Origin of the sequence: Palleronia abyssalis (assembly GCF_900302445.1) — a bacterium.
In the GTDB taxonomy this organism is placed as follows: domain Bacteria; phylum Pseudomonadota; class Alphaproteobacteria; order Rhodobacterales; family Rhodobacteraceae; genus Palleronia; species Palleronia abyssalis.
Map to the genome: position 1 here is coordinate 1 of NZ_ONZF01000019.1, position 40,619 is coordinate 40,619.

Annotated in this window: 39 protein-coding genes and 3 pseudogenes; 16 read left to right on the forward strand and 26 right to left on the reverse strand. The window is 64.1% G+C overall.

Annotated features, from left to right (window positions below):
• From PAA8504_RS22345 to PAA8504_RS20855, 4 genes are all read left to right on the forward strand, one after another.
• Nucleotides 1–100 (forward strand): integrase core domain-containing protein (locus tag PAA8504_RS22345; protein ID WP_146190509.1); only part of this gene is annotated, 100 nt, incomplete at its 5' end.
• A gap of 329 nt (nt 101–429) precedes the next feature.
• Nucleotides 430–2,169: a sensor histidine kinase gene (locus PAA8504_RS20845; RefSeq protein ID WP_108896064.1), complete on the forward strand. Its 1,740-nt coding sequence runs from the start codon at nt 430–432 to the stop codon at nt 2,167–2,169.
• An 11-nt stretch (nt 2,170–2,180) separates the two neighbouring features.
• Nucleotides 2,181–2,864: a response regulator gene (locus PAA8504_RS20850; RefSeq protein ID WP_146190553.1), complete on the forward strand. Its 684-nt coding sequence runs from the start codon at nt 2,181–2,183 to the stop codon at nt 2,862–2,864.
• 40 nt (nt 2,865–2,904) lie between these two features.
• On the forward strand, nt 2,905–3,321 hold the full coding sequence (locus PAA8504_RS20855) for a response regulator (RefSeq protein WP_108896066.1): 417 nt from the start codon (nt 2,905–2,907) through the stop codon (nt 3,319–3,321).
• Nucleotides 3,322–3,371: 50 nt separating this feature from the next.
• Here the strand turns inward: PAA8504_RS20855 and PAA8504_RS20860 are convergent, their stop codons facing one another.
• From PAA8504_RS20860 to PAA8504_RS20880, 5 genes are read right to left on the reverse strand one after another with little or no spacing between them, the layout of a single operon-like run.
• A complete protein-coding gene (locus tag PAA8504_RS20860) occupies nt 3,372–5,165 on the reverse strand; it encodes a SulP family inorganic anion transporter (RefSeq protein WP_108896067.1) in 1,794 nt (597 codons plus the stop codon).
• A 2-nt stretch (nt 5,166–5,167) separates the two neighbouring features.
• Nucleotides 5,168–5,551, reverse strand: a complete 384-nt coding sequence (locus tag PAA8504_RS20865; protein WP_219928969.1) for a rhodanese-like domain-containing protein — start codon at nt 5,549–5,551, stop codon at nt 5,168–5,170.
• A gap of 12 nt (nt 5,552–5,563) precedes the next feature.
• Nucleotides 5,564–6,481 (reverse strand): MBL fold metallo-hydrolase, encoded by a 918-nt coding sequence (locus PAA8504_RS20870; RefSeq protein WP_108896068.1) that lies wholly within the window; start codon nt 6,479–6,481, stop codon nt 5,564–5,566.
• Nucleotides 6,478–6,921: a DUF6691 family protein gene (locus PAA8504_RS20875; protein ID WP_108896069.1), complete on the reverse strand. Its 444-nt coding sequence runs from the start codon at nt 6,919–6,921 to the stop codon at nt 6,478–6,480. The genes PAA8504_RS20870 and PAA8504_RS20875 overlap by 4 nt, the downstream gene beginning before the upstream one ends.
• Complete coding sequence (locus tag PAA8504_RS20880) at nt 6,921–7,379, reverse strand: YeeE/YedE family protein (protein WP_108896070.1); 459 nt, start codon at nt 7,377–7,379, stop codon at nt 6,921–6,923. Before PAA8504_RS20880 ends, PAA8504_RS20875 begins: the two co-directional genes overlap by 1 nt.
• Nucleotides 7,380–7,469: 90 nt before the next feature.
• On the opposite strand from PAA8504_RS20880, the gene PAA8504_RS20885 reads away from it, so the two are divergent.
• Nucleotides 7,470–7,787: an ArsR/SmtB family transcription factor gene (locus PAA8504_RS20885; protein WP_108896071.1), complete on the forward strand. Its 318-nt coding sequence runs from the start codon at nt 7,470–7,472 to the stop codon at nt 7,785–7,787.
• A 379-nt stretch (nt 7,788–8,166) separates the two neighbouring features.
• Here the strand turns inward: PAA8504_RS20885 and tnpC are convergent, their stop codons facing one another.
• The 3 genes from tnpC to tnpA form a co-directional block, all read right to left on the reverse strand.
• On the reverse strand, nt 8,167–9,753 hold the full coding sequence (gene tnpC / locus PAA8504_RS20890) for an IS66 family transposase (protein WP_108896099.1): 1,587 nt from the start codon (nt 9,751–9,753) through the stop codon (nt 8,167–8,169).
• A 61-nt stretch (nt 9,754–9,814) separates the two neighbouring features.
• A complete protein-coding gene (gene tnpB, locus PAA8504_RS20895; protein ID WP_108896072.1) occupies nt 9,815–10,162 on the reverse strand; it encodes an IS66 family insertion sequence element accessory protein TnpB in 348 nt (115 codons plus the stop codon).
• Nucleotides 10,159–10,533: an IS66-like element accessory protein TnpA gene (gene tnpA, locus PAA8504_RS20900; protein ID WP_108896073.1), complete on the reverse strand. Its 375-nt coding sequence runs from the start codon at nt 10,531–10,533 to the stop codon at nt 10,159–10,161. The genes tnpB and tnpA overlap by 4 nt, the downstream gene beginning before the upstream one ends.
• A gap of 989 nt (nt 10,534–11,522) precedes the next feature.
• Between tnpA and PAA8504_RS20905 the strand changes: the two genes are divergently transcribed.
• Nucleotides 11,523–11,846: a plasmid mobilization protein gene (locus PAA8504_RS20905; RefSeq protein WP_181375909.1), complete on the forward strand. Its 324-nt coding sequence runs from the start codon at nt 11,523–11,525 to the stop codon at nt 11,844–11,846.
• Nucleotides 11,843–13,627, forward strand: coding sequence for a hypothetical protein (locus PAA8504_RS20910; protein WP_108896075.1), 1,785 nt, complete (start codon nt 11,843–11,845; stop codon nt 13,625–13,627). Before PAA8504_RS20905 ends, PAA8504_RS20910 begins: the two co-directional genes overlap by 4 nt.
• 28 nt (nt 13,628–13,655) lie before the next feature.
• Here the strand turns inward: PAA8504_RS20910 and PAA8504_RS20915 are convergent, their stop codons facing one another.
• From PAA8504_RS20915 to PAA8504_RS20940, 5 genes are all read right to left on the reverse strand, one after another.
• On the reverse strand, nt 13,656–15,941 hold the full coding sequence (locus PAA8504_RS20915; RefSeq protein WP_108896076.1) for an AAA family ATPase: 2,286 nt from the start codon (nt 15,939–15,941) through the stop codon (nt 13,656–13,658).
• A 153-nt stretch (nt 15,942–16,094) separates the two neighbouring features.
• Entirely contained in the window at nt 16,095–17,021 is a 927-nt protein-coding gene (locus tag PAA8504_RS20920) for a GIY-YIG nuclease family protein (RefSeq protein WP_245897726.1), read from the reverse strand.
• Between the two features lie 560 nt (nt 17,022–17,581).
• Nucleotides 17,582–18,088 (reverse strand): hypothetical protein, encoded by a 507-nt coding sequence (locus tag PAA8504_RS20925; RefSeq protein WP_108896077.1) that lies wholly within the window; start codon nt 18,086–18,088, stop codon nt 17,582–17,584.
• A 487-nt stretch (nt 18,089–18,575) separates the two neighbouring features.
• Nucleotides 18,576–19,229 (reverse strand): TenA family protein, encoded by a 654-nt coding sequence (locus PAA8504_RS20935; RefSeq protein ID WP_108896079.1) that lies wholly within the window; start codon nt 19,227–19,229, stop codon nt 18,576–18,578.
• Nucleotides 19,229–20,065: a BtpA/SgcQ family protein gene (locus PAA8504_RS20940; protein ID WP_108896080.1), complete on the reverse strand. Its 837-nt coding sequence runs from the start codon at nt 20,063–20,065 to the stop codon at nt 19,229–19,231. The genes PAA8504_RS20935 and PAA8504_RS20940 overlap by 1 nt, the downstream gene beginning before the upstream one ends.
• 35 nt (nt 20,066–20,100) lie before the next feature.
• On the opposite strand from PAA8504_RS20940, the gene PAA8504_RS20945 reads away from it, so the two are divergent.
• Entirely contained in the window at nt 20,101–20,976 is an 876-nt protein-coding gene (locus tag PAA8504_RS20945; RefSeq protein WP_108896081.1) for a ribokinase, read from the forward strand.
• 11 nt (nt 20,977–20,987) lie between these two features.
• On the opposite strand, the gene PAA8504_RS20950 is transcribed toward PAA8504_RS20945, so the two are convergent.
• The 11 genes from PAA8504_RS20950 to PAA8504_RS21000 form a co-directional block, all read right to left on the reverse strand.
• Nucleotides 20,988–21,752: a glutamine amidotransferase gene (locus PAA8504_RS20950; protein WP_108896082.1), complete on the reverse strand. Its 765-nt coding sequence runs from the start codon at nt 21,750–21,752 to the stop codon at nt 20,988–20,990.
• A 14-nt stretch (nt 21,753–21,766) separates the two neighbouring features.
• A complete protein-coding gene (locus PAA8504_RS20955) occupies nt 21,767–22,834 on the reverse strand; it encodes a phosphotriesterase family protein (protein ID WP_108896083.1) in 1,068 nt (355 codons plus the stop codon).
• A complete protein-coding gene (locus tag PAA8504_RS20960) occupies nt 22,831–23,838 on the reverse strand; it encodes an ABC transporter permease (RefSeq protein WP_108896084.1) in 1,008 nt (335 codons plus the stop codon). The genes PAA8504_RS20955 and PAA8504_RS20960 overlap by 4 nt, the downstream gene beginning before the upstream one ends.
• A complete protein-coding gene (locus PAA8504_RS20965) occupies nt 23,838–24,629 on the reverse strand; it encodes an ATP-binding cassette domain-containing protein (protein WP_108896085.1) in 792 nt (263 codons plus the stop codon). The genes PAA8504_RS20960 and PAA8504_RS20965 overlap by 1 nt, the downstream gene beginning before the upstream one ends.
• Entirely contained in the window at nt 24,626–25,561 is a 936-nt protein-coding gene (locus PAA8504_RS20970; protein ID WP_108896086.1) for a substrate-binding domain-containing protein, read from the reverse strand. The genes PAA8504_RS20965 and PAA8504_RS20970 overlap by 4 nt, the downstream gene beginning before the upstream one ends.
• Entirely contained in the window at nt 25,558–26,604 is a 1,047-nt protein-coding gene (locus PAA8504_RS20975; protein ID WP_108896087.1) for a LacI family DNA-binding transcriptional regulator, read from the reverse strand. The genes PAA8504_RS20970 and PAA8504_RS20975 overlap by 4 nt, the downstream gene beginning before the upstream one ends.
• Before the next feature lie 314 nt (nt 26,605–26,918).
• Nucleotides 26,919–27,233: a transposase gene (locus PAA8504_RS20980; protein WP_108896088.1), complete on the reverse strand. Its 315-nt coding sequence runs from the start codon at nt 27,231–27,233 to the stop codon at nt 26,919–26,921.
• Nucleotides 27,234–27,580: 347 nt separating this feature from the next.
• Nucleotides 27,581–28,816: an aminopeptidase P family protein gene (locus tag PAA8504_RS20985; RefSeq protein WP_108896089.1), complete on the reverse strand. Its 1,236-nt coding sequence runs from the start codon at nt 28,814–28,816 to the stop codon at nt 27,581–27,583.
• 368 nt (nt 28,817–29,184) lie between these two features.
• On the reverse strand, nt 29,185–30,039 hold the full coding sequence (locus PAA8504_RS20990; protein WP_108896090.1) for a carbohydrate ABC transporter permease: 855 nt from the start codon (nt 30,037–30,039) through the stop codon (nt 29,185–29,187).
• Nucleotides 30,036–30,923, reverse strand: a complete 888-nt coding sequence (locus PAA8504_RS20995; RefSeq protein WP_108896091.1) for a carbohydrate ABC transporter permease — start codon at nt 30,921–30,923, stop codon at nt 30,036–30,038. Before PAA8504_RS20995 ends, PAA8504_RS20990 begins: the two co-directional genes overlap by 4 nt.
• A 1-nt stretch (nt 30,924) precedes the next feature.
• Nucleotides 30,925–32,181: an extracellular solute-binding protein gene (locus tag PAA8504_RS21000; RefSeq protein WP_181375910.1), complete on the reverse strand. Its 1,257-nt coding sequence runs from the start codon at nt 32,179–32,181 to the stop codon at nt 30,925–30,927.
• 1,277 nt (nt 32,182–33,458) lie between these two features.
• Here PAA8504_RS21000 and PAA8504_RS21010 point away from each other — a divergent pair.
• The 8 genes and pseudogenes from PAA8504_RS21010 (at nt 33,459) to PAA8504_RS21045 (ending at nt 38,838) form a co-directional block, all read left to right on the forward strand.
• Nucleotides 33,459–33,650, forward strand: coding sequence for a DUF7220 family protein (locus tag PAA8504_RS21010; protein WP_108896093.1), 192 nt, complete (start codon nt 33,459–33,461; stop codon nt 33,648–33,650).
• Nucleotides 33,651–33,681: 31 nt separating this feature from the next.
• Nucleotides 33,682–33,849, forward strand: a complete 168-nt coding sequence (locus tag PAA8504_RS21015; RefSeq protein ID WP_108896101.1) for a recombinase family protein — start codon at nt 33,682–33,684, stop codon at nt 33,847–33,849.
• Nucleotides 33,850–34,091: 242 nt separating this feature from the next.
• Nucleotides 34,092–35,267 carry a S1C family serine protease gene (locus tag PAA8504_RS21020; protein WP_219928971.1) on the forward strand — a complete coding sequence of 392 codons (1,176 nt, stop codon included), beginning with the start codon at nt 34,092–34,094 and terminating at the stop codon, nt 35,265–35,267.
• Between the two features lie 241 nt (nt 35,268–35,508).
• Entirely contained in the window at nt 35,509–35,679 is a 171-nt protein-coding gene (locus PAA8504_RS22860; protein WP_370739717.1) for a recombinase family protein, read from the forward strand.
• A 197-nt stretch (nt 35,680–35,876) separates the two neighbouring features.
• Nucleotides 35,877–36,117 (forward strand): annotated as a pseudogene (locus PAA8504_RS22635) (DDE-type integrase/transposase/recombinase); the annotation flags it as partial.
• A gap of 334 nt (nt 36,118–36,451) precedes the next feature.
• Nucleotides 36,452–37,906 (forward strand): alanine/glycine:cation symporter family protein, encoded by a 1,455-nt coding sequence (locus PAA8504_RS21035; RefSeq protein ID WP_108896095.1) that lies wholly within the window; start codon nt 36,452–36,454, stop codon nt 37,904–37,906.
• Between the two features lie 498 nt (nt 37,907–38,404).
• A pseudogene (locus PAA8504_RS21040) lies at nt 38,405–38,584 on the forward strand (YcbK family protein); the annotation flags it as partial.
• The gene (locus PAA8504_RS21045; RefSeq protein WP_108896096.1) at nt 38,581–38,838 is read left to right on the forward strand and encodes a hypothetical protein; all 258 of its coding nucleotides are present in this window, start codon (nt 38,581–38,583) and stop codon (nt 38,836–38,838) included. The pseudogene PAA8504_RS21040 and the gene PAA8504_RS21045, both read left to right, overlap by 4 nt.
• 324 nt (nt 38,839–39,162) lie before the next feature.
• Here the strand turns inward: PAA8504_RS21045 and PAA8504_RS22720 are convergent, their stop codons facing one another.
• Both PAA8504_RS22720 and groEL read right to left on the reverse strand, forming a co-directional pair.
• Nucleotides 39,163–39,297 (reverse strand): hypothetical protein, encoded by a 135-nt coding sequence (locus tag PAA8504_RS22720; protein ID WP_281259972.1) that lies wholly within the window; start codon nt 39,295–39,297, stop codon nt 39,163–39,165.
• A gap of 108 nt (nt 39,298–39,405) precedes the next feature.
• Nucleotides 39,406–40,473, reverse strand: a pseudogene (groEL, locus tag PAA8504_RS21055) (chaperonin GroEL); the annotation flags it as partial.
• Nucleotides 40,474–40,619 lie beyond the last annotated feature (146 nt).

Genomic DNA, 40,619 nt, shown 5'->3' on the forward strand with positions numbered 1-40,619 from the left:
CGCCGGGTGGTTCGAGGACTACAACGACAACCACCCGCACTCAGGGCTGAAGATGCGTTCGCCTCGCGAGTTCATCGCAGCTCAAACCGCAACCGCCTGAGTGTCCGCTGAAACGGGGGCAAGACCAGCCAGCAAGGAATGGCCGTGGCAGTTCCTATCCGCACTACAGCCCCCAAGCGCAGGGCGGCGAATGACGGCTATTGCAAACGCCGGTTTGCGAAAGAGGCAGGTCGCCTACCGTTAGCGTGAAAGCAAAATTGGTCGCATTGAACGACGAAGGCCTGAGCAACCCGAGCAGCTCCTGCCGAAGTTGTGCGGCACAGGGGTCGAGCCGGCGACGTGAGACTGCAAGCCAACTCTTTACCATATCTTATGGCAATCTCGCTAACGTTACTCTGATCCAGGTCGGATCTTGGTAGGAGAACGTTCGTGCAGAACATCGTCACGATGGTCGAGGGCGGCTCGGTCGTGCTGCTTTCGGTCCTCGCCGCAAGTACGATCCACGGCCGCTTCTCGGACCGGTTCTGGCTTGGCGGGCTTCTGCTCGGGGCGCTGTTCACGCTCATCGGCGTTCTGGTGATGGAGAACGCCGTCGAGGTCGTGCCGGGTATACGAACCGATCCCCGCGGGGCCGTGGTGGTCCTCTCCGCGGCATTCGGCGGCCCGGTGGCCGTCGCCATCACGGCCCCGTGCCTTGCACTGCTGAGGTTGGCGTATGGCGGGGTGGGGGCTGCTCCGGGTGCGATGTACATTCTGGGCGTCGGTCTTGCCGCCGGACTTGCGTGGTACTGGTGGTTCCGCGTTCGCAAGGAACGACCGAACGTCCGGTACGTCCTGATCCAGGCGACCGTCGCCGGGACCGTCCCGACCCTGATCCTTCTGATGGCCAGCAGCGCCCCGTGGGCGGTCTTCCTCACGGCCAACGGGCTTCTGGCGCCGACGAACTTCGCCGCGACCCTGCTGATGGGCTTCATGCTGGTTCGCGACCTCGATCGGGCCCATGCGATCAGGGCTCGCGAGGACACGCAGGCACAGATCGACGCGATGTCGGAACACGCGCCGGTCGCGCTGTTCCAGATCGTCCGCGATGAAGATGGCGCCCCGCGGTTCACCCATGTCTCGAAGGCCGCCCAGAAGATCATCGAACTCCGACCGCGCGATCTTCTCGAAGATTTCCGAAGGATCGACACGATCGCCGACGGTCCGGTCGCCGAGGTGATCGACGACAAGCTGCGCGTGTCCGAGGCGGGGTTCAACGCGTGGAGCTACGAGCTGGAATGCACGGCGTCCAGCGGCAACGAGACGTGGATTTACATCCATGCCGGCATTCGCAGGGACCGGAACGGTCGATGCATCTGGGATGGCTCCATCGTCGTTATCACCGGGCGGAAGATATCCGAGAAGCTGAAGGACGAGTTCATCTCGACCGTCAGCCATGAGCTCAGGACCCCGTTGACGTCGATCCGGGGATCGCTTGGCCTCGTCCTTGGCGGCGGCGCCGCGGCGCAGTTGCCCGCAAACGTCTCGGGCCTGCTGGACATTGCCAATCGCAACGCGGAACGGCTTGTCCTCCTGATCAACGACATTCTCGACGTGCAGAAGATCCGGTCGGGGCGGATGAGCATGGCGATGGAGCGGCAGCAGATCCGGTCACATGTCGAGGACGCGCTTGCCTTGGCGGCGAATTACGCGCCCGAGAAGAACCTGGTTTTCACCCTGGAGGATCACGCACCGGCGGGCGAGGGGAGGGTCGATCCCGGACGGCTTGGCCAGGTGCTTGCGAACCTCCTGTCGAACGCGATCAAGTTCTCGCCGGAGGAGGGAACGGTCAGGCTCTCGATCCGCCATGTCGACGGCAAGCTCCGGATCTCGGTGGCCGACGAAGGACCCGGCATTCCGGTCGAGTTCGCCGATCGCATCTTCGAGCCGTTCAGCCAGCACGAAAAGTCGAACACGCGAAGCATCGGCGGGACCGGCCTCGGCCTCAATATCAGCCAGGCGCTGATCGAGGCGATGGATGGGACGATCTGGTTCGAGTCGGTCGGGGGCACGGGGCGACCTTCCATGTCGATCTGCCCGCGGTGGCGTCGCAAATCCCGATCGATGCCGCGACGGACGCTGCCGCCGCCGATAGGTGCGTGCTGGTCTGCAGCAACGATAGCGATCTGATCCGGACGGTCATGGTCACGATCGAAAGCATTCCACTGCTTGTCGATATCACCCGCACTGCCGAGGCGGCCTGCGACCTTGCATCCCGCCGCCAGTACGCAGCCCTGGTCCTCGATGCGGGCACGGTAGCCCCAATGGCTATTCTGGATCGCCTCGGGGCGGACGAGCAGCCGAAGGACATACCTATCATTGTCGCGTCCGAAGACCGGGCGGTGGGGTGTGGATCATTCGCAGAGCCGGCCGCCCGGCTTGCGAAGCCCCTGAATGAGGTTTCTTTGCGCGCCGCGTTGGATGCGGTCTTATCGCCACCTCAAGCCGAGTGGCACATTCTCTATGTGGAAGACGACACGTTCCTGCACGAGATCTTCCAGCAACACTTGGGGGAGAATGTCAGGATGACGTCGGCAGCTACCCTGGCGGAAGCGCGGGCCTGTATCGCAGCGCGCGACTTCGACCTGGTCCTTCTTGATCTCGAGCTTCCGGACGGACCCGGGGAACAGCTTGTAAAGGAAATTGCGCCGACGACGCCGATCCTCGTGTTCTCGGCATATGACATCGATACGGAGATCGCGCGGAACGTTGCAAGTGTCATGACGAAATCACGTGTGAAGGAAGCGGAGGTGGCCAAAACCGCCGCGGCCATACTTGCAAAGAAACCGGCCAGCGGGTCCTCCCACACAATGACGGCTGAATGAGACCAGGCGCCATCGGTTCACGACGTATGAAAGACCGGCCATGAGGGTCCTGCATGTCGATGACGATGCGGATATCCGCGAGATTGCCGAGCTGGCGCTGCGCCTCGATCCCGCATTCGAAGTGCTATCGGCCGCGTCCGGGGCCGAAGCCCTCGACAGGGTTTCCGACTTCGCGCCGGAACTTTGCCTCATCGATGTGATGATGCCCGGTATGGATGGCCCCAGCCTATGGCTGGCTTTGCGCGATCACCCGCTAACAGCTGACGTGCCGGTCATCTTCATGACCGCCATGGCGCAGAGCCACATGGTGGACGATCTCATGAGGCTCGGCGCGATCGGGATCATTGCCAAACCGTTCGACCCGATGAAGCTGGCAGAGGAGGTGAAGGAACAGCTAGAGAGCCCGGGACTGTCCCGAACCGCCATGTACCAGGCTTCTTCGGTCGTCACGCGTTGAATGAGAAGCGGCATTGCTCACCAATATCGACGGTTATTGGCGCTGCTGGATCATGCGGTGGCGGACCCACGCTCGGGAAACGGCTTGGTCGCATCCATGGCGGGCTGATCCGCGCGATCGGCCGTCTCCGTAAGGTCCGGAGCCAACAATTTCATCGCCGCGTGGTGAGAAAGGAACACGGTTCCCGTCAGTCCTTCCAAGAACGAAGACTTCGCCAATCGGTCCATCACCGGGCCCTTCACCTCCGAGAGATGCAAGTCGACTCCTTGGTCGGCGAGGCGGTGGGTCACCAGTTCCAGGCTTTCCAAGGCGCTTGCGTCGATAAGGTTCACCGCGGCGCAATTCAGTACCAAGTGCCGCAGGCGGGGCCGGTCCGCCGCCGACCGTTGGATCACGTTCTCGACAGCACGTGCATTACCGAACCAGATGCTTTCGTCGATCCTCAGGGACATGACGTTCTCCGATCGAAGCACATCGTGCCGCAGGATGTTACGGTAGTGCCGGGTGCCGGGTACTTGTCCGATCTCAGCAATATGGGGCCGCGAGCTGCGCCACAGATGCAGGAGCAGCGACAGCGCGACGCCAGTAATGATGCCGGCTTCCACACCCGCGGTCAGCGTCATGACGATCGTGGCGGCCATCGCTGCGAAGTCGAACCGCGAGTAGCGCCAGGTACGGCGCAGGGCGCCCAGATCGACAAGGCTCAGGACGGCGACGATGATCGTTGCCGCCAGCACGGCGAGTGGCAGGTGAAAGATCAGCGGAGTGAGAAACATCGACGCAAGCGCAATACCCACAGCCGTGTAGGCACCGGCGGCTGGTGTCTCGGCGCCGGCGTCAAAGTTCACGACCGAGCGGGCGAAGCCGCCGGTGACGGGATAGCCGCCGGAGAAGGCTGCTGCCAGGTTCGACATGCCAAGGCCAATCATCTCCTGGTCGGGCCGGATCGACTGCCGACGCTTAGCCGCAAGCGTCTGGGCGATCGAGACGGATTCGGCGAAGCCGATGATCGAGATGAGGAAGGCGGCCGGCAGGAGCGTGCTCCAGAGCGCAGGATCGAGCGGCGGCAGAGAAAGAGGCGGGAGCCCCTGCGGCACGTGACCCACGACCGCAACGCCCTGCGCTTCGAGGTCAAATCCGACGACCGCCAGTATCGAGACCACGACCGCGAGCACGGGACCGGTGCGCGCCAGAAGCGTGGCCGCGCCGGACGGCAGGCCGAGGCGCTCGAACGTCAGCTTCAGCTTCGACCGTGACCAGAAGAGAAAGGCCGTCGCTGCGCCGCCGATGACAAGCGTCGGGACGTTGGTCTCCGGGAGAGCCGGAAGGAGGGACCTGCCCAGTTCGATCACCGTGTGACCACCAGCCTCGACCCCGAGAATGTGCTTCAACTGGCTGGCGGCGATCAGGAGGCCCGAGGCCGTAATGAATCCGGAGATGACCGGGTGGGACAGCAGGTTCGCCACGAAGCCCAGCCGGAAGATCCCCATGGCGAAGAGGATCAGGCCCGAGAGCAGCGCGAGGGTGATGGCGGCCGCAACGTATTCCGCGCTTCCGGGCGTCGCCGCCGCGCCGGCGGCTGTCGCGGTCAGTAGCGAGACCACGGCCACCGGGCCGACGGCGAGGGTGCGACTGGTACCGAAGATCGCATAGGCGACCAGCGGCAGGATCGAGGCGTAAAGTCCGACGATGGGCGGCAGGCCGGCCAGCATCGCATAGGCCAGCGATTGCGGGATCAGCATGTTCGTCACGATCAATGCCGCTATCCCGTCGCTCAGCAGCGCCTGCCGGTCGTAGCGGCGCCCCCAGTCGAGGACGGGAAGGTATCCAGCCAGCCTGCCCATGATCAGCTTTCGACCGAAAGGCCGGCGGATTTCCACCCGCCGAGTCCGCCTTCGATGAGATCGGCCTCGTAGCCCATCCGCCGCAACGTGTCCGCGGCCAGGGTGGCGCGGCCACCCGAGGCACAGAGAACATGCACACGTCCACAGCTTTGGGTCTCGGTAAGCCGCGCTTCGGCGGTCTGCGCCGTTGCATCCGCCCGCGTCTTGAGAATGCCGCGCGGGATGTGCAGCGCACCCGCGATGCGCCCGTCCTTCTCCAGTTCGACCGGCTCGCGCACGTCGAGGATCAGGTCGCCATTGCGCATTGCTTCCTCTGCCTCCTCCGGGGAGACCGCGTCGACGCGGCTGCGGGCGTCGGAAACAAGATCTTTCATGGTCATGGTCATTGGCTTTTCTCCTTAGAAGCGGTTGACGGGAAGTTTGAGGTAGGCGCGGCCATCATCCTCGGCCGGCGGCAGGCGACCGCCCCGGAGGTTGATCTGGAGCGCCGCCAGGATGCGGGCGGGCAGTGGCAGAGTCGCATCCCGCTCGTCGCGACGCTTGATCCAGTCCTCCCGGCGGGTGCCATCCTTGACGTGCGGGTTCTCGGCCTTGTGCTCGGCCACAGTGGCCTCCCACATCGGCTCATCACGGCCTTCGGCCCCATAATCGTGCCCGACGAAGAGGCGCGTGTCGGCAGGCAGCGCGAGGATGTCCTGGATCGAGTCCCAGAGTTGCGCGGTGTTCCCGCCCGGGAAGTCGGCACGCGCCGTGCCCACGTCGGGCTGCATGAGCGTGTCGTGGGTGAACGCAGCATTGCCACAGACATAGGTGATCGAGCCCAGCGTGTGCCCGGGCGACAGCATCACGCGCACATCCAGCTCGCCGATCCGGAAGGTCTCGCCCTCCGCGAAGAGCCGGTCGAAGTCCCGCTCCGGATCGAAGACGCCGTGCATGTTGTAGATCTCTTCCCAGAGAGCTGCGATGTCATGGACCTTGTCGCCGATCGCAGTAGGCGCGCCGGTGCGCTCCTTCAGGTGCGCGGAGGCCATGACATGGTCAGCGTGGGGGTGGGTGTCGAGCACCCATTCCACTGACAGGCCATTCTCCCGCACGAGGTCCAGCACCTGGTCCATGCTCTCGGTCGAGAAGCGGTAATTCTTCGGGTCGAAGTTCCAGGCGACATCAATGAGCGCGGCCTTCTTCGTGGCTGGATCGGCGCAGATATACTGGATCGAGCCGGTATCTGGCTCATAGATACCCCAGACATCGGGACTGCCCGGCCCCCTTGAGGCGGAATGGCGCACGAACCGCTGTTGCAGCTTTGAAGGGCTCATTGGGTTGCTCCTTTTGGTGCGAAGATGTTGAGGGACTTGCCGCGGGCGCCAAGCCAGAGTCCGGCGAGCAGCGCGGGCACGAAGACCAGCGTGCCGGGGGCGAGGAGCGGCAGCGCTGTCCACGCGGGACCGGGGCAGAAGCCGCCGATCCCCCACCCGGTGCCGAAGAGTGCCGCGCCGATGATCAGCGGCCGGTCGATCCGGGTGCTTGTCGGGACGTCGAACGTCCTCTCCAGCGCGGGAGCCGTCCGCCGCCACACGAGGCGGTAGCCGATGAAGGCGGTCACTGTCGCGCCGCCCATGACGAAGGCAAGGCTGGGGTCCCAGGCGCCGGCGAGGTCGAGGAAGTTCAGGACCTTTGCCGGGTTCGACATGCCCGAGATCACGAGGCCTAGCCCGAAGACGAGGCCGCTGAGGAAACCGAAAGCGATGCGCGTCATCATGCACCTCCCAGAAAATGGCGCAGGACGAAGACCGTAACGAAACCGGCGGCCATGAAGGTCACGACTGCGGCGAGCGAGCGGACGGACAGCCGCGCAAGGCCGCAGACGCCATGGCCGGACGTGCAGCCGGAGCCAAGCGCCGTGCCGAGGCCCACGAGCAGCCCGGCCACGGCCATGCCGAAGAGGTTCGTGGGCACGCTCTGGGTGGCCGTGCCGCCGACCAGCATTAGCGCCAGCGGCGACGCCACCAGGCCCAGCAGGAAGGCCAGCCGCCAGTCCCGGTCGCGCGGCGTGCCGGGTGTCGGCAGGAGCGTGCTAAGGAACCCCTTCGTGATCCCCGAGATCCCCGCGATCCGTCCGAACAGGCCCATCACCATGACCGCGCTGAGACCGATCAGGACCCCACCGCCGAGCGAGGCCCAGGGCGTGAAGGCCGTTTGCAGCTCCATCTCCATTATGTATCTCCATTCTGAAGCCACGCGCTTGCATCCGGCGGGCTAGTCGGCTAAATATAAGTAACACCTAAATCAGGCAAGTCTAATGTAATGAAGCTGGATGCAGACAAGTCCGTCGCCGCCCTCCAGGAGCGTGCCGACTACGTGGCTGGCCGGTTGGCGCTTGTCGCGAATGCAAAGCGACTCTTGATCCTGTGCGAGCTCGTGAAGGGCGAGCGGTCAGTCGGTTCGCTTCAGACGGCCGTCGGGCTCAGCCAGTCGGCCCTGAGCCAGCACCTCGCCAAGCTGCGAGAGTCTGGCATGGTCGACACCCGCAGGGAGAGCCAGACGATCCACTACAGGATCAGCGACCCGGATCTCGAGGTCCTGATGGCTGCACTCTACGAGGCATTCTGCAAGGACGTTTGACGCGCAGTGCGGCTGCCCCATTCAGCTCGTAGGGCGGGCCTGCCATCAACTACAGGACAGGCCGGGACCTCATTTACCTGGCTGTCGGGTATCGACCTGGAAGTGAAACGCCGTCCTTGAAAATGATTGCCTGAACAAAGCCCCACGCCCCCAGAGGCGCTGAGCGGCCCGCTGAATGGCTATCCATCACTACCTAGGTTACCCCCCATAAAACACCAAACACGCGCCCCTGCGCCCTCTCTCAGGAACTCTGAGCGACATTGCAAGAATTTCCCGGGGGTATTCCGTTCGCCGAGGGGCTTCGATGCGATGCTCACGCCCAGAATGCTCGGGTCTCTGGATTCCCCCTGAATCGTAACCACCCGATTGAGACCGCAGTTCAGTCCTCGGCCTTCCAGTTCCAAGGGAGAAGCTCGTCGAGGCGGTTGATCTTGTGATCATGGATGCGGTCGAGGACATCAGCGAGCCAGGCTTGCGGGTCCAAGCCGCTCATCTTCGCCGTCTCGATCAGGGTCATGGCCCGGGCGAGGGTTTCCCCGCCGCTGTCGGACCCGGCGAAGAGCCAGTTGCGGCGGCCAACGCCGATCGGGCGCATGGCACGCTCGGCCGGGTTGTTATCGATCCCAATGCGCCCGTCCTCGAGGAACAGTTCGAATGACGGCCAGCGGGAGAGCCCGTAGCGGAAGGCCTTTGCGAGATCGCCCTTGCCCGGGATGCGCGCCAGCTGTGCCTCGGCCCATGCCTTGAAGGCGTCGACCTGGGGGCGGGAGTGCTGCTCCCGTGCGGCCTTGCGCAGCTCGGCGGGTTGGCCGGCGATCTTACGCTCGACGTCGTAGATCTTCCCGATCCGGTCGAGCGCCTTTCGCGCGATCTCGGACTTCGTGGCCTCCCAGACATCGTGGAAGTCACGGCGCAGATGCGCCCAACAGGCCGCCTCGCGGAACTGGCTGCTGCCGTCAGCGCGTCGCTCGTAGAGCTGGCCGAAGCCTGCGTAGGCATCCGCCTGAAGGATACCGCTGCTACCGTGCAGATGCCGACGCGGATGCTCGCCCTTCCTGTCCGGTGAGAAGCGATAGACCACGCCCGGCGGCGCCGCGCCGGCCCATGGCCTCTGGTCCGACACGTAAGCCCAGACCCGGCCTTGCTTGATCCCCTTGCCGAGACCGCGGTCGCGGCGGGACCGATCCAGCACGCGGATCGGCGTGTCGTCTGCATGGAGCACGGGGGCAGCCATGACCTCCGCCTCGATCCTCTCGATGATCGGAGCGAGCACCTTCATGGCCCCACCGCACCAGTTCAGGAGCGTGCTGTCAGGGATGTCGGCGCCCATGCGGGCGTAGATCTCGCTCTGGCGGTAAAGCGGAAGGTGGTCATCGAACTTGGAGACCAGAACCTGCGCCAACAGGCCCGGACCAGCCATGCTGCCGGGGATGGGACGGCTCGGGGCAGCGGCTTGCACGATGCGTTCGCACCGGCGGCATGACTTCTTCACCCGCGCGATCTGAACGACCTTCATCTGCGCGGCAATCATGTCGAGTAGCTCGCTGACGTCTTCCCCCACCACGCGCAGGTCGCCGCCGCACTCGGGGCAGCAGGTGCCGGGATCCAGTTCGCGGCGCTCCCGTGGGGTCTCGTCCGACACCCGCGGCCTGCGACGCGACTTCGCCTCGGTAGTAGCGGGGTGGGCATCCTCTTCGTCGGCTGGCTCGTTGCGCTGCTGCTCGGCCGCGGCGATCAGCAGGTCCTCCAGCGCCAGCTCGAGCTGCGCGATCTCCCGTTCAATCTTCTCCGAGGACTTGCCGAAGGCTTGCTTCTGGAGCCTGGCGATCCGCAGACGCAGTGCTTGGACCAGCTGCTCGTGGGCCTGGAGCGTGGCCGATATCCGGGCATTCTCCGCCTGAAGGGCGGCGATCATCGCCTTCAGAACGGTGGGGTCATCGGTGAGGCTGTCGGCACTATTGGACATGACGACAGATACCATAACGCGCCGCATATAGCCAACAAAACAAGGGGTTCGGGGTGATAAATCATCCCACCCGCGCTGGCGGCGCACCCCAGTCCGGGCGTCTCCAGTCGATCCCCTCCCACAGCATCGCCATTTGCGCAGACGTCAGTCGGGCCACGCCGGCCTCGGCGGTCGGCCACGGGAAGCGGCCACGTTCGAGCACCTTGTAGTAGAGGCAGAACCCCTGGCCATCCCAGTAGAGGAGCTTCAGCCGATCGCCCCGGCGCCCCCGGAACGCGAAGACCGCGCCGCTCGCGGGCTTCTGGCGCAGGACATCCTGCGCCATGGCCGAAAGCCCCGCGATGCCCTTCCTCATGTCGGTGACTCCGCAGGCAAGGTAGACCCGGACCCCCGTGCCCGGCCCGATCATGCCGCCTCGACGAGGCGGATCAGCCGGACGAGAGCGTCATCCTCGACCTGCCCGCTCCAACGCAAGGTCCGGCCATTCCCCAGGACGATCTCGACCCGGAGGTCCTCCCCGTGCCCCGCACGGGAAGTCCGGCTCGGCTCCTCCACGACATGCTCGACCGGCAGGAACACGGCTCCTTCGGACCGCGGCCACATCCCCTTCCGCCGAAGTTCGCGACGCCACTGGTAGATGTGCTGACGTGTCAGGTCGTGGCGCCGCGCGACGTCCGCCACGGTCGCCCCCGCGACACCGACCTCCATGAGAACGCCGAGCTTTTGCTCGTCGGACCAACGCCTGCGCCGCTCGACACCGATGATCACCTCATGCCGCATATCTCTCTCCGCCCGATACGACGTCGTTAACGACGGAGTATAAGATCTGCGCCCGAAGGCAGGCAGGCGGCTTCAATCGGGTGCTTACCCTGAATCTGCCGGATAAAGTTTTTCTCCGTTACACCTTTGTTTTCACGTCATAAAACAGGGATTTGTGGTGCTTCTGTAGAGATAAAACGGGTGATTTCGCGGGAAACAGACCAAAATCCCGGGCTCGTCAAACAAAAAAATCCTTTCAAATCAGTCTTGTAACGCCCGTAACACCGATGTATCGCACCTGTAACATAGATAAAATCGTTTCTTATCAGGTGCTTAGTATATATCTATATATGTGTTACGGTAGAGATAGATAAATATATATACACGTACACACACGCGCACGCACACATACGCGCGCACGCACACGCACACACAAAACACTCTGTAGAAGCGTAACACCGTAACGCATCCCGAGTTTACCGCGTAATGTTATGATTTTGCTCGTAGAATATCTGTAACGCAGGGTGTTACCGACCGTTACGCTCCGCTGGTCAGATAAACCGCTGCGTCTGCCTGTCGGGGTCGAGCAGCGCCGCCCTGCTGCCTGTTCCGGCGCCACCCGATCCCGAAGCTCCGCGCCCCCCGGCACCCTACTCGTGGCAAAACCCGGGTTGGAACGAAGGTAGAACGCATACGATCTCAGCCGTTGCCCCTGCAAGTCCCGGCGGAAGGCAGGGAGCCTATGGGCAGCGCTGCATCTTCTAGGGTTCGACCTAACCACCCCGGCTGGCGCCGAGTCCCGAACCGGATCGGTGCCATCATGCATGGCAGATACGGGCGGTCGCGCTGCCCCCCCTTCGAAGGTGGCTCGGTCGTGCCGACCCGGAAGGAACGGGCGTTGCTCCGATCGAGCCTTATCCGGACTCATCGGTGCTTTGTGTTTTCATAACGATCGTCGATCTTCGTGGTGATCAAGGCCCCCGCGGTGGGCCCACCTGCGAGAGATGACGATGCCGAGCACCAAGCCAGTCATGAAGATCCGTCTCGATCCCGAGGAGAAGGCCGCGATCGAAGCCGCGGCGCGCGAGGCCGGTCTGTCCGTTTCGCAGTTCGTCCTGCAGTGCAGTCTCCGGAAGGGCGCGCGGTTCACCCAGCGGACCGACCCGCTCGTCCTGAACCTGACCGAACGGGCGGTCGCCGCTGTCGAACAGATCGCTGCCGATCAGTCCAAGGATACCGCGCCGATCACGGCGGCGTCAAACCTGGCGACGGCGGATCGCCTCATCGCAGATATCGGAAAGCTACGCGCGATGTTCGAGGGGTCCACACGATGATCCTCGGATGGTCGCCCTACCAGGCGCGGAGCGCCACCCAGCCGTCGGATTACCTCATGGGCACGTCCGTCGAGAAGGTGGTGGGGTCGCGCCGGGCGGTGCTCGAACGCGACCCCATACCGGAACTCCTTCTCGGCGATCCCGAGAGGTTCCAGGCGGCTGTCCGGGCCTTGCGGTCGAAGACCGTCTACCGGGCCGCCACGCTGACCTTCGGGCCCGACGAGATCGACGTGGCCGCGTTCAACCGCGGAGACCCGGAACTGCGCGCGATGATCGCGTCGAGCATCGAGATCTTCGACGCGCTCTTCCACGCCGGGATCCCGGACAGGAGCAGGCTTCCGTTCTTCGTCGGGACCCATACCCATACGGGCCGCCTGGAGGTCAATTTCGCGATGCCGCGGGCCATCATCAACCGCACAGGCCAGGTGCGGAACTTCAACCCGCATCCGCCCATGATGGGCAGCCGGAACGACCTCGACGCCGCCGGCGATATGGTGATCCGCGCCTTCGGGTTCCGGGATCCCCGCGATCCGGCCATGCAGGTGCGCCTGAAGAGCGAGAACTGGGTCGAGAAACGCTGTGCAGAAGCCCACCGGGCCAGGGAAGGCTTCGACGAGAGCGACCCGGTCCCCTTTCTCTTCAGCCAGCTCAAGATCCTGTCGCATTTCTACGACAGCATCGACGAGGTTCTCGGGGCGGGGGCCTTCCTCCTCGATGACGTGGGCTACCGGGTTGCCCGTCGCAGTTCGAAGACCCTGGTCCTCGAGCCCCGCGCGGGCACCGGCAAGAGACCCCTTGAACTCTCCGGGTCCCTCATCACCGGGGAAACGCCCGAGACCCTGACACGCAATGTCCCGCTCGACACCGCGCCCCAGCGTCTGTCGGCGGCATGGCGCAAACGGGCGCAGGCCAATGCGAAAGGCCTGCATATCGACCCGTGCGCGGAACCCGCATGGGACCGGATACTCGCATCGCCGTCCGTCGTTCTTCCGGAATGCCACCCACGGTACCGGAACCCGCGGCAAATGCTCGAGCGCCCGAAGCTGCGCCGAAAGCTTGCGCAGCTGGTGTCCGGACTGGCCCGGGCCCTGCAGGGCAGCCTCGGCCTGCGGCATCTCATCGATCTGATGACGCCCTCGCGTCCCGTTCTTCATGATATCATCGCAACACTGGAAGCCATCCATGTCCCAACCCCCCGTTCCCCCCTCCAGCCTTCCCCACCGGGCTCAGATCGAACACCTGATCTCGCTCCTGACGCAGGTCCTGGAGAAGAAATCCGACACGGACCTCGCCGAGACGATCCAGGCGTTCGCCACCTCGAACGAGCGCATTCACCTCGAACTGCAGCGGATCGCCGGCGACCTTCGAGAAGCGGTGAAGACGATTCCAGCCCAGGAGCGGATCGATCGACGCCTGGACCGAATGACCGCCGACATGGCGTCGATGAACCGGAACATCGAGAGGCTCCTGTCGGAGATGATGGCCCCGCTCGACGATTGACCTGGTGGCGATACGTCCGCCGGGACCTGCGCGCCGCTTTTCCGGACAGCAATATCCGGATCCTGCCGCGACCCGGAATCGGGCCGGGCGCCCTGCAGGTTCGCCTCGATGGCGATATCTTCCTCGTGGATCGCCAGGGCATCCTGGAGGGCGCGAAGGACGCGGCATTCTCGACGGTCTACGCGACCCTGGTCGACGAGCTCCGGACACAGGAAGACCTCGGGGCCGATCCGTCCCCTGACCTATGCGGCGCCGGCGCTCATGGGATCGCCGGTCCGTGACCGGGACGGGCGCCAGGTCGACGGCGCTTCAGGCCGACCGGCCTGGAACGCCGTCCGAGCGGCTTCCTGGGCGTCGCACCCCGCCAGTCGGGCCATTGCCGTCGGCCTGCCGCTCCGGTTTCGTCTGGGAAATCTCGGCTTCCAGGTCGACCTCCCGTTCGCGGACCAGCTGATCGGCCAGGGCGGCGAGCTCCGGCCTGCGGTCCCGCAGGAGGCCGGTCGCCCGGGCCGCCGCGGCCTGGATCAGGGCCTCGATCGCGCGGCGGTCACGGGCGGGGAGCCGAAGGATATCCGCGACCCCGCTGTCCGGAATGCGGGCGAGAGTGCCCGCGAAGCCCCATTGGTGATGCATTTGCACGGCCAGGGTGGTGGCGTTGGCAAGATCGCTGCCGGGCCCCCGGCCGCCGCCGGAGGTCACGTCGCCGAAGATCAGGTCTTCGGCCGCCCGTCCGGCCAGCATGACGGTGAGTTGATCGCGGGCGGTGTTCGGGGTCATGTAGGGCAGGCCCCGGGTCGGGGTCTGCCCTCCCGACATCCCGATCGTCACGCAGCCCACCGTCATGCCGAGCGCCCGTGCCGCGATCGCATGGCCGGCCTCGTGGACGGCGATGCGCCGGAGCCGCGCGGCGTCCTCAGGCTCGGCCACCGCGTCGGCGGCGGTACGAAGGTGATGTCCGGACATCTCCGTCCTTGACATTCGCGCCAGAGATCGGGCGCGCTTGACGACGGTCTCGACATCCGCGCCGGTCAGGCCAAGAAGCTGGCCGGCGACGTCTGCGATGACCTGTTCCGGAATGGAAGCGTCCCGCAGGTAGAAGCGGAGGATGGCGGCAAGACCCGCGCGATCCGGCGGCGGGACGTGAATCTTCGTGTCCAGACGGCCCGATCTCAGGATGGCCGGATCGACGGCGGCCGGATGGTTGGTCGCACCGAGGAAGACCACGCCCTCCATCCCGGGCAGCCGGTTCATCTCGGCCAAGAGGCCGTTCACGACCTTGGTGTCGTACCGAGTGTTGTGATGATCGCTCACCTGCCGTGCCGGGAAGCTGTCGAGCTCGTCCACGAAGAGGACGCAGGGCGCCGCATCCCGCGCCGCGTCGAAGCTGGCCCTCATCGCCTTCAGCGTCGTGCCGAGATGCGCGGCATCCTCGGCCTGCCATTCGGCATAGGAGGTCTCGATCACCGGACAGCCGAGCTCCCCGGCCACGGCCCGGGCAAGGCGCGTCTTGCCGGTCCCCGGGGGGCCGAAGAGCAGGACGCTCGCCGGCACGTCCTGCCACGCGACCGCGCCCTGCTGCCAGCCGCGCAGATCGGCCACGACGGCATCGAGCGGCCCCCGCGTCTCGGCCGGCAGCCCTACCACGTCATCGAGGGTGATGCGCGGCGCCGAACCTGCCGGGGCGGGAAGGCGCGTGGCGAACCGGGCGAGGCTCTCGGCCACCGCCAGCGTTGTCGGCGCCCGGAAGGCGGCGAGGAGCGCGAGATCGGGCAGCCGGGCGAGATCGGCGTCAAGCGGGAGGCGATCCCGGATCGCATCCTCGGCGACCAGCCCGGTCCGGGAATGGCTTGCCCGGAGCATCGCGAGCACGATCGCGGCGTCGATCGGGGGCAGGGCGATCCGCGCGGCGATGAAGAGGTCGGCCTCGGCAGGAAGGTGATCCGCCGATCCGACCAGGATGCAGGTTTCCCCGCGCCCGAGGGCGGCGAAGGTGCCTTCGGGAAAGAGCTTCTGCTTGCTGCCATGGCTGCCCGGCGGGGTGGTGAAATCAACCGTTGGCTCGAAACCAACGAACCTCGGGTCGGCCTCCCCCAGGGCCGGCAACACATCGTCCTGGACGAGCTTGCTCAGCGTCGGGAACAGGCTCCCGTCGAACCCCTCGACGAGAACGGCCCCGCCCGGCGCGGCCAGCGCGTCGCGGATGGCGGGGGCGGCGAGACCGGCCGCGGCGCGGGCCAGGAGCGGAACGCGCCGGTCGAGCGCCTGCGCCTCCCGTTCGGCAGCCTGGTCCTCCGCGTCGGCCCAGGGGTCTTCGCCGCGGGCGAGGCAGCCCGCGATCTCGTCCGGGGTCAGCTCGGCGGCGCGGGGCGTGCGAAGCTCCGGCCGGGAGAAGGCCGCGACGAGGCCCGGGCGACGCCGGTCGACCTTCTGGCTGTCCTGCGGACCCGCGTTGTCGCGGATCGGGACCGTCTTGCCGGGCGCGACATCCGCCAGATGAAAGAACCCGGCGTCCCCGTCGGTGTCGGGGCGGTCGTCTTCGAGATGACGACGCAGGGCTGCGGTGACGATGGCCTGGATATCGATATCAATGGGCATGGGCATCTCCTGGGCCCGGACGGTGTCCCGCCGGGCTCTGTTCGAGAAAGGGGAAGGGGAAGACGTTCGGGTTGCGGAGGCGCAAACCGGCGGTCGCGCGACGACGGCGCTGTCGCCCGATGCCGACGTGATGACGGTATCGGGCGGTGGAGATCAGTCCGGATCGCTGCCGGGGGCGGTGAGACGGTCCAGCATCGCGAGGATCACCGGCTCCAGCTCCGCGTCGTAGATCTCGGATTTGATCCGGAGCCACCGGCGATAGACGTCGCGCGGCACGATGGCGTCTGGATGCGCATTGTGAAGATGCGCGTGCAGGCGTTTTTCTTCGCACAGCGCCGCGTGGCCGTTCGACATCGGCACGCTGCGCAGGATGGTCCCCTGCAGGTCACGGCGGCGCTTCAGCTGGTGGTTCAGACGGGAGACGGGATCGCGCGAGAAGCCGAGCTTTACCAGCGGCGCATGCCCTTCCGGCTCGAAGCGCATGCAGTAGATATAGCTGGGCGCCGAGGCCCATCCCGTGCCGCAGGCGGCGCAGTTGAACCGCCCGGAATGCATGTTCACGCGGGCGATGGCCTGCTCGTGGCCGCAGCTGTGCCGGTAGAGGCGATGGTTGATCCGCCCGGCAGGGTCGGGACCGAGACGCTGCCAGCCCCGCGCCTGCGCTTCGGCCTCTTCCCGTGCCACCTGGCACGGCTCGCAGCGGTGGCGGCATTCGCCGTTGGCAACGCGGTCCACGAACGTGAACTGGCGGTGCAGGACATGGCCGCAGGAGGCACGGTAATAGGCATAATGGCGATCGGTGGGATCACGGCCGATCCAGGCGAGGCCGGCACGTTCGGCCGCATCGCGCCACCGGGCTTCGATGCAGTGCGGACAGTCCGGCTGCGCGCTGGTCAGCACGTAGAGCCTGGACTTGTGCTCGAGGCCGCACGCCGCGCAGCGCAGCATGAGGTGGTATCGATCCGCGACGCGCCGGGTCACTTCGAACCCTTTCTTCCGGGCCGCGGCGGCCCAGTGCGCGTGGATCGTGGTGGGGAAGGCGGGTGCCGCGGCGGGCATGTGGGGCGTGGCATTGCACATGAGTAGGGTCCTTTGAATGAGGGGCAGGGAAAGCGATGCCGGGGCGCGCACGGGGCGGGGCCCGGGGCTAGGCGCAGCCGGTCGGGCGCGCGCACGGGCGTGCGCGAGAGGATGGCGACCTGTTGGGTGGGGGTGGTCTAGAAGGCGGAATGCCTAAGGGGGGCGGGACCGATTGATCCCGGCGCGATCCGGCACCCGGCGCCTCCGCGACGTACGCGGATGCCGGGACGGGCCTTGAAGCCGATGACCGAGAACGGTGCGCTGGCGCTTCCGGCGGACCCGGACGCAAGGGCGATACCGGATCAGCCGCCGATACCTGTCATCGGTGCGGGGAGTGATCTCGACCCCGTGCCGGGTGGGCTTCGGGCGAAAACCCCTGGGCACGGAAGAGGAGGACAGACAGACGGCGGGGCCGTCAGCGAGAGAGGGAAGAGGGGGCGTATGAACGAATACGGGGGCTCCTCGAATGGATCAGAGCGTGATGAGGGCAGGGGACGGCGTGCCACGACGGGCCGGATCGGGCCCGAACCGGCGTGGCATCAAGGATCGTGGCGGGGAGATCAGGCCACCGGCGGCAGATCGCTTGGATCGCCGCGCGCAACGGTCTCGCCGTCCGCGGTCCGGGCCTCTTCGATGATCAGGCGCAGGACGGAGCCCGTATGGCTCAGCTGCCGCGACAGGATGGCGGAGGGCAGGTCGCGCTGACGCGCGCAGCGCAGGGCGGCCCACTGCAAGGCGGCCGGCAGGATGAAGGCGTGCACCTCGCCGATCCCGTCGCTGCGCACGACGTCGAGGACATGTTCCGCCGCCATCACGTGATCGGGGCGGAGGCCAGCGCGGTCGAGGAACCGGGTGGCAATGTCATCGCACGTCGCCCAGGCGTCGGATGCGTCCCGCGCAAGGCCTGCCAGTGCGGGATCGAACGGATCGGGACCGACGAGCGCCTCGGCATGGATGGCGGCGTGAAGCGCGTCGAGCAGGACGTCGAACGCCGCGGCATTCGCGTAGAACGCGCGATCGTCGCTTCCGCCGGCAGGCGCACCGGTGCTAGGGGAATAGGTAGCCATGATGATCTCCTTACAGATCGTTGTGGTCAGTGCAGGCGTAAGAGGTACCAACTCTTGCGTCTGCACGACTTATATGATTTCTCGATATCAAACGTCAAGAGGAAAATATCATGAAATCGCGCGGAAGGCCGCAAGCCGATACGACGCCAGTGCTGGTACGCGTACCGGAAGACATGCTCCGAGCCATAGACGATGTACGCCGCAAACAAGAGGATGTGCCCACCCGGCCGGAAATGATCCGCCGCTTGCTGGCTGTGGCGTTGGAACACAGGGAGCAACAGGGGGACTAGCCAACAGGCGGGAAAGGGCGGTCCGCGGCCGATCTCGTGGGAAAGCCCCGTTTGCCCAAACTCCAGGGACGGGCCTTTTGCGAGTTCTTCAGACTGAACTCGTCATCTGTCATCACGAATATCTCGGATTTGCGGCTGTCGCTGGGGGCACATGAACGACCTGAAACGCGCCGCAGAAGTATGCCCTGAAGCCGCGGTCACCAGCTTAGCTCGTAGGGCACATCATGGAACTCATATTCCAGCTCCTGTACATGCCCAAAAATTCGGGAACATGCTGCGGCTTCTATCTCGGACATCGTTTCCCCGGCCGTATCGAGCCTGTCTTTGAGCCAACACGCCTGCTCAACGAACTCGCTGGACGTGTGCATGTCGACCCACCCACGGATGTCAGGATCGCTTATCATTCTGGCGCTGACCCGGTTACACCATGTCATGTACATCCACTCCGCCGCGAACATCGCAGCGAGGATCTCTGGCAAACTGTCCTCTGAAGCGATGCGGTACATTCCGCGGTCGAAGGCCCCGGTGCGAGGGTCCTTCGACGCCCGTCCGGCGCTCGTGACCTGGCGGCGGGCAAGAACGTCCTCAAAATACGGGATCTGCACGTTCACAAGCGCATCCTGTACCGCAATGAGCCGGCGGCGGTCGCCAATATCAGTGGCCTTCGTGGTCGCGAAGGCGAAGATCGAGATGGCAGTCGAGACGAACGCCCCTTCGATCTGCAGGTATGTGTCGAACACGCCGGGCTGCAGGGAATCCGACCCGATGTCGCGGACGAACCTGTGATCCACCATACGATCGAACGACAGACGGTTTTCGCGCAGGCAACGCTCGGATAGCGCCTCGGACATCACAGACCCTCGGCTGCGCGGGAGACGAAGTGCTTCACGCGGGCAGCCTCGACCGGATTCCACCAAACACCGTCTTCTTTCAGTGAGGATGCGACGATCACCCCGTTCGTCAGGCCCAAAATCGGCACCACGTTTTCTTCGGTCACGCCCGACCCCACCAAGAGCGGTAAATGTGTTGCGCCCGCGATTTCAGAGATCTCCTCGGTCGTGGCGCTGTTGCCTGTCCGTTGTCCCGTCGCAATCACGCAATCGGCGTCGAAAAAGGCAAGATCGCGGGTCAGTTCGACGATCGTGCGATCGGCGGTGATCGCGTGCGCGCCGTGCTTGACGTGGGCATCGGCGAAGACGCGAATATGTTCGGCCCGCAACGCCGCCCGGTAGCGCGTCGCTTCCGCCGCGCGCCCTTCCATGAACCCTTCGTTTGCGACATAGGCGTTCGCCCACTGGTTCACGCGGATGAAGCTCGCGCCCGAGGCCGCGGCGGCCGCGAAGGCCGGGATCGGCGCATTGGCCAGAACGTTGATGCCAACTGGCACGTCGAAGCGATCGAGGATCCGCCGCGTCACCACGGCAAGGAAGGCGGATGTCTCCGGGCCAATATCCTCCGGCTTGGAGAAGGGGATGTCACCGTGGTTTTCGACGATGAGCCCGTGCATCCCGTTCTCGATCAGCCGGTCGGCGTCACGCAAGCAGATCTCGCAAATCTCGTCGAGCGAGGCCCCGCTATAGCGCGGCGCGCCGGGAAACGGGGGACAGTGGATCATCCCGATCAGGGCCTTCTGGCGGCCGAAGATATCCTCTATTGCGCCGGAGGTTCTGCTGGATATGACGGTCATGGATCGCCTTTCGTCTGAGAAGCAAGGAATTGATTTTGCGTGCCTTAGTTATCGGAAACGCCGCTCTGGACGAGACCTTCGAAGTCGATGTCTTTCCCGAGCCCGGTCAATCGATCTTCGGACGGACGGGACCGCGCGGTCTGGGTGGCAAGGGAGCTAACCAGGCCGTCATGCTGGGCAGGTCGGGCGTATCCACAGTGTTGGCAGCGCCGATCGGAAATGACGCACGCGGGATGACGCTGCGCGCCGCGCTTGATGCCGAACCGATCCGCCGCCATCGGATCGACCTCGATGGCGTGGCAACGGACACCTCGATCATCATGCGCTCGGACGACGGTGACAACACGATCGTCACCACGCGCGAGGCGGCATTGGCGCTGACGGCGGACATGGCCATTCCTGCTCTGTCCGATGGCGCCGAGGGCGACTGGGTCATCCTGCAGGGCAATTTGTCCATCCAAACGACTGAGGCTCTTTTGAGGGCGGCAAAGGCGCGAGGCATGATCACCGCGCTCAATCCTTCGCCTCTGCAACCGGGTTACGCCGCATTGTGGCCCCTGCTGGACGTGGTCTTCGTCAATCAAGGGGAGGCCGAGGCGCTGGAGGGGGCTGGGACGCTCTTGAAGGCGGGCGTGGGGCAGGTAGTGACCACGCTGGGCGGGGCGGGATCCTCGCTCAGCGATCTTAAGGAGGACCAGGCGTTCGCGGCGGTTCCGGTCGAGATCGTGGATACGACCGGGGCGGGTGACTGCTTCATGGCGGTTGCTCTAGCCTCGTCGATCTTGCGCGGGCGCCGGACGCTTGATGGTGATGCGCTGCACACCGCTGCGGCGGCGGCCGCGATCACCGTCTCGCGGTCCGGCACGGTTGCGGCTTTTCCCACTGCAACCGAAATGCGCACCCTGCTCTAAGGCGTCGACAGTCATCGCGCCGTGAGCCAGGAGAACAGATTCCGCCAGAGCACCGGATAGCCGGACCACTCGCAGAAATCGGGCGGCAGCCAATGTGGGCCGAGGTCGCTGGTCCAAACGGCGCTGCGGCCCTTGCCGTAATTGCCCGTCACGATGAGCGGATGCCCCCCTTGGTGCGCGGGCAGACGCGCGACCACGGTGGAGTTCTCTTTCGGTTCCACCTCGTTCACACCGAGAAGCAGCGGCCACTCGCCGCCCGGAAAACCCGAAAGAACGGGGTGATCTTTTGCGACAGCCTCGAGGTGTGCACCCTCTGGAATCTCCACCCGATCGTCCCAGGGTAGGCAACGCACCGGCAAAGCATCCTCGACCGGGGTATGCCGCCACCTTGCGCGGCCGTCGATGCCCTGGAAGCTGAAATAGCCTCCAACCATCAACAGGTTGCCCCCGTCGGCGACCCAGTCGCGAATGAGGTTCAACCGATTGGGCACCGGCTTCGAGCGCAGCCAGACGTCGGGCGGCAGCAGGAACGTGTTCGAGCCGATATCCGACAGGATTAACACGTCGTAGTCATCGAGTCCGGCGCGGTCGAAGGGGAATTTCTCCGCCGCATCATGGGCGGTCATCCAGTCCAGCTCGACCTCGCTGCCTTCTAGCGCATCCACCATGGGCTGCGCGCCGAGATGGAAATGAACGCTGCCGAACTGGTCGAAGCCCTTGTAGTGGGTTTCCGACGTGACCCAGCTTTCTCCCACGAGGAGAGCCTTGATAGTCATGATTTGTGGTCCTTTCAGGAGATCGTGGAGTCAAATACGCTGCGGGCGTTGTGCGTAAGCATGCGCATGGCGTCTTCGCGCGGCATCCCGTGGCGTTCGAGCCGCGGCAGGAAATGGCGCAAGACAAAGGCATATCCGTTGCCGCCATACCGGGTCAGCATCATCTTGATGAAGACGTCCTGCGACAGCAGAAGCCGGTCGAGATGGCCCTTTTCTGCCAGTCTAATGATGGCGGCGGCGACCTGGTCGTCAGAGGGGCTTTGCACCCCTTGATCAGCGTAGAAGAAATCCATTCCGATCATGTCGAACTCGAGGAAGGCACCTCGCTCGGCCAGTTCGGTCTGGTAGGCCACGTCGTCGAACGAGGGGTTCATGTGGCACAGAACCGTGTGGTGGATATCGGCACCCTCGGCCTCGACGAGGTCGAGCACCTTGTGGGCGTGGCGGAACCAGCCTGGCAGGTGAACCATCAGCGGCAATCCAGTCCGCACCTGTGCCCGCGCCGCGCCCCTCAGAGACTGCTCCTCGATCTCTAGAAAATCGCCCGAGACGCCGATCTCCCCGATGAGTCCGATGCGCGCATCCGTGCCGTCGACGCCGACCAAGGCCTCCTGCACAATTTCGTCGGCGATGTGATCGGCAGATTTTGCGCCGACGGCATCGGGCATCGACGAGGCGAGATAGTAACCCGCACCCATCACGATCTGCAGGCCCGTCCGGGCCGAGATCCGGCGCAGCGCGGCGGGGTCTCGGCCGATGCCGCGGCAAGTCGGATCGACTACGGTCCGTCCGCCGAGGCGGGCGAAATCCTCCAGTTCCTCAACGGCCAAATCGAGGTCGTCGAGCGCGATGTTGTGCCGGTTGACGAACGGGTCCTGACGCAGCTCCGAAAGGATCTCGATCCGAACAGGGCCCTCTGCGAGGTACTGCCGATCCTCGGACTGCGGCGGATTCCACCAGCACCGGCAGTCGTTCTGCAGGTGCTCGTGCATCAGCGTCACACCCATGTCGGACGCGGGCAGGGGGCCGTCCACCGTCATCACGAGGCCCGACGCGGTATGTGCCTGCGAACGCTCACTCATTGGACGCCCCCTTTTCCGATCTTCCAGGTCCCCGTGAAGAGGCGGGTGTTCATCCAGATCGCGACGAGGATGATCACGCCGGTGACAATCTGCGTAAAGAACGGGGAAACATGCATGAGGATGAGCCCGTTGCCGATCACCGCGATGGTCAGCGTCCCGAGCACGGTCCCGATCATGGAGGTCTTGCCCCCCATGAGCGATGTGCCCCCCAGAACCACTCCGGCGATCACCTGCAGCTCGAACCCCTGCGCCGCGTTGGACGACCCGGACCCGAGCCGCGCGGCTAGGAGAAGCGCCGCAAGCGCGCTGGCAACCCCGGCGAGCACATAGACCGAGCTGACGACCCGCCGCGCAGGCATGCCAACCCGCCGCGCAGCCTCAAAATTGGACCCGCACGCGATGATCTGGCGGCCATAGGGGGTGCGCCACATGACGACGAAGCCCGCGATCACCACGAGGATCGCGATGAGCGCCGGTACGGGAACGCCCAGCAAGGTGCCGCGGCCCAGCCATAGGAAACCGTCCGCACCCCGGATCGGGATCGAATAGCCTTCGGTTAGGAGAAGCGCTGCACCCCGGTAGATCGACAGCCCCGCCAGGGTGACAATGAACGCCGGGATCCCTTGGTAGGAGACGAACCACCCCTGCACGCCGCCGATCAGCGCGCCGACGCCGAGCATCAGCACGATCGCCACGGGCCACGGTACCCCGGCAGAGATGGTGATCGCCGCCAGCGCATTGACGAAGGCGACCTGACTTCCGACCGACAGGTCGATGCCCGCTGTCGTGATGACCATGGTCATCGCCACCGCCACGACGAGGATCGGCGCGGCTTGCCGCACGACGTTCAGCAGATTGGTCGCGCTCAGAAAGACGTCGGTCATGGCGCCGAAGAAAACCAGGCACACGATGAAGAAGGTCGCGATCGACAGGACCTGGGCGTATTCGCTCACGAAGTCCCGCGTGGCCGAGCCCGCGACGCGCTCGGTGTAGGTCGTGGACATCAGTGTCCTCCCTTTCCGACGATGAGATCGACGAGTTCCTGGAGGTTCGTCTCCTCGGTCCGTCGCTCGGCGACCTTGGTGCCTTCATACATGACGGCGATCCGGTCGCAGACGCGAAACAGGTCCTGCATCCGGTGAGTGACGAGGATCACGCCGACGCCGCGCTCTTTGACGCGGTTAATGAGTTCGAGAACCGCTTCGACCTCGGCCACGGCAAGCGCCGAGGTCGGCTCGTCCATGATGAGGATGTCCGGCTCGAAGCTGGCGGCACGGGCGATGGCGATGGCCTGGCGCTGACCGCCCGAAAGCTTCTCGACCTTTGCGGTGAGGCGCGGGATGCGGATTTCGAGCCGGGCCAGCATCTCCTCGGCCTGTTTGATCATACGTTCCTGGTCGAGGAACGGCCCCTTCGTCATCTCTCTGCCGAGAAACAGGTTGCCGACGACGTCGATATGATCGCACAGGCTGAGGTCCTGATAGACCATCTCGATATGGCGGGCGCGGGCGTCGGCGGGGGACTGAAAGCTGACCGGCTCGTCACCGAGCAAGATGCGACCTCCGTCGGGAATATGCGTACCGGCGATGATCTTCGACAGCGTGCTTTTCCCGGCCGCGTTGTCGCCGATCAGGCCGACGCACTCGCCTGCGAAGATGTCGAGATCCACGCCTCGTAGCGCTTGGTGCGAGCCGAAGGTTTTGCGGATGCCCCGAAGGGACATGAGCGGCGTGCCGTCGGAGGGGGGCACCCCCCCCTCCGACGCGATGCGGGTATTGGTATCGGTCGCTGTCATTCGAACAGGGACCGGAAGTCGTCGACATTGTCCTGTGTGACGATGGTCACGGGCACCGAGATCTCGCCCTCGACTTCGTCGCCATCGGCCAGGGTGTTCAAGGCACGGATGGCTTCGGCGCCCATCTCGGCCGGGTCCTGCTGGACCACCGCCTCGACATAGCCCTCGTCGATCCCTTGGATGACCTGTTCCGTCAGGTCCCAGCCGTAGATCGAAATATCGTCCTGACGCCCCTGCGAGGTGACGGCGGCGATCGCCCCCATCAGCGCCGGTTCCCCCGTGCCATAGATCGCATTCATGCCGGGATTCGCCGTCAGCAGGTTCTCTGATGCGTTCAGCGCGACGTCCTGGATGTTCTGGCCATCCACGGTGTTCACGACGCTGACCCCCTCTGGCCGGTTCTCGACGAAGCCGTCGCGGCGCACGTTCTGTATGTATGAGTTCAGCGCGCCGACGACCCCGACCGAAAGCTCATCGCTCTCCATGTTTTCGCCGATATAGGCTGCCAGATCGGCACCGGCCTGGGCGTTGTCGACGCCAATCTGAGCCGCCTGCGGCCCCTCGGGCAGGATCGCGTCGATGGCGACCACTGGGATTCCTGCCGCGTCCGCCTGCTCCACGGCCGGCATGATCCCGTTCACGTCGATGGCAACCACCGCGATGCCGTCGACTCCTTGGGTGATGTAGGTCTCGATCGCCGAGTTCTGCTGGAAAGCTTCGTTGTTAGCGTTGAAGATCACGAGCTCGACGCCGAGTTCATCGGCCGCTTCTTGCGCGCCCCGGTTCATCTCGTTGAAGAAGAGGGCTTGCTGGTTGATCTGGACGAGGGCGAATGTCCTTGGCTCGTCCTGCGCAAAGACCGCGGTGGAACTCAGGGCGGTGGCACTGGCCAGCGCCAGAGCCAGGTGACGTGCTTTGTGGTTAATGATCATGTCATGTCCTTCCTGTTGGCCGTCGCTTTGAGTCGTGTGGTCGGCGGGGCGACGGAAGCCCGCTCGATCAAGGTGACGGGGAGCAGTTCTTCTGTCGGAGCGGCTTCCCCGGTTTCAGTTTTCAAGGTCTCGAGTAGCACGCCGAGAGCGCGCCTCCCGAGATCGCGTACCGGCTGGCGGATGGCGGTAATGGGCGGGGCGAACAGGTGAAGGGGCCCGATGTCGTCGAACCCCAGCAGCGAGACGTCGTCCGGAATAGTGACCAGCGCGTCGCGCAGCACTTCGATCAGGCCGATGAGCATTTCGTCCGAAGTGGCGAAGATCGCCGTCGGGCGGGGGGCCATTTCAAGAAAACGGCGTGCGGCATCGCGCCCGGTTTCCGGGATATAGCGCCCCAGAACCCGTTCGATCCGTACCGGCCCATCCGAGACGCGGTGCATTTCCTGCTCGAACCCCCGGTAGCGGCGCCGCCCCGAGACCATATCGGCCTCGCCGCCCACGAACAGCACGGATCGGTGCCCCATCGCCGCGAGATAGCCGCCGGCCATGCGCCCCCCGGCCTCGTTGTCGCAGAAAACCTTTGGCACCTTCGCGCCGGGAACGTCTTCGTCGAGCAGCACGAGATGCTGGCAGGATCTGACCGCGGCGAGAAGGGCGCTGTCCGCCGCGCGGTTGGTCACGAAGATCATTCCGTCGAGATGTCGCATCCGGAGAGAGTCGAGGTAGCGCAGCTCCCGAGCGGGTCGGTTCAGCGTTGCATGAAGGACCAGCCCCAGGCCAAGCCGGTCGGCCTCCTCCTCGACCGCTGCGACGAGGCGGGCAAAGAAAGGCCCAGCGATGTCCGGGACGACGAGTCCGATTGCATCGGAGCGACCCCGCGAAAGGCGCCGCGCGTGTGGATTGGGCACGTACCGCAGTTCATCCACAGCGGTCCGGATTTGATGCGCCCGCGCGTCCGGCAGGGAGAGCGACCCGTTCAGAAAGCGTGAGACGGTCGTGACCGAAACGCCCGCTTTCTTCGCTACGTCGCTGAGATTTGCCATGTCGCCCCTTAGTAAAGCGTTTTACTAGCGCATCGCAAAGTCCTGCTCATTGCAAGGAATTTCTTCAAGCTTCTTGCCTGCGGAAGGCACGTCATCAGACTGCCGCATACTTTAGCGGTGTTCGCTCAAGAAGCCCGCTAGAACGGCGCGTGGCTAGGCGTTGATGATGTGACCGCTCTATGGATCGTTGCAGACGCACCTTTCCGCCGTGGCCGTCGTTTGCTGAGAGGGACGAAGTAGAGCCGTCTCGCGGCTCACACTCCGACTTTTTCGATCATGACAGCGCCGACGGCAATGCGAAGCAGGTCATCCGATTACGTCAGAGCCTTCCGCTCCACTGGCTCCTCCGGCTCACGCAAGACGAGAGGCGCGAAGACTGGGAGCTCATCAGCCCCCGCGGAGGCGTCGATGGCCGCAGGCAGAACCAACTTGCCCTTCTTCGCTAAGCCCCGCCAGGCGGACAACTGGTTCGGCTTAACCCCATACCGCTCGGCCACGGAGTTCACGGTCGCGCTTGGCTTCAACGTCTCTGCGACAACCCGAGCCTTCACATCATCCGGCCACCGTCGGTGCCCTGAGGCATGGACCTCCACACCCAGCGATCTGAGAAACGAATTCATAGCACACATTGCGAAACTCACTCCCCATCTTGAGATGGGCAGATCTCGCAATCATGCCGATGCCTGACAACGTGGGCCGCAGCCACCGCTTACGAAGGTCCCAATCGTCAGCCAAGGCGGTCAGATCGCATAATGCGCGCCGCTATGGGCGGCTCACTCCAACAGCCAAATGCGCCAATACCGCGGAGCGGCTTCGTCCATGGGCCGATCGCGACAGGTGGGTTGCCCGACGAACAGCCAGTCCGCCGCGCCGCTACAAGTCGGCTCGGACTTAGGTTCATCATCACGTCTCGACGTCGCAAATAGCGTTTCCGGTGGGGCTGGCCGATGCGCCCGGCCAGCCCAGTGACACGGGATCAGCCGACCACGTTGTGATCTGGGCCATAGGGGAAGCCGGTGATGTTCTCGTTTCCGTCTCCCGTGATGATCAGGATGTCGTGCTCGCGATATCCGCCCGCTCCGGGTTGGCCTTCGGGGATGGTCAGCATCGGCTCCATCGAGATCACCATGCCCGGCTCGAGGACCGTGTCGATATCCTCACGGAGTTCCAGTCCCGCCTCGCGCCCGTAATAGTGGCTCAACACGCCGAAGGAATGGCCGTAGCCGAAGGTCCGGTATTGCAGAAGGTCGCGGGCCGCGAAGAAGTCGTTGATCGCGTGCGTGACATGCGCACAGGACACGCCCGGCTTCAGCAGGCTCATGCCGTATTCGTGCGCGGCGACGTTCGCCTCCCACACCTTGCGGCTCGCCTCGTCCACCGTCTTCAGGAACAGCGTGCGTTCGAGCGCCGTGTAGTAGCCCGAGATCATCGGAAAGGTGTTGAGGCTCAGGATATCGCCGGCCTCGAGCGCGCGTCCCGTTACCGGGTTGTGTGCGCCGTCGGTGTTGATGCCCGACTGAAACCAGGCCCACGTGTCGCGGTACTCCGCATCGGGAAACCGCGACGCGATTTCGCGCTCCATGGCATCGCGGCCCGCCATGGCCAGGTCGATCTCGCGCGCGCCGGACGTTATGGCATCGCGAATGGCATGGCCGCCGATATCGGCGACGGCGGCGCCCGCGCGGATCAGGTCCAGTTCGGCCGCCGATTTGTGAATCCGCTGGGCCATGCTGGCCGGCGCGATATCGATCCTTGCCGAGGGCGCGAGCATCTCGTTAAGCTGCGCCATCTGCGCGATGGACAGGTGATCGCCCTCGAAGCCGATCACCTTGCCCGGGCCCATCACCGACAAGATCGCCCGCCAGTAATTGTCCCGCCGCCAGTCCGTATAGGTGATGTTGTCCCCGTAACAGCGCCGCCACGGCTGGGCCGCGTCGATCCCCGCGCTGAAGGTAACGGTATCCGCTTGCGTGACCACCTGGGCGTAGGGGCGCCCGAAGGCACAGTATAGAAAACCCGAGTAATAGGCGACATTGTGCATCGAGGTGAGCACGCAGGCGTCGACGCCCTTGTCGGCCATGATCCGCCGCAGTCCCGCCAGTCGCGCCTCGTACTCGGCATCGGCGAAGGGCAGGACCTTCTTGCCCTGATGGAAGCGATAGAAATCGGGGCGCGCGACAGCGTCCGGTGTCGGATTGGGTGTTCTGTCCATCGGTTTACTCCTCTTCGAACCGCAATGGCGCGTGAGGAGGGCACCTGTCGTCCGGTTGCACCTTTCCCCACCGCGCGCCGATGCGGCAAAGCAAGATCCCGGCGTTCAGGATGTCTGATTGGGAAATCTCATCGCCTTGCGATCAGTGGCGACGCCATCGCCAGACCCGATATCCAACCATATTCACGAACAAGCCGATCGATCAAGCAGGGGGGGCGACCGAAGCCTAAATACATTCATGTGATGCAAGTCGCAGCTACTCGCGCTGCAGCAATCGCGATCCCGGCGCGCGGAGGGTCAGGGCCGAGGATTTCCGAAGAGCGGCCGTCTGGAACCCTTATGACGCGGCCAGCCATGGCCGCCAAGTGTCACCGGGTGCCAGCCCCGCTTGCCGCGTGGAATTGCTTCTGAACCAACAGGAACAGGATCATTACAGGGGCGACCGACACTGCAAGCGCGGCCTGCTGCAGCGACTTCTGGTCGAGCGTGTTGAACTGGTCTTCCAGCAGGAAGATGCCCACGGGGAGCGTCTGCAATTCGGGCGCCGATCGGGTGATGGTCATCGTCCAGATGAACTCGTTCCAGTGATAGACGAAGGCGAACAGGGTCAGTGTCCATAACGCAGGCCCCACTTGCGGCAGGACCACAGCGCGGAAGATGAGAAACTCGGACGCGCCGTCGAGCCGGGCCGCCTCTATGATGTCGTCGGGCACCGTGACGAAGAACTGGCGCATCAAGAAGACGCCGTACCAAGTGACGACGAAGGGCAGGACCAATGCCGCGTAAGTTCCCAGAAGGCCCGATCCGCCGAACTCCGTCAGCCCGTTGCCCCCCGCCAGCGGCACGAAGCGCAGCAGAAAGAAGATCGGTATGATGAACAGGAAAAACGGAAACATCTGTGCCCCGATCACCAGCCGGAACACGCCGTCGCGGCCCGCGAAGTCGTATTTTGCCAGCGCGTAGCCCGCCATGGTCGAGGTCGCGACCTGCAACGCGGTGATCGTCGTGGTGACGACGATGGAGTTGAAGAACCACCGCCCCATGGGCAGTTCGTCGAAGACCCGCGCGTAGATATTCCATTGCGGGTCCGTGGGGAAGTAGTTGGGTGGCGTCGCGAAGACGTCGTCGGGACCACGCAGGGCGCCGATGAACATGTCGGCGAAGGGCAGCAGCATCAGAAGCGCGACCAGCCCGAGCACCGCGTATTTCAACATGGCGATCATGTCGCTCGCTCGCGCAGAAGGCGGAACTGCACGACCGCGATTACCGCGATTATCGCGAAGAGGATCATCGCCGCGGCCGAAGCGCGCCCCATCCGCAGATCTTGAAACGCCATGTCATACATGTAGAGCGCCGTCACGTCCGTCGCCCCGCGCGGCCCGCCCCCCGTCATGGCAAGGATCAGCGCGAACCAACCCATGCCCGTGATGAAGCTCGTGACCGTTACGAAAATCATCGCGGGTCGGATCATCGGCACGGTGATCGAGCGGAAGATCCGCGGCCCCGATGCGCCGTCCAGCACCGCCGCCTCGTAGATCTGCGGGTCGAGGCCGTCGATCGCGGCCAAGAAGACGAGCATGTTCTTGCCCAGCTCATACCAGATCATCACGACGACGACCGACACCATCGCCCATGTCCCGTCCGTCAGCCAGTCGGGCCCGGCGAGCCCGATTAGGCCCAACCCCCGATTCACGAGGCCGTAGCGGTCGTCCAGCAGGAACTGCCAGATGTAGGCGATGGCGACGATGTTGGTGACCTGCGGCAAATAAAAGATCGACCGCCACACGGTTCGCCCCCGCGACCGAGCGAAGATTGCCGCCAGCATCAGCGACAGCGGCATCCCGATGAAGATAAGGCCACCGGCGACGACGAAGGTGTTCTGCAGCGTGTCCCAGAACGCCGCGTCGCGCGTGAAGAGGTATTCGAACTGTCGCAAGCCCACCCAGCGCGGGGCGCCGAGCGGATTCCAGCGTGTGAAGGTAAGATAAAGCGAGAAGCCGAGAGGCAGGATCAAAAAGATCGCCGCGAACACGATAAGCGGTGAAAGGAACAGCCAGGGGGCAAGGCGCGGCGCGCCCGGCCCCCTTTCATCGACGCTTCGGCTCACTTCAGTAGAACTCGAACAGGATGTCCTCGACCTGGGTGTTCAGGTCCTCCATGGCGGGGGCAGCCTCGGCCTCTCCCGCGATTACCGTGTCCAGGGTCTGCGCGATCAGGCCCTCGATTTCACTGGCCTGCAGCACGTTGGGCTGACTGATCGCCCGATCGGTCAACGCCTCCTGGAAAGGGGCCGTGAAGGCATCTGGGTCGCCTAGCGCGGCATTGTCGGCATCGTTCGCGGTCAGCGCGCCGAGCTTGTTCATCATCTCGCCGACGCAGGAGGGCCCGCCTTCCTCGGCGGCACTTTCGGCGGAATTGGCATAGCGGACCACGTCCCACGCGGCCTCGCTCACGTCCGAGCCGGAATCGACGCCCATGAAAAAAGCGTACTGCATCGTGCGCCAATCCTCGCCTGCGGGGATCTGGCTGACCACGACATCCTCGAACCGGTCGCCCAGACCCTCTCGGATGGCGCTTTCGTACCAGTTCGCCATAATCATCATGCCGACGCCGCCCGCGGGAAAGTCGTCATAGGCATCGACCGTGCGGTCCGTCATCCCGTCCGCGACGAGGGCCGCAAGCTGGCGGGCGCTTTCGACAGATGCCTCCGAGACAAGGTTCGCCTCGGAATAGTCGTCGGAATAGATGTCCTGCCCCTTCGAGAAGGTCAGCGCATAGTAGGGATGCACCACGCCCGCGCCCGACGAGCTTTCGGCGAAGGCAAAGCCAGCCGTCTCGATCCGGCCCTGGTCGTTCCGCGTCGTCACCGCCTCGGCCGCTTCGCGCAGGCCCTCCCAGGTCGTCGGAGGCTCCTCGATGCCCGCCTCGCGCAGAAGCGCCATGTTCGAAACCAGCATGTAGACCGACACCTCGGTCGGTACGCCCCAGAGCGTGCCATCAATGGTCGCGGCATCGACAGTGCCGCCCGCATATGTGTCGCGCACGTAGGTGGCCAGGTCGTCCGGCATCTCGGCCAGCACGCCGTTGTCGACCATCTGCGCGGCCCAGATCGAATAGACGTTGTAGATGTCGGGGGCCTGTCCCGCGATCCGGCTGGTCAGAACCGTCTGCAGATAGTCGCGGTAGCTGAGCTGCTGATAGGTGATGGAGGTGCCGGGGTTGGCCTCTTCATACCGGTCGAAACATGCAAGAAGCGGCGCGGCCTGCTCGGCGGTGTAATGCATCGCCACCTCGACGGTCTGGTCCTGAGCGGCGGCGGACGATGCGATCGCGCCGGTAACTGCGGCGAAAAGAAACGGTTTCATGGCGATGCCCCCTAAGTCGACGTACAGGTCCAGACTTAAATCGACGCAATCTCCAGGGTCCGTGACAAACGAGCGCAGCGTTTCTAATTCAGACGAGGCCGTAGCCCAGACCGACTGCGGCCGTAGCAACAGGTTGCGCGGCAATCCCGAGCGGCAGGGCATAGAGACAGGCGGAGCCAATCACAATGTGCGTTAGGAGGCCGGAACGAAGCGGGCCACCGGCATCCGGGCTGCCATTCCGCCAATCGGGAACGGTACGCCGACCACAGCGATCGCCTGAATCGCGAAGAAGTGCTCTCGAACAGACCGGCGCCGGCCACGATCACGGTTTGGTGGGTTATTGCGCCTCGGCGAACCCGCGATTTGGCAAAGTTTTCCCAGTGAAAGGCCAATTCCCCCTCCCGCAACCAACTTACAGGCCATTGGTTCACGGGGAATGTCGCGCCACAAACCTTGATCGCAGCAGAGGATCATGATGCTACACATTATGCTACTCTCACGGCTGTCGTTTGACAGTGAAAGTGCATACTAAACAGATGTTTATCAATATATCAAGCTGATCTGTGGCAGACTTCCTCTCCGCCACTTGCCCTTGAGAAAGCGTTCTCCCGATCCGGCTCCGGCCGGATTTTTTCGTTGTATTCGGGGGTTATTCGGGAGAAGCTGTTCACCGGCCCCGGCGCCAGGAGGCCGGGAAGCGGACTCTCAGGGCCGATATTCTTCGGACCTCATGACTGCGCGGATTTGGTGAATAGCTTGTAACCCGCTGTAAAGAAGCTTTTTTGCGAGGCTGCAGCTGAACACTTCGATTCCAGTCGCTCTCGCCGATATGGAACCGAAGCCCAAAGCTCTCCAAGCCATGTCGGACAGGACGCGGCTGTCACTCAGCAGAAACTGCTTCAAAGCTCGTCAGTGCAGACCGAAGGTTCTCCATGATTTCCTCTGCCAAGACCTCTGGTTCCGGCAGGTTCTTGAGGTCGGTCATCGACGCATCCCGCAGCCAGAACAGGTCGAGGCTCGCCTTGTCGCGGGCCAGAAGTTCTTCCCGGTTGAACGGGCGCCAGCGTCCGTCGGGGCTGTCCTCGCTCCACGTCGGGCTACGCTCGTGCCGGTTCCGTGGATTATTCGTCCGCCATCTTTAGGAAGATGAGGTAGGTCAGCTGCTCCAGGTACGCGGCGGAGTTCGGTCTCACGCCCTCGGCGCGCAGCCGGGTCTCGGCCGCCGACATATCCGATGCGGACAACCCGTTCGCGCAGTTCGATTGAGGAGGAGGAAGATGCAGTCACGCCTTGCCTCCCTGGTCGAAGCCGCGGTGAATGTCGCGATCGGGTTCGTTGTCGCGCTTCTGACGCAGATGGCGCTGTTCCCGGCCATGGGGGTTCGGCTGTCGATGGACCGGCACCTGCTGATCGGGGCCGTGTTCACCCTCGTCTCCCTTGCACGAAGCGGCGTTGCGGGAGGCCGTTAGGTGCAACGCGGACGCCTTTGCGGTGGATCTGATGCCGGTGGTCGCGGAGATCAGGGCGGCGGAGAGCACCTCCCTGAGAGCAATGGCGGCAGACCTGAATGCCCGAGGGATCAGGACGCGCCGCGGTGGACAGTGGCATATGTCGACTGTGCGGAACTTGTTGAAGAGAATCGAAGGCTCATCGGTCGGCGGCACGTGACCACGATCATCTTCTGCATCTAGCACAGCTTGACCGGAAAAGTTGCTTCTTGATCCCCGTTCCCCGTCGTTCGGCTGTGCCGCCGGAAGCCACTTCAGGCAGGTGCGCCATGTCAACGGCCGCGCCAACCCGGACCAGAACCTCATGGACCTGTTTGCCAATGTGCCTGATGAGGCGGGGCATTGTGTCCGTCCGGGGGCTGGCCCTGCCGCTAACGCGCTGTCACACTGCCGTGGATAGCAATGGCGAAAACGATGGGCGATCGACGCTTCCTTTCCAGACTGGTCCTGTCAGCGCTCACGGCGATCATCGTCGGAATCGCGTGGCAAAGCGGCCCGCTTTTGATCCAAAGCTTCCTGGGGCCACCTGTCGAGCAGCGGGAGGTCAATCCCCGCGCCGATCTGCCAGCGGAAGAGCGCTCTGTCATTGAGACCTTCCAGGCGGCGCGCGAAAGCGTGGTGTTCATCACCACGTCCGCGCGCGTCATCGATCCGTGGACTCGGCGCTCCGCCGAAGTGTCACAGGGAACCGGGTCGGGCTTTATCTGGGACGCGCAGGGACATGTGGTGACGAACCACCACGTGATCGCAGGCGCCGACGGAGCCTTGATCCAGCTGGCGAATGGCGAGACCTATCGGGCACGGCTAATCGGCGCCGACCCTGCCCACGATCTCGCCGTGCTCAGGATCGAGGGGGGAGAGGAGGCTCCACCGCTCCCGACCGGACGCAGCGCCGACGTGCAAGTCGGACAGAAGGTGCTGGCGATCGGCAATCCCTTCGGGTTGGACTGGACGCTAACGACCGGCGTCGTATCGGCGCTGGACCGCGAGTTTCCGGGGGAAGACCGCCGTACCCTACGGGGCTTGATCCAGACTGACGCGGCGATCAATCCCGGCAATTCCGGCGGCCCTCTCCTTGACAGTGCCGGGCGGCTGATCGGGGTGAATACCGCCATCTTCAGCCTGTCCGGAGCCAGTGCGGGCATTGGCTTCGCCGTTCCGGTGGATATCGTGAACCGGGTGGTCCCGCAGTTGATTGAGCATGGCCGCTACTCACCACCGGAGCTCGGGATCGAATACGATCAGCGGATCAATGAATTGGCGCGCCGGCAGGGGTTGTCGGGTGTGCTGGTGCTGGGCGTCGAACCGGGTTCAGCCGCCGACAGGATCGGCCTCGAGCCCGCGTCATTCACCTCCGATGGTCGCCTCGTTCCGGGCGACATCATTGTCGAGGTAGGTGGCAGACCGGTCGCCACCAGCGAAGATCTGATGGTGGCGCTCGACACGCACGAGCCCGGAGACGAGGTCGAGATCACGTTCCTCCGGGGCGGTCGACCGAACACCAGGAACATCACCCTCGATGACCCACCTGATGGTCCCTCACCTGACACTGCAGGGCCGTGGGCAGGAAGCCGGTGATCTGGCAGTCGTGATCATTGCGCCGGTCGCCATGTGGAGAGCTTGCGGAGGCAAACGCATGCGACGGTACAGGAGACCGGCCGTATCTTGATCCGGGGCTCGGCCTGCTGCAGCCCCGAGCTTAGCGCGCACCGTGGGCGGCGCGACGCGGTCGAAGCACGGTGCCGCGGCGCTCAGACGGGTCGGCAAGGGCGGTGCGGCGCTGCAGGAGGCCGTCAGGGGCAATGGGGATGCCTTTGCGGTGGAACTGGCGCCGGCGGCCGCGGAGATCCGGGCGGCAGGGAGCACCGCCTTGCGCGCGATTGCAGGAGAGCTGAACGCCCGCGGGATCAGGACGCGACGCGGCGGGCAGTGGCACTTGTCGGATGTGCGGAACTTGCTCGCTCGCTGGCGCAAAAAGATCGTTTACTGAGGAAAGCCGCAGCTCTCGCTGCGGTGTGCTATAGAACCTGCGGTCGCAATTGGCGGCGGAACGAGGATAATAGCTGGAGACATTTATACCGGCCGCTAGACTTGGAGCATCCCATCCCCAAGCTGCCACCGGGGGGCCTTCGAATCCTCCCAATCAGCGGCGAGCCATATCTCCCATTCCTCCGGTTCAGTGAGGAAGACCGGCGAGAGATCGATCGATGGCTGTACAACCGCGCGGAGAATTCACATCTGCCGTTCCGGCACCGCGAGCGGGCAATGCTTCGGTTCCAGCGTATGCGAAGTCTGCAGAAATTCGCCTCGGTCCACGCCTCCGTCACAAACCACTTCAACCAGAACCGCAGCCTTTCCAGCCGAAACATTCTTCAAGCTCGACCGGACCGCCGATCTCGCCGAGTGGCGCTCTCTCTTCGCAGGCTGATGGTTGGACCCACTGCCCTTTCTGAGACGGTTTCCAATTTGTCTGACACCACCCTCGGAGCCCGTCCGGACGTGGCTGCGGTTAGGCGACTGGTAAGGGCCGGCCCGACCCTGCGCGTTCACTGCGCGGCCCCGATACATCCCCGGACCGCTTTGCCTCCTTCCAGCATGTCCGAAGGCGAGACAGCCTGCGCTACCTTTTTCATCGGTGCGAAGCGAACTCGTAAAAGAGGCGCTCGCCGATTGTTCCGCGGGCATTGTGATTCCTGTCCCAAGGCTTTCCCTCGCCTACCGACTGGTTAATGGTTGGAAATACAACCAAGAGGGACAGACACATGACGGCAATCGTCGATTTTTTGAACACGGTCTTATGGGGATACGTCCTCGTATACGGCTTGCTGGCTGTCGGGGTCTATTTCACCTGGCAAACAGACTTCCTGCAATTCCGGCACTTCGCCGAGTTCTTTCGCGTCATCAAGTCGTCGCGCGACACCTCTGCCGCGGGCATCTCTCCGTTCCAGGCGCTGACGATCTCCCTGGCGAGCAGGGTCGGCACGGGCAATCTCGCCGGGGTCGCCGTGGCGATCTATCTCGGCGGTCCGGGTGCCGTGTTCTGGATGTGGATGGTCGCCCTCGTCGGCATGGCGACGGCCTACGCCGAGTCCACGCTGGCGCAGCTTTACAAGGTACGAAACGCGGATGAACAATATCGCGGCGGCCCGGCCTTCTACATGGCAAAAGGCATCGGGTCGAACGCCATGGGCTACGTCTTTTCGGTATGCCTCATCCTCAGCTTCGGACTGATCTTCTCGGCGGTGCAGGCCAACTCGATCTCCGTCGCCATGGAAGAGGCGTTCTCGATTCCCAAACTCGTCACCGGCCTCGTCATCGGCGGCCTTGCAGGCATCGTGATCTTCGGCGGCATCAAGTCCATCGCCCGGGTCGCGGAAAAGGTCGTTCCAGGCATGGCCGGGCTCTATATTCTCGTGGCGCTGGTCATCGTGCTCATCAACATCGCCGAAGTACCCGCCATGCTTGCGCTGATCGTCAAGTCGGCCTTCGGGTTCGAAGCGGCGGCGGGCGGCTTCACGGGTGGGTTCATGGCCGCACTGCTCAACGGCGTGAAGCGCGGCCTGTTCTCCAACGAGGCCGGCATGGGCTCGGCCCCCAATATTGCGGCCGTCGCGGTCCCTGATCCGCACCACCCCTCCAGTCAGGGGCTTGTGCAGGGACTTGGCGTCTTCATCGATACGCTGGTCATCTGCACGGCCACGGCGCTCATGATCCTGCTGTCGGGCGTGGTCGACTATTCCGAAGGCGCACCCACAGGCATGGCGCTGACGCAGATCGCGCTGGAGCAGCATATCGGGGCGTTCGGTCCGATCTTCGTCGGAATCGCGATCCTGTTCTTCGCCTTCACCTCGATCATCGGGAATTATTCCTACGCCGAGAGCGCGATGGAATTCCTCGGGATGGGTAAACGTATCCCGCTCCTCGTGTTGAAGGTGCTCGTGGTCGCGATGGTGGTTTGGGGGTCCTTGCAGGCGGTCACGACCGTCTTCAATTTCGCCGACGCGTCGATGGCACTGATGGCGACGGTGAACCTGATGGCAATCCTGATCCTGTCCAAGACCGTCGCAAAACTCACGCGGGACTATTTCTCGCAACGTCGCGCCGGGAAAGAGCCCATCTTCAAGATCGCCGACTATCCCGAACTCGGCGATGGCGTGGATCAGTCGATCTGGAACCGCAACGTCGAGCGTGAAACGAGGGCCGCCAACCCCGAGTGAAACCGGCGAGGCGAAGGTTGCCCCCCTCGCCTCATGCCTTGATCGCGAGTCCGGGACCACATTCTCGCGGCCCTCTCGGAGATCTAACCTGACCTCATTGAGTGAGGCGGATCGATATATGGCGGCGGTCTCCAGCGAATGCCTTGTGGACCCCCGAGTCGAGATGAGGACGGGAAACGCACTCTCCGCGATACGCGGATCTCCGAGGCATCCTCGCGGTATGGCCCGCTGCATCGGACGTCATCTTCTCGGAACGGCTGTCGCACTGCGACGTCGAGACCAGCACGTACACGGTCCGCGCAGGGGGCACGAATCGTGGTGCCCACCATACCACCTGGATTGCAGCGCAAACCGATAGCTGATGTCAGTGATCATTTCCGCCAAGAGCACACTCGGCTGCACCCGGCCCCATGTCTGTGCCTGCTGCTATTCGCAATCGAGATTTTCGGCACGCTTCCGGAAATCGCTCATATGTAGCCGGCCTGTTGATCGGCTCGGACATTGGGCGCGGCCGGGGTCGAGGTGGCCCAGCAGGTGCTGGCGGAAACGCAAAGCGCCATCCTTCCGCTGGTCCCGTATCTCGACGCCCTGCGCTGGGTGTTCATCGTGGTGGCGCTCGGCGGGATCGCGGTCACGATCTACGCCCGGCTTGATGACTGGAAGCGGGGGCGGCGATGATCGGTGGGCTCCTGGTCGGGTTCGCTGCCAGCCCATGGATACGGGCGGCGCTGCGTTACGGCGCCATCGTCCTCGCTATGATTCTGTTCCTGCTCGCGCTTCGGCGCTCCGGGGAGCGAGCGGGACGCGTCGCCGAACGCCTTGAGACCGCGGAGAAGGCTAATGATGTCCAACGCCAGATGCTGAAGGCTGCGGCTCGCCGCCTTCGCGATCGCGACGAGCTTGCTGAGCGCCGGCGCGACGGACGGTTCTGACACGAGCGGGTTCGGGACGTGTGCACCCGTTGTCGAGTATAGCGCGAAGGTCCAGACGCGGGCGGCCGCGGAGCTGGCCCTGCTGCCGGAGGGCTCGGCGGTCGCGGAGATGCTCAGCGACTACGCGGTGATGCGAGACCAGGCGCGAGGTCGCATTCGCTAACTCGCTGCTTCTCAATCAAATACGCATGTCGCGCATTCTCTCCGGCAACTCTTCATCGTCGTTTTTTGGCGAGCCAGAGGCTTTCCGAAGAAGTAAGTCGCCGTGTATCCCTCTGCCATCTGGCTCCGTCTTCAGTGATAGGTAATCACTCGGACCGCTACCTATTTCTTCTTGTGCTCGCCGAGATTGGTCAAGGCTTTGCCCTTCGTGAAGTCGGCTGTTGCAACGACCTTTTCCTTCACCTTCTTGGGCTTCTTAATTTCACGGTTGCCGCGTTGCTTGTCGCCTTTAGACATTTCAGTTTCTCCTGGTTCTGAGTTTTTTTCTGAGTCAGTGCTCGGTGTTTGTTTTCATCAACACCGTGGATTAGTGTCCCGGGGCTACTGCCCGCGGGACGCCGCCGTTCACATCATTCCGCCCATTCCACCCATGTCGGACATTTCGCTGCCGGCCCCAGCCTTCTCGGGCTTTTGCGCGACCATCGCTTCGGTCGTGATCAATAGCCCGGCAATGGACGCGGCGTTTTCGAGTGCGATCCGAACGACCTTCGTCGGATCGATGACACCGGCCTTCAGCATGTCGCCGTATTCTTCGGCCTGTGCGTCGAAACCGAAGCTCGGGCTGTCGTTCTCGATCACCTTTCCGACGACAACCGATCCGTCAACTCCGGCATTTTCGGCGATCTGGCGCAGCGGTGCTTGGATCGCGCGGCGGACGATCTTGATGCCGGCATCCTGATCATTGTTCTCACCCTTCAGCGTCGCCAGCACCTTGCCAGCGTGAACCAGTGCCACGCCGCCACCGGACACGACACCTTCCTGAACCGCAGCGCGGGTAGCATTCAGCGCATCGTCCACGCGGTCCTTGCGCTCCTTCACCTCGATCTCGGTTGCTCCGCCAACCCGGATCACGGCAATGCCGCCGGCAAGCTTGGCCAGCCGTTCCTGCAGCTTTTCCTTGTCGTAGTCCGACGTGGTCTCCTCGATCTGCGCCCGGATCTGGGTGACCCGCGCGGCGATCGCGTCCTTGTCGCCGGCACCGTCGATGATCGTCGTGTCATCCTTGGTGATCGCGACCTTCTTGGCGGACCCGAGCATGTCCATGGTGACATTTTCCAGCTTGGTGCCCATTTCTGCGGAAATCACCTGACCACTCGTCAGCACGGCAACGTCTTCCATCATCGCCTTGCGGCGGTCTCCGAAGCCGGGCGCCTTGACGGCCGCGACCTTCAGCCCGCCGCGCAGCTTGTTGACAACCAGCGTTGCCAAGGCCTCGCCCTCGATGTCCTCGGCCACGATCAGCAGTTGCTTGTCGGCCTGAATCACGGCTTCCAGCAGCGGCACCATGGAGGCAAGCGAGCTCAACTTCTTTTCATGAAGCAGGATAACGCAGTCATCCAGCTCGACGACCATCTTCTGAGAGTTCGTGATGAAATAGGGGCTGAGGTACCCGCGGTCGAACTGCATGCCCTCTGGCCTGCCCCAATCGGGTGGTCCGGTTTCAGTCTTAGTGCATGACGGGACTCGGCGCTACGGCCGGAGTGGCCGGCGAAGCGGCTCCGGATTGCGGAGCCGGCCACTGCACCACCTCGGGTGCTGGGGGCCGGTAGCCCAAGGAT

Excerpts from the sequence above, each read along its gene's own strand:
- PAA8504_RS20860 (WP_108896067.1), bottom strand. The coding sequence starts at position 5,165 with ATGGGCAGGCTGGCTGGATACCTTCCCGTCCTCGACTGGGGGCGCCGC.
- PAA8504_RS20955 (WP_108896083.1), bottom strand. The coding sequence starts at position 22,834 with ATGAGTGAGCGTTCGCAGGCACATACCGCGTCGGGCCTCGTGATGACG.
- PAA8504_RS20910 (WP_108896075.1), top strand. The coding sequence starts at position 11,843 with ATGATCCTCGGATGGTCGCCCTACCAGGCGCGGAGCGCCACCCAGCCG.
- PAA8504_RS20880 (WP_108896070.1), bottom strand. The coding sequence starts at position 7,379 with ATGGAGATGGAGCTGCAAACGGCCTTCACGCCCTGGGCCTCGCTCGGC.
- PAA8504_RS21035 (WP_108896095.1), top strand. The coding sequence starts at position 36,452 with ATGACGGCAATCGTCGATTTTTTGAACACGGTCTTATGGGGATACGTC.
- PAA8504_RS20965 (WP_108896085.1), bottom strand. The coding sequence starts at position 24,629 with ATGACAGCGACCGATACCAATACCCGCATCGCGTCGGAGGGGGGGGTG.
- PAA8504_RS21020 (WP_219928971.1), top strand. The coding sequence starts at position 34,092 with ATGGCGAAAACGATGGGCGATCGACGCTTCCTTTCCAGACTGGTCCTG.
- PAA8504_RS20915 (WP_108896076.1), bottom strand. The coding sequence starts at position 15,941 with ATGCCCATTGATATCGATATCCAGGCCATCGTCACCGCAGCCCTGCGT.
- PAA8504_RS20960 (WP_108896084.1), bottom strand. The coding sequence starts at position 23,838 with ATGTCCACGACCTACACCGAGCGCGTCGCGGGCTCGGCCACGCGGGAC.
- tnpB (WP_108896072.1), bottom strand. The coding sequence starts at position 10,162 with ATGATCGGGCCGGGCACGGGGGTCCGGGTCTACCTTGCCTGCGGAGTC.
- PAA8504_RS20855 (WP_108896066.1), top strand. The coding sequence starts at position 2,905 with ATGAGGGTCCTGCATGTCGATGACGATGCGGATATCCGCGAGATTGCC.
- PAA8504_RS20990 (WP_108896090.1), bottom strand. The coding sequence starts at position 30,039 with ATGATCGCCATGTTGAAATACGCGGTGCTCGGGCTGGTCGCGCTTCTG.
- PAA8504_RS21010 (WP_108896093.1), top strand. The coding sequence starts at position 33,459 with ATGCAGTCACGCCTTGCCTCCCTGGTCGAAGCCGCGGTGAATGTCGCG.
- PAA8504_RS20870 (WP_108896068.1), bottom strand. The coding sequence starts at position 6,481 with ATGAGCCCTTCAAAGCTGCAACAGCGGTTCGTGCGCCATTCCGCCTCA.
- PAA8504_RS20935 (WP_108896079.1), bottom strand. The coding sequence starts at position 19,229 with ATGTCCGAGGCGCTATCCGAGCGTTGCCTGCGCGAAAACCGTCTGTCG.
- PAA8504_RS21045 (WP_108896096.1), top strand. The coding sequence starts at position 38,581 with ATGATCGGTGGGCTCCTGGTCGGGTTCGCTGCCAGCCCATGGATACGG.
- PAA8504_RS20925 (WP_108896077.1), bottom strand. The coding sequence starts at position 18,088 with ATGGCTACCTATTCCCCTAGCACCGGTGCGCCTGCCGGCGGAAGCGAC.
- PAA8504_RS22720 (WP_281259972.1), bottom strand. The coding sequence starts at position 39,297 with ATGTCTAAAGGCGACAAGCAACGCGGCAACCGTGAAATTAAGAAGCCC.
- PAA8504_RS20850 (WP_146190553.1), top strand. The coding sequence starts at position 2,181 with ATGGTCACGATCGAAAGCATTCCACTGCTTGTCGATATCACCCGCACT.
- PAA8504_RS20975 (WP_108896087.1), bottom strand. The coding sequence starts at position 26,604 with ATGGCAAATCTCAGCGACGTAGCGAAGAAAGCGGGCGTTTCGGTCACG.
- PAA8504_RS20970 (WP_108896086.1), bottom strand. The coding sequence starts at position 25,561 with ATGATCATTAACCACAAAGCACGTCACCTGGCTCTGGCGCTGGCCAGT.
- PAA8504_RS20950 (WP_108896082.1), bottom strand. The coding sequence starts at position 21,752 with ATGACTATCAAGGCTCTCCTCGTGGGAGAAAGCTGGGTCACGTCGGAA.
- PAA8504_RS20875 (WP_108896069.1), bottom strand. The coding sequence starts at position 6,921 with ATGACGCGCATCGCTTTCGGTTTCCTCAGCGGCCTCGTCTTCGGGCTA.
- tnpC (WP_108896099.1), bottom strand. The coding sequence starts at position 9,753 with ATGTCCAATAGTGCCGACAGCCTCACCGATGACCCCACCGTTCTGAAG.
- PAA8504_RS21015 (WP_108896101.1), top strand. The coding sequence starts at position 33,682 with ATGCCGGTGGTCGCGGAGATCAGGGCGGCGGAGAGCACCTCCCTGAGA.
- PAA8504_RS20865 (WP_219928969.1), bottom strand. The coding sequence starts at position 5,551 with ATGACCATGACCATGAAAGATCTTGTTTCCGACGCCCGCAGCCGCGTC.
- PAA8504_RS20885 (WP_108896071.1), top strand. The coding sequence starts at position 7,470 with ATGAAGCTGGATGCAGACAAGTCCGTCGCCGCCCTCCAGGAGCGTGCC.
- tnpA (WP_108896073.1), bottom strand. The coding sequence starts at position 10,533 with ATGCGGCATGAGGTGATCATCGGTGTCGAGCGGCGCAGGCGTTGGTCC.
- PAA8504_RS20940 (WP_108896080.1), bottom strand. The coding sequence starts at position 20,065 with ATGACCGTCATATCCAGCAGAACCTCCGGCGCAATAGAGGATATCTTC.
- PAA8504_RS21000 (WP_181375910.1), bottom strand. The coding sequence starts at position 32,181 with ATGAAACCGTTTCTTTTCGCCGCAGTTACCGGCGCGATCGCATCGTCC.
- PAA8504_RS20985 (WP_108896089.1), bottom strand. The coding sequence starts at position 28,816 with ATGGACAGAACACCCAATCCGACACCGGACGCTGTCGCGCGCCCCGAT.
- PAA8504_RS20980 (WP_108896088.1), bottom strand. The coding sequence starts at position 27,233 with ATGTGTGCTATGAATTCGTTTCTCAGATCGCTGGGTGTGGAGGTCCAT.
- PAA8504_RS20920 (WP_245897726.1), bottom strand. The coding sequence starts at position 17,021 with ATGTGCAATGCCACGCCCCACATGCCCGCCGCGGCACCCGCCTTCCCC.
- PAA8504_RS20905 (WP_181375909.1), top strand. The coding sequence starts at position 11,523 with ATGCCGAGCACCAAGCCAGTCATGAAGATCCGTCTCGATCCCGAGGAG.